The sequence below is a fragment of the Oribacterium sp. FC2011 genome, from assembly GCF_000701645.1.
Lineage (GTDB): Bacteria > Bacillota > Clostridia > Lachnospirales > Lachnospiraceae > Oribacterium.
The window spans coordinates 57,672-115,342 of the sequence record NZ_JNJM01000001.1 but is presented as its reverse complement, the minus strand read 5'-3'; the positions used below and the strand labels follow the sequence as shown (position 1 = coordinate 115,342).

46 protein-coding genes (2 of these 46 cut by a window edge) are annotated in these 57,671 nt (G+C 41.6%); 37 read left to right on the top strand and 9 right to left on the bottom strand.

Features of this window, described 5'->3' with window-relative positions; all coding sequences use genetic code 11:
• From T357_RS0100455 to T357_RS0100325, 25 genes are all read left to right on the top strand, one after another.
• Nucleotides 1-3,547, top strand: partial view of an RHS repeat-associated core domain-containing protein gene (locus tag T357_RS0100455; protein WP_031547521.1) — the 3' portion only. It extends 1,304 nt beyond the left edge of the window; only the last 3,547 of its 4,851 coding nucleotides appear in the window; its start codon lies beyond the left edge, outside the window; it ends in the stop codon at nt 3,545-3,547.
• Nucleotides 3,548-3,628: 81 nt separating this feature from the next.
• Nucleotides 3,629-3,988 (top strand): hypothetical protein, encoded by a 360-nt coding sequence (locus T357_RS0100450; protein WP_031547519.1) that lies wholly within the window; start codon nt 3,629-3,631, stop codon nt 3,986-3,988.
• 485 nt (nt 3,989-4,473) lie between these two features.
• Nucleotides 4,474-5,238 carry a PP2C family protein-serine/threonine phosphatase gene (locus T357_RS0100445; protein ID WP_031547517.1) on the top strand — a complete coding sequence of 255 codons (765 nt, stop codon included), beginning with the start codon at nt 4,474-4,476 and terminating at the stop codon, nt 5,236-5,238.
• Nucleotides 5,239-5,321: 83 nt separating this feature from the next.
• Nucleotides 5,322-8,321, top strand: coding sequence for a protein kinase domain-containing protein (locus T357_RS19740; protein WP_049962169.1), 3,000 nt, complete (start codon nt 5,322-5,324; stop codon nt 8,319-8,321).
• A gap of 104 nt (nt 8,322-8,425) precedes the next feature.
• Complete coding sequence (locus tag T357_RS19735) at nt 8,426-10,912, top strand: protein kinase domain-containing protein (protein WP_081827977.1); 2,487 nt, start codon at nt 8,426-8,428, stop codon at nt 10,910-10,912.
• 124 nt (nt 10,913-11,036) lie between these two features.
• A complete protein-coding gene (locus T357_RS0100425; protein WP_031547512.1) occupies nt 11,037-12,350 on the top strand; it encodes a zinc ribbon domain-containing protein in 1,314 nt (437 codons plus the stop codon).
• A complete protein-coding gene (locus tag T357_RS19730; protein ID WP_049962167.1) occupies nt 12,347-13,366 on the top strand; it encodes a M15 family metallopeptidase in 1,020 nt (339 codons plus the stop codon). The genes T357_RS0100425 and T357_RS19730 overlap by 4 nt, the downstream gene beginning before the upstream one ends.
• 100 nt (nt 13,367-13,466) lie before the next feature.
• Nucleotides 13,467-14,543, top strand: coding sequence for a M15 family metallopeptidase (locus tag T357_RS19725; protein ID WP_197027283.1), 1,077 nt, complete (start codon nt 13,467-13,469; stop codon nt 14,541-14,543).
• 31 nt (nt 14,544-14,574) lie between these two features.
• Nucleotides 14,575-16,689, top strand: coding sequence for a protein kinase domain-containing protein (locus tag T357_RS0100410; RefSeq protein ID WP_031547507.1), 2,115 nt, complete (start codon nt 14,575-14,577; stop codon nt 16,687-16,689).
• A 164-nt stretch (nt 16,690-16,853) separates the two neighbouring features.
• Nucleotides 16,854-17,477: a hypothetical protein gene (locus T357_RS0100400; RefSeq protein WP_031547505.1), complete on the top strand. Its 624-nt coding sequence runs from the start codon at nt 16,854-16,856 to the stop codon at nt 17,475-17,477.
• Nucleotides 17,478-17,558: 81 nt separating this feature from the next.
• Nucleotides 17,559-22,598 carry a type VII secretion protein EssC gene (essC, locus tag T357_RS0100395; RefSeq protein ID WP_031547503.1) on the top strand — a complete coding sequence of 1,680 codons (5,040 nt, stop codon included), beginning with the start codon at nt 17,559-17,561 and terminating at the stop codon, nt 22,596-22,598.
• A 94-nt stretch (nt 22,599-22,692) separates the two neighbouring features.
• Nucleotides 22,693-23,412, top strand: a complete 720-nt coding sequence (locus T357_RS0100390; protein ID WP_031547502.1) for a LytR/AlgR family response regulator transcription factor — start codon at nt 22,693-22,695, stop codon at nt 23,410-23,412.
• A 104-nt stretch (nt 23,413-23,516) separates the two neighbouring features.
• Nucleotides 23,517-24,278 (top strand): hypothetical protein, encoded by a 762-nt coding sequence (locus tag T357_RS0100385; RefSeq protein ID WP_031547499.1) that lies wholly within the window; start codon nt 23,517-23,519, stop codon nt 24,276-24,278.
• Nucleotides 24,279-24,335: 57 nt separating this feature from the next.
• A complete protein-coding gene (locus T357_RS0100380; protein WP_031547497.1) occupies nt 24,336-24,584 on the top strand; it encodes an EsaB/YukD family protein in 249 nt (82 codons plus the stop codon).
• A 208-nt stretch (nt 24,585-24,792) separates the two neighbouring features.
• A complete protein-coding gene (locus tag T357_RS0100375) occupies nt 24,793-25,146 on the top strand; it encodes a hypothetical protein (protein WP_031547495.1) in 354 nt (117 codons plus the stop codon).
• A gap of 16 nt (nt 25,147-25,162) precedes the next feature.
• The gene (locus T357_RS0100370; protein WP_031547493.1) at nt 25,163-25,462 is read left to right on the top strand and encodes a WXG100 family type VII secretion target; all 300 of its coding nucleotides are present in this window, start codon (nt 25,163-25,165) and stop codon (nt 25,460-25,462) included.
• 18 nt (nt 25,463-25,480) lie between these two features.
• Nucleotides 25,481-25,807 carry a hypothetical protein gene (locus T357_RS0100365; RefSeq protein ID WP_031547491.1) on the top strand — a complete coding sequence of 109 codons (327 nt, stop codon included), beginning with the start codon at nt 25,481-25,483 and terminating at the stop codon, nt 25,805-25,807.
• 13 nt (nt 25,808-25,820) lie between these two features.
• Nucleotides 25,821-26,129, top strand: a complete 309-nt coding sequence (locus tag T357_RS0100360) for a WXG100 family type VII secretion target (protein WP_031547488.1) — start codon at nt 25,821-25,823, stop codon at nt 26,127-26,129.
• Between the two features lie 46 nt (nt 26,130-26,175).
• Nucleotides 26,176-26,475 (top strand): WXG100 family type VII secretion target, encoded by a 300-nt coding sequence (locus tag T357_RS0100355; protein ID WP_031547486.1) that lies wholly within the window; start codon nt 26,176-26,178, stop codon nt 26,473-26,475.
• Nucleotides 26,476-26,629: 154 nt separating this feature from the next.
• Nucleotides 26,630-26,944: a WXG100 family type VII secretion target gene (locus tag T357_RS18825; protein WP_044915706.1), complete on the top strand. Its 315-nt coding sequence runs from the start codon at nt 26,630-26,632 to the stop codon at nt 26,942-26,944.
• A 122-nt stretch (nt 26,945-27,066) separates the two neighbouring features.
• Complete coding sequence (locus T357_RS19720) at nt 27,067-28,605, top strand: FHA domain-containing protein (protein ID WP_049962165.1); 1,539 nt, start codon at nt 27,067-27,069, stop codon at nt 28,603-28,605.
• A 10-nt stretch (nt 28,606-28,615) separates the two neighbouring features.
• The gene (locus T357_RS0100340; protein WP_031547482.1) at nt 28,616-29,380 is read left to right on the top strand and encodes a PP2C family protein-serine/threonine phosphatase; all 765 of its coding nucleotides are present in this window, start codon (nt 28,616-28,618) and stop codon (nt 29,378-29,380) included.
• A gap of 29 nt (nt 29,381-29,409) precedes the next feature.
• Nucleotides 29,410-31,416 (top strand): zinc-ribbon domain-containing protein, encoded by a 2,007-nt coding sequence (locus T357_RS0100335; protein ID WP_031547480.1) that lies wholly within the window; start codon nt 29,410-29,412, stop codon nt 31,414-31,416.
• Nucleotides 31,417-31,427: 11 nt separating this feature from the next.
• Complete coding sequence (locus T357_RS0100330) at nt 31,428-32,066, top strand: ABC transporter ATP-binding protein (RefSeq protein WP_031547478.1); 639 nt, start codon at nt 31,428-31,430, stop codon at nt 32,064-32,066.
• A gap of 127 nt (nt 32,067-32,193) precedes the next feature.
• Complete coding sequence (locus T357_RS0100325; RefSeq protein WP_031547476.1) at nt 32,194-34,578, top strand: ABC transporter permease; 2,385 nt, start codon at nt 32,194-32,196, stop codon at nt 34,576-34,578.
• Between the two features lie 18 nt (nt 34,579-34,596).
• Here the strand turns inward: T357_RS0100325 and T357_RS18820 are convergent, their stop codons facing one another.
• Both T357_RS18820 and T357_RS0100315 read right to left on the bottom strand, forming a co-directional pair.
• Complete coding sequence (locus T357_RS18820) at nt 34,597-35,073, bottom strand: zinc ribbon domain-containing protein (protein WP_044915704.1); 477 nt, start codon at nt 35,071-35,073, stop codon at nt 34,597-34,599.
• Nucleotides 35,074-35,189: 116 nt separating this feature from the next.
• Entirely contained in the window at nt 35,190-36,230 is a 1,041-nt protein-coding gene (locus T357_RS0100315; protein WP_049962164.1) for a glycoside hydrolase family 5 protein, read from the bottom strand.
• 227 nt (nt 36,231-36,457) lie between these two features.
• Between T357_RS0100315 and deoC the strand changes: the two genes are divergently transcribed.
• Nucleotides 36,458-37,099, top strand: a complete 642-nt coding sequence (gene deoC, locus T357_RS0100310; protein ID WP_031547473.1) for a deoxyribose-phosphate aldolase — start codon at nt 36,458-36,460, stop codon at nt 37,097-37,099.
• 58 nt (nt 37,100-37,157) lie between these two features.
• Here deoC and T357_RS0100305 read toward each other — a convergent pair whose 3' ends face one another.
• Nucleotides 37,158-38,267 (bottom strand): PspC-like choline-binding domain-containing protein, encoded by a 1,110-nt coding sequence (locus T357_RS0100305; RefSeq protein WP_031547471.1) that lies wholly within the window; start codon nt 38,265-38,267, stop codon nt 37,158-37,160.
• 367 nt (nt 38,268-38,634) lie between these two features.
• Nucleotides 38,635-39,027 carry a barstar family protein gene (locus tag T357_RS0100300; RefSeq protein ID WP_031547469.1) on the bottom strand — a complete coding sequence of 131 codons (393 nt, stop codon included), beginning with the start codon at nt 39,025-39,027 and terminating at the stop codon, nt 38,635-38,637.
• A gap of 345 nt (nt 39,028-39,372) precedes the next feature.
• Between T357_RS0100300 and T357_RS19715 the strand changes: the two genes are divergently transcribed.
• Nucleotides 39,373-40,530, top strand: coding sequence for a hypothetical protein (locus tag T357_RS19715; protein WP_049962163.1), 1,158 nt, complete (start codon nt 39,373-39,375; stop codon nt 40,528-40,530).
• Between the two features lie 122 nt (nt 40,531-40,652).
• Here T357_RS19715 and T357_RS0100290 read toward each other — a convergent pair whose 3' ends face one another.
• Entirely contained in the window at nt 40,653-41,957 is a 1,305-nt protein-coding gene (locus T357_RS0100290) for an EAL domain-containing protein (RefSeq protein WP_197027281.1), read from the bottom strand.
• Between the two features lie 206 nt (nt 41,958-42,163).
• The gene (locus T357_RS0100285; protein ID WP_031547464.1) at nt 42,164-43,060 is read right to left on the bottom strand and encodes a tRNA modification radical SAM protein MnmL/YtqA; all 897 of its coding nucleotides are present in this window, start codon (nt 43,058-43,060) and stop codon (nt 42,164-42,166) included.
• 153 nt (nt 43,061-43,213) lie between these two features.
• On the opposite strand from T357_RS0100285, the gene T357_RS0100280 reads away from it, so the two are divergent.
• Complete coding sequence (locus T357_RS0100280; RefSeq protein WP_031547462.1) at nt 43,214-44,182, top strand: TIM44-like domain-containing protein; 969 nt, start codon at nt 43,214-43,216, stop codon at nt 44,180-44,182.
• 91 nt (nt 44,183-44,273) lie between these two features.
• Nucleotides 44,274-45,548: a chloride channel protein gene (locus T357_RS0100275; protein ID WP_044915701.1), complete on the top strand. Its 1,275-nt coding sequence runs from the start codon at nt 44,274-44,276 to the stop codon at nt 45,546-45,548.
• A gap of 256 nt (nt 45,549-45,804) precedes the next feature.
• On the opposite strand, the gene T357_RS0100270 is transcribed toward T357_RS0100275, so the two are convergent.
• Nucleotides 45,805-46,683: an ROK family protein gene (locus T357_RS0100270; RefSeq protein WP_031547458.1), complete on the bottom strand. Its 879-nt coding sequence runs from the start codon at nt 46,681-46,683 to the stop codon at nt 45,805-45,807.
• A 316-nt stretch (nt 46,684-46,999) separates the two neighbouring features.
• Between T357_RS0100270 and T357_RS0100265 the strand changes: the two genes are divergently transcribed.
• From T357_RS0100265 to ptsP, 5 genes are all read left to right on the top strand, one after another.
• On the top strand, nt 47,000-48,850 hold the full coding sequence (locus T357_RS0100265) for an alpha-amylase family protein (protein ID WP_031547456.1): 1,851 nt from the start codon (nt 47,000-47,002) through the stop codon (nt 48,848-48,850).
• Nucleotides 48,851-49,017: 167 nt separating this feature from the next.
• Nucleotides 49,018-49,842 (top strand): Cof-type HAD-IIB family hydrolase, encoded by an 825-nt coding sequence (locus tag T357_RS0100260; protein ID WP_031547454.1) that lies wholly within the window; start codon nt 49,018-49,020, stop codon nt 49,840-49,842.
• Nucleotides 49,843-50,068: 226 nt separating this feature from the next.
• Nucleotides 50,069-51,931, top strand: a complete 1,863-nt coding sequence (locus T357_RS0100255) for a PTS sucrose transporter subunit IIABC (RefSeq protein ID WP_031547452.1) — start codon at nt 50,069-50,071, stop codon at nt 51,929-51,931.
• Nucleotides 51,932-51,978: 47 nt separating this feature from the next.
• Complete coding sequence (locus T357_RS0100250) at nt 51,979-52,236, top strand: HPr family phosphocarrier protein (protein WP_031547450.1); 258 nt, start codon at nt 51,979-51,981, stop codon at nt 52,234-52,236.
• An 81-nt stretch (nt 52,237-52,317) separates the two neighbouring features.
• Nucleotides 52,318-53,958, top strand: coding sequence for a phosphoenolpyruvate--protein phosphotransferase (gene ptsP / locus T357_RS0100245; RefSeq protein ID WP_031547449.1), 1,641 nt, complete (start codon nt 52,318-52,320; stop codon nt 53,956-53,958).
• A 123-nt stretch (nt 53,959-54,081) separates the two neighbouring features.
• Here ptsP and T357_RS0100240 read toward each other — a convergent pair whose 3' ends face one another.
• Entirely contained in the window at nt 54,082-54,567 is a 486-nt protein-coding gene (locus tag T357_RS0100240) for a peptidylprolyl isomerase (RefSeq protein WP_031547447.1), read from the bottom strand.
• A gap of 139 nt (nt 54,568-54,706) precedes the next feature.
• Entirely contained in the window at nt 54,707-54,901 is a 195-nt protein-coding gene (locus T357_RS0100235; RefSeq protein ID WP_031547445.1) for a hypothetical protein, read from the bottom strand.
• Between the two features lie 86 nt (nt 54,902-54,987).
• On the opposite strand from T357_RS0100235, the gene T357_RS0100230 reads away from it, so the two are divergent.
• The 3 genes from T357_RS0100230 to T357_RS0100220 form a co-directional block, all read left to right on the top strand.
• Entirely contained in the window at nt 54,988-55,890 is a 903-nt protein-coding gene (locus tag T357_RS0100230; RefSeq protein ID WP_049962161.1) for a S1 RNA-binding domain-containing protein, read from the top strand.
• A 222-nt stretch (nt 55,891-56,112) separates the two neighbouring features.
• Nucleotides 56,113-57,435, top strand: a complete 1,323-nt coding sequence (locus tag T357_RS0100225) for a PP-loop family protein (protein WP_081827970.1) — start codon at nt 56,113-56,115, stop codon at nt 57,433-57,435.
• 218 nt (nt 57,436-57,653) lie between these two features.
• Nucleotides 57,654-57,671 carry the beginning of a radical SAM protein gene (locus T357_RS0100220; RefSeq protein ID WP_031547439.1) on the top strand. 873 nt of this gene lie beyond the right edge of the window, so 18 of the gene's 891 nt are visible here — the first part of the coding sequence; it begins with the start codon at nt 57,654-57,656; its stop codon lies off the right edge, out of view.

Here is a 57,671-nt window from a genome sequence, read left to right as displayed (position 1 = left end):
CGGAAGTCAGCTTACATTCGGGTACAATCAGCATGGACAGCTCAATGAAGTCGCAATTGACGGGGAACTTCTTGGAAAAGCAGAGTATGATGATAAAGGGCATCAAATCAGACATACTGATGCAAATGGAGCGGCGGTTGAATTTGAATATGATAAGTTAGGCCGTGTTATATCGGTTAAGCATGAGGATGACAGCGTTACTTCGCTTCTGTATGACGAGTCCGGAAATGTAATTAGCGTCAATGACCCTGTTACAGGAACAACGAAATATGAATATGATAAGGCGAAGCACGTTATCTGTTCCATTGATGCATTGGATCATGAGACACATTATGAATACGACGCCATGGATCAGCTCACGAAAGTGACCAACGCAGAAGGAAAGAGCCGTAATTATGAGTATGATGCTCGTGGAAATCTTGTCAAAGTAAAAGATTTTAACGGTGGTGAGATTGCTGTTCGATATAACTCGATGAACAAGCCCGTTGAGATTAAGGATGCAGACGGAAATATTACAACATTCGAATACGACTTAATGTCAAACGTTGTTGCGAAAAAGGCAGCTGACGGAGGCATTACAGAGTATACATATGATACAGAAGGCAGAATAACCTCCATCAAGCATCCTATGGGTGGCATTGAAAAAGCCGAGTATGACGCGGTAGGAAATCTTACGCGACGAATCGACGCAAGCGGCGGCGAATTTGTTCTTGCTTACGATGAGCTGGATAGACCCGTTTCAGTAACAGATCCTGTTAAGGGCACCAGAACAGCAGTGTATGATAAGCTTGGAAATGTTACGGATATACATTACGAGGATGGGACAAGCGAACACTTTACGTTTGACTTAGAAGGAAATCGCCTGTCGCACACAAACCAGACCGGTTACACACGCAATTTCAAATATAATTCACTTCGTATGATAACTGAGATTTCAGATTCTCAGGGAGTTATCGCAACATTCACATATGGAGCGGGCGGACAGCTGCTTGCTGAAAAGCATATGGATGGTGCTTCATTGGCATATCAATATGATACAGCTGGTAATGTTATCGATGTTGCTGATAGTATACGGGGTAAATGGAAATTCCAATACGATTCACTTAATCGTGTTGTCCGCGCTGAGCATGTTGGCAGTGGGGTAGAGAGCTACGAATACGATGCCATAGGAAATATTTGCGCAGTGATTGACGGAGAAGGAAATAAGACAACATATGAATACTCAAAGGCAGGTGCGCTCCTTAAGGTAACCGATCCTCTGGGAAATGAAACAGGCTATCAATATGACCCCTGCTATCGACTTAAGGAGATTCTACAGCCTGAAAGTGGGCATTTTGATGCAGCCGCATTAAACGAATTCAATAAGGAGCAGCAGGTTCGCACAACGTCTTACCAATGGGATTTGGACGGAAATATGGTTGCGATGACGGATAGCGGTTCCGGCAGTATGGAGTTCTCTTATGACGGTTGCGGAAGAATCATTTCCAGGAAGGATCAGGAGGGAAACAGCACATCATGCACATACAGGGCTGACGGCACAGAGGATGTGTTGAGATTTGCTGACGGACGAACAGTTCAATACGAATATGATGTTCTTAAGAGACTCGTTCAGATTGAGGACTGGCTTGGCATCACTAGAATAGAGCGGGATGCTGCAGGACGTATTGTTGAAGTAACTGAACATGATGGAAAGCATACAACCTACGAATGGGATGAGAGAGGAAAGTGTATTCAGCTTGCCTATCCTGACGGCAGTAGTGTTAAGTATGGTTATGATGCATTTGGACGGCTTGCCCACAGCAGAGTGGGGGATGCCCAAATTGCATATGATTACTTTGATAATGGCCAGCTTCGCAGTCGTTCTTTCAATGATGGAACACATACAGATTATGAATATGACATAGCAGGAAGAGTGTCATCGCTTACCCACCACAGAGAAAGCGGGGAAATAGCAAGGTTTACATATGAGTATGATGCCTGCGAGCGGAAAAGCCGTATCGTCGAGAAGCTTACCGGAGGACCGGAATCAGATTACACATTCAAATATGATCCGAGAGGCAGTCTGGAAAGAGTTCTTCGCAATGGCTCTCTGATGCAGTCGTTTGAATACGATGTTTTCGGAAATCGCAGTAAAATGACAGCAAATGGTCAGGAGACGTTGTATTCATATGACAATCTCAATCGCTTGCAGTGTAGATCTACCAACGGCGAAAAGCACACATATACATATGACAGAAGAGGCAATCTCACCGGTGAATCAGTCAATGGCGTCAAAAAGCTCACAATGCACTTTGATGCGCTCAATCGCCTGACAAGAGCGGCATCAGAAGCCGGGGAGGCGGAGTATCAGTATAATGGCATGGCAATGCTTTCAAAAGTGTCATGTGTGATGGGTGGAGCGAACAAAGAGACTCGGTATCTATTTGACTATGCGGATACACAGAATCGTCTTCTTGCTTCATCGTGTGATGACAAGTGGGAAGATTATGTTTGGGACACTCAGTTGGTTGCTGCTAAGAACGCAGATGTACAGACAATTCTGCTCATGGATGAGAGAATGTCTAACCGTGCTGCATTGGATGGGGCTGCGACAAGAGTATTTGCATATGACGCCTTCGGCGGATTTGGGGATGACCCTGCACCTCGAAGTGGATTTGGTTTTTCCGGTTATCGATATGACCCGATTACAGGGTATTATGATGCCGGATGGCGGCAATATGATCCGACAAACGGTCGATTCATAAGCCAAGACCCGATTGCAGGCGGACTTATGACGCCTATTACCTTGAATCCGTATCTATATTGTCTGTCTGACCCTGTTAATATCGTTGACCCGACCGGAATGATTGTTGCATGGCTTGCGGGAGGAATTGTTGGTGCAGTAGTAAACGTCGGGACTAAATTTGCCGGCGATGTTGTAAATTCGGTCAAGAATGGTAAGTGGACAGGAAGCTCTTGGGAGAGCTATGTCGGCGCGGCAGCCGGAGGTTTTGTCCAAGGAAGCGTATTTGTCGTTGCCGGGCCGGCAGCAGCAGGCGCCGCCGGAGCGGTAACAGAAACGCTTGTGACCAACGGACTCAGTATGATAACCGGAAGAGAAGGATATCGTAAGGAAGACGGATACGGTATAGGAAGGCTTGCGGGTGATACCATTGTTTCCGGAGTAAAAGGCGCAGCTGCAGGCTTTACGTGGGGCGCTGCTGCCAAGTATCTCAAGATACCGGGTATAACCTCAGGACGTGGGAGCATGGTTGCAGTTTGGAAGCAGGTCATGACAAAAGCACAAAGAGGTATCATTGCAAATGTGACAATGAAAACACTTGGTAAGGGTCTTCTCAGTTACGGCGTTGTTAAAACAGCTGACACCATTATCAGCAAGGGGATCAGTACAGTAAAAGAGGAAGCAAAGAAGTTTGTTAAGAACAAAGCTATCGATTTAATTAAGTATATCTCAAATAAGGATACTGCAGGCGTAAACGGCATTGCACCGACAAGCCTGTACGGAGTACTCGGCGGCGCAAAGGCTGCAACTTGTGCGACTGCTTAATCGGACAGATCAAAAACGGGAATGCAGGCACTGATGTAATGTGCCTGCATTTCCAGCCTTTAGTAAATCAGGAGGGTTCTCATGTTCTCAAAATTATTCTCAAAAAAAAGTAAGACCGTGGTATGTTCTTCTCGGCTCTTGTTTGACATCCTGGCTGACGACTTGAATGATGGTCTCTGTACAGATATTTTTTTTACCGTTGAAGGTCATAAGCACCGCTTCGGAGCTTGGGGCGATAATGGGGAAACGAAAAAGAATGTGATTTTTTACCTGGATAAAAGTGAATATGACAGCTTCGAGAATCTCAAAGCAGAAGGTACTATCAACGGGGCAAATTTCTACGACGCCAATATGTCTGTTATAGTTACGGAGTGTAATGGATGCTATCCTGAAAGCACACCGAGGCTGCTTGCGTTAATGACTCAAACTACGCACCTTTAAACATTGTGTGCTTGTTAAAAGCCGGTTAAGAAACAGGTCAACACTTGAATTCTTATCTACATGGGATTAGGTACTTTTACACTAAGTATATCGGAATGGGCAGCTTCAAATGTCACTTATAATGTCACTTTTGGAGAAGGCAGGGCGGACTGTTCGCTTACATGTAGCTCTATCTACTGCGAATAGCAGAGGTGGAGTTTTTTTCTTAAAGTGACAGCCCATTTTGTTTTATGTTATTTTATCAATATTTAATGTATTTTATCATTTTTTTACATAAATATTAAAACTGATGATAGAATGATACATATAAAAGAAGTTGGACTTTTGAAGATTAATACTATACAAGAATGGATACATCGCAGAGAATCCTGGATGTACTCAGAAATACAGGGGGTGGAGAGTATGGAAAACACTTATAAAGGAACCTACAGCTTTTAGAAAAAATGTGACCAATAATGTATAGAAGAATATGAGTGGTGATTATTATGGAATATAAAATATATCAACTTACATATGAAGGTAATGTTCTTCAAAACAACGAAGACAATTACTATTTAAACGGCCTGTACAAAACCGACACAGGCAGGAACAGGGATGCAAATGACCTTGTTGCAAAGGATCATGCTTTACTTGGTGTCTTTGATGGAATGGGTGGCATTGAGAATGGCGAGATAGCATCATTTATTGCGGCCAAGGCCATGAAAGATTATCAGGAAGGCTTCACTGAAAAATACCAAGAATATGTTGAAGCTGCCAATCAAAAAATATGTGATGAAATATCCCATAGGGGTGAAGGAAGCATGGGATGTACATTTTGCTGCGCCGAGTTAGATGGTGACAAGATGAAATGCTTTAACATTGGCGACAGCAGGATATATCACTGGCATGATAATGAACTTAAACAGATCAGTCAAGATCATACGGAGGCTGACAGACTGGTTTCTATCGGGGCCATGAGTAAAGAAGAGGCAAGAAACAGCAAGTATGGACATGTTTTAACACAGCACTTAGGAATAGATCCTGAAGAAATGATGATAGAGCCATTTGCTTCGGATGATATATCTTTAAAAACCGGTGATTGTATACTTTTGTGCAGTGATGGACTTACGGACATGGTTTCGGACGAGCGGATTTCAGAACGTTTGATGGAAAACGTCACTACAGAAGAAAAGATATGGAATCTTCTCAGAGATGCATTGGATTCCGGTGGCAAAGATAATATAACCATTGTGTTGGCGTTTTGTGAATGAATGGCGGTGACAGAGAATTTCCAGATTGATGTGAAAACTGGAAAAACTCTGAAATAAATATAAGGTTATTATAGGGGAAGAGCATGGAGAATTCTTATTACAAGGGATTGGAACCTTTTTGGGGTGAATGGTACATCGACAAACTTATAGGTGAGGGAAGTTTTGGTAAAGTATTTAGAATTATCAGAAATACTTCGTCAGGACAGGAGGAAGCGGCATTAAAAGCCATAACTATCCCCCAAAACAACTCGGAATACTCTGAGATGCTGTCATATGAATCTGATGAACACACTGTTAATGCCTACTTTAAGGATGCGGTCATGAACCTGAACAAAGAGACTCTCCTTATGGCAGCATTACGCGGTAATAAAAATATCGTTGAGTACCAGGATCATGTTGTCAATGAACATAAAAATGAGGTGGGCTGGGACATACTGATCAGGATGGAATTACTGACATCGCTGACAAATCTGCTGAGAGAGCGTAACTTGAAAAGAGATGAGGTCGTTAAGCTCGGAATCGATATATGTAATGCACTAACCGCATGCCAGAAATACGGCATCATACACAGAGATATAAAACCGGCTAATATTTTCATTGACAAGAATGGAAATTATAAGCTGGGTGATTTTGGTGTGTCCAGAGCCATGGAGAAGACCCAGGGATTCATGTCCAAAAAGGGAACCTACAGCTTTATGGCACCGGAAGTATATAAAGGCGAAAGCTACGGGGTAGCGGCAGATATATACTCCCTTGGAATGGTCATGTATTTTCTTATGAATGCACGTAAGATACCATTCCAGCCATTTGAAAGTAATGGCATTAGTTTCCGTGTCAGAGAAGAGTGTTTAAACAGACGTATGTCAGGAGAAAGAATCCCTGCGCCTACCTTTGCTGACAAAGCGCTGGCTGAAATAATATTGAAGGCGTGTGAATTTAACCAAGAAAACCGATATCATTCTGCAAAAGAAATGGCAGATGATCTCAGCAAACTGATCATCGTAAATCAAAAACAGGATGAGCATACATGGGAATCATCACACATAGAAAGCCGCAAAGAAAACCGTCCTGAGGCACAGTCGGTAAGTACAGAAAATATAGATAATTTGAATGCAGTTCAAGAAAAACATGAGGGACAGATAAAATCTGGAGAATTAGTAAATCGTGAAGAACCGGAAAAACCTGAAGAAATAATAGACTATGATTCAGATTCTGACAGAACTATCGCAATGTTTGAAACATTACCGTTATCCCATAATAGCGATGTAAAATCGCAAGATCAATACACTAAGCCTGTTGAAAAAGTGGCGGATACGGTAATTGAAAACAAGACAGAGATAGCTCCTGAATTTGAGAAGAAGATGGAAGATGATACTCCTAAAAGGGATCCTGCGCCGAAAAAGGAGATGAAAAAAACTACTTTCGGTATATTAATAGCCATAGCAGTATTGATAATCGCAGCAGTCTGTATTAATGGAAAAACCGAGTCAACGTTTGATCAAGCTTTAGAGTATTATTCTAAGGAGGATTACACAAAAGCAAAAGAACTGTTTGATAAAGCCGCCGAAGGTGGAAGTGCAGATGCCATGTATATTATAGGATTCATGTATCAAAACGGAGAAGGCGTTGACCAGGATTATGCAAAAGCCAAAGAGTGGTATACAAAAGCCGCCGAAGGTGGAAATACAGAAGCCATGACTAAATTGGGATTATTGTATTATTTCGGAAATGGTGTTACCCAAGATTATACAAAAACAAAAGAATGGTATGAGAAAGCAATCGAAAGTGGTAGCACGGATGCCATGATGCTTTTGGGTGAAATGTATCAAAACGGAGAAGGCGTTGACCAGGATTATGCAAAAGCCAAAGAGTGGTATACAAAAGCCGCCGAAGGTGGAAACACAGCTGCTATGAATTGTTTGGGTGAAATATATGAATACGGTTATGGTGTAGACCAAGATTATTCCAAAGCCAAAGAGTGGTTTGAAAAAGCCGTTGAAGGTGGAAACACAGCTGCCATGTTGAATTTGGGAATACAGTATTTCGTAGACCAGGATTATGCAAAAGCAAAAGAGCTGTTTGAAAAGTCAGCTGAAGGTGAAGATACTAGTGCCATGTTCATGTTGGGATTCATGTATTCAGAAGGAAATGGCGTAGATCAGGATTATACAAAAGCCAAAGAGTGGTATGAAAAAGCCGTCGAAGGTGGACATGCAGGTGCCATGAATGAGTTGGGAGTAATGTATAAAAACGGAGAAGGCGTCGATCAAGATTATACAAAAGCCATAGAATTGTATGAAAAAGCCGCTGAAGTTGGTAACACTGATGCCATGAATAATTTGGGCAGAATGTATGTTCGTGGAGAAGGCGTCTCTCAGGATTATGCAAAAGCCAAAGAGTGGTATGAAAAAGCCGTTGAAGGTGGAGACGCAGCTGCCATGAATGAGTTGGGAGTAATGTATGAAAACGGAGAAGGTGTCGATCAAGATTATACAAAAGCCATAGAATTGTATGAAAAAGCCGCTGAAGTTGGTAACACTAATGCAATGTATAATTTGGGTGTAATGTATGTTCGTGGAGAAGGCGTCTCTCAGGATTATGCAAAAGCCAAAGAGTGGTATGAAAAAGCCGCCGAAGGTGGAGATGCAGATGCCATGAATAATTTGGGATACATGTATTTAAACGGACTTGGTGTCGACAGGGATTATACAAAAGCCAAAGAGCTGTTTGAAAAAACCGCCGAAGGTGGAAACACATTAGCTATGGATAATTTAGGATATATGTATGAAAACGGACTTGGTGTCGAAAAAGACGCAGCAAAAGCCAAAGAGTGGTATGAAAAAGCCGCCGAAGGTGGAGACGCAGATGCCATTAATAATTTGGGATACATGTATTTAAACGGACTTGGTGTCGACAGGGATTATACAAAAGCCAAAGAGCTGTTTGAAAAAGCCGCCGAAGGTGGAAACACATTAGCTATGGATAATTTAGGATATATGTATGAAAACGGACTTGGTGTCGAAAAAGACGCAGCAAAAGCCAAAGAGTGGCATCAAAAAGCAGCCGCAGCCTCTGGTTCATAATCTTTTATAATGATATACAACGTCAGGAGCAATTTAACTAATGTGGTTTCAGAGTATTTCTAGATTAAAGAGAAATCCGGGAATACTCGGAAACAAAAGTTCAGATGGAAGTAATTCAAGGGGTAGGGAGCATGGAAAACTCTTATTATAAGGGACTGGAACCTTTTTGGGGTGAATGGTACATTGACAAACTCATAGGTGAGGGCAGTTTTGGCAAGGTGTTCAGGATTGTCCGGAATACGTCATCAGGGCAGGAGGAAGCGGCATTAAAAGCCATAACTATCCCCCAAAACAACTCGGAATACTCTGAGATGCTGTCATATGAATCTGATGAACACACTGTTAATGCCTACTTTAAGGATGCGGTCATGAACCTGAACAAAGAGACTCTCCTTATGGCAGCATTACGCGGTAATAAAAATATCGTTGAGTACCAGGACCATGTTGTCAATGAACATAAAAATGAAGTGGGATGGGATATACTGATCAGGATGGAATTACTGACATCTCTTACAAATCTTCTCAGAGAGCGTAACCTGAAAAGAGATGAGGTTGTCAAACTCGGAATCGATATATGTAATGCATTAAGCGCCTGCCAGAAATACGGCATCATACACCGAGATATAAAACCAGCTAATATTTTCATTGACAAGAATGGAAATTATAAGCTGGGTGATTTTGGTGTGTCCAGAGCCATGGAGAAGACCCAGGGATTCATGTCCAAAAAGGGAACCTACAGCTTTATGGCACCGGAAGTATATAAAGGCGAAAGCTACGGAGTAGCGGCGGACATATACTCCCTCGGAATGGTAATGTATTTTCTCATGAATGCGCGTAAGATACCATTTCAGCCCTTTGAAAGTAAAGGCTTAAGTTTCCGAGTCAGAGAAGAGTGCCTGAACAGACGTATGTCGGGAGAAACTATTCCCGCGCCTGTATTTGCAGACAAAGCTCTGGCTGAAATCATATTGAAGGCTTGTAACTTTAACCAGGAAAACAGATATCACTCTGCAAAAGAAATGGCAGATGATCTCAGCAAACTGATCATCATAAATCAAAAGCAAGATGAGCAGACATGGGAATCATCACATTTAGAAAATCGTAAAGAGAGCCGACCTGAAGCACAGCCGGCAAGTGTTGAAAACAAAGAGAATTTAAATGCAGCTCAATATAGACATGAAGAACCAATAAAATCTGAGGAATTAATTAAACGTGAAGAACAGGGAAAACCTGAAGAGTCGGTAATAGTAGATGATGATTTGGATTCAGATAGAACCATTGCTATGTTTGAAACATTACCATCAGCTCAAGGCATCGATGTGAAACCGCAATATCAATACACTAACCCAGTTGAAGAAGTTGCGGATCTGGTAGTTGAGAAGAATACAGAGGAATCTCGGGAAAACGAGAATAATAATGAAGATGATTCTCCTATAAGTGATACCACACCCAAGAAGGATAAGAAAAAAACTAATTATGGTATATTAGTAGTTGTTTGTCTGTTAATAATTCTAGGAGTTTTTAATTCAAATTTAACAAATAGTGGAAGGACAAAGACAAAAAGTGTAAATAGTAAGGACGTCAGGAAAGAAACAACAAGTAGTGAAAATCCTAAGGAAACAACAAGTAGTGAAAATCCTAAGGAAACAACAACTCAAGAAAGTCCAGAACAACGATTTAATAGATATTATGAAATGGCAAAGGGTGGAGATAAATATGGCATGTATCATCTGGCATACATGTATCAATGTGGAGATGGCATAAAACAAGATTATGAGAAAGCAATAGAGTGGTATGAAAAAGCAGCCGAAAGTGGTCATGTTACTTCATTAGAAAGATTAGTAGATTTGGGACTGAGGTATGAAGAAGGAGACGGCGTCGCCCAGAATTATACAAAAGCAAAAGAACTTTATGAAAAAGCAGCTGAGTGTGGTAGTGAAAAGGCTTTGGTTAATTTGTTTGATTTGGGATTAAAGTATGAAGAAGAAGGCAGCAATCAAGATTATGAAAAGGCAAAGGAGTGTTTTGAAAAAGCAGCTGAAGGTGGAGGTGCAGGTGCCATGAATAATATAGGAATATTATATTTTCATGGGAAAGGCGTAGAACAAGATTTTAAAAAGGCAAAAGAGTGGTTTGAAAAAGCCGCCGAAGGTGGTGAAACATATGCAATGGCTAATTTGGGAGAAATGTACTTAAACGGATATGGTGTAAAAAAAGATTATGCAAAAGCAAAAGAGTGGTGTGAAAAAGCGGCAGAAGATGGAAACTCAAAAGCCATAACTAATTTGGGATACATGTATTTATACGGATATGGTGTAAATCGGGACTATGAAAGAGCAAAAGAGTTGTGTGAAGAAGCGGCAAAAGATGAAGTAGCAGCCATAACTAATTTGGGATACATGTATTTAAACGGATTTGGTGTCGACAGGGATTATACAAAAGCCAAAGAGCTGTTTGAAAAAGCCGCCGAAGCCGGAGAAACAACTGCCATGAATAATTTAGGAATTATATATGAAAACGGACTTGGTGTCGAAAAAGACGCAGCAAAAGCCGAAGAATGGTATCAAAAAGCCCGCGAAGCCGGGACCTAAAGCTTTATTGTATGAAATAAAGTTAACACTTCGTTACTGTAGAAAAAAGAAACAATATCTTGTATAATTTCTTTGTGAATTTAAGACATTATTCACAATGGTTAGGTTTTTTGGAGGATTAGAAATGTTTTGTATGAAGTGTGGGGCACAAATTGATGAAGGTAATGCATTTTGCATGAAGTGCGGTGCCAAAGCCCCTAAGATGCAGCCCAATGTGCCCGGAAATGCGCCCGGCAGAACTGATGTTGATGATGACAGAACCGTGATGGCGGACAATCCGTTTTATCAGGCTCCCAATCTTGACGGTTCTTCCGGTTTTAACAATAATTCCGGCTATAACAATGCTTCCGGCTATAACAATAATTCCGGATTTAACAATGCTCCCGGTCCTAACAATTCTTCCGGTTTTAAGGGACAGCTTAGCGGGATGGGCCAGGGCCAGAATGTAAACCAGCCACAGAACAACTTTAACCGGACTGTTCCTTCCGTGAACACTTATAATGGACCTCAGGCACCGTTAAATTCAGGCTTTAATAACATGAACAATGCTGCCAATGCCGGCAACCGTAAAGGCAAGCAGCCAAAGGAAGCAAAGCAAAAGAAGAAAGGCTCTGCAGGACTTGTGGTTGCCATCATTTTCCTGGTTTTGTCTATCCTGGCAGTGCTTGGTGTGGGCGGATATTTTGCATATCAAACCTTCTTCGCTGATTCCCAGTATGAGGCCGTGTCCATCGATGATGAATTAAGTGCTACCAGTAAAAAGAAGGATAAGGATAAAGATAAGGATAGCAAGTCTTCATCCGGTAAGAAGTCAAGCAAGAAATCCGAAACAGAAGAAGAGGAAGATGATAAGGATTCTGCAGCAGGTGCCGCAGATGCCGCTGAAACCGAAGCCGCTGTAGCGGAGACCACTGTTATAGAGACTACCGCAGAAACAACCGCAGCCTTTGTTCAGCCTGTTTATTCTCTCAATTACAAATCAAATTACAGCTTTGCAGGACTTATGCAGGTACCTATGTTAAATGTAACCGAGTCTTCATACCTTGTTCAGAAGGATACCGGTTATATAAATTATGGAAAAAATGCATTTGACGGAGATCTGAAAACCAGCTGGCAGGATGGAGTAAGCGGAAACGGATTAAAAGAGTGGATCCATGGTGAATTTGACAGAACATATAACGTTAAGGCAATTTCATTTGCTCTGGGAAATCACAGGTCAAAGGATTGGTATTTAAAGAACAACCGTCCTTCTATTCTCTGCATCACTGTGGGAGAATGTTACTATGATATCGTATTCCCTGATCAGTACGAAGAATACGTCGTGGAGTTCTCTGAGCCGATTCCTTCTGATTTTATTCTGGTTGGAATCGGAGGCTGTTATCCGGGAACTAAATACAATGATATGACTATTGCTGAGATTGGAGTATATGGAAATTGAGTAACAGGTCAAGAAAAAAGCCTGAAGGGTACAATGAAGAATCAATAAAAATCATATTAATGCTGGCGTGTGGACTCTTACTCCTGTCAGTGATACTTCTGGTTAGTTTATTATTTGTTATCAATCGGGATAAAAATAAAGAATCCACAGAAATAGTAGTGGAAAATGATATTTCTGAAGAGGAATTTGCATCAGAATCTGAGAATAACGAGCAGATGGAAGAATTCCTTCCCGGAACCGAACCGGTCACCATCACAGAGGCTGAAACTCCGGAAGAAACAACTGAGGAAACAACAGAAGAAACTACTCAGGAGACCACTACCGAGGCACCTACAGAACCGGTATATCTTGATAATCTTAACGATTACAGTGCCGGTGATCTGATAAATATGGATTACTTTGATTTTGATAATCCGGAAAAGTATTTTGTGATGCATGACATCACTGTGGGAGATGATGTTTACAACAGGATCATCGGAAAGTCATACAGGGAGAACAATTATGTTCCGCTAAGTTCACTGACTTATATCACCATGCCCCATTACAACTTTAACGGCGTAGTGCAAATGGGTGAAATGATAGTAAGTAAGGACGTTGCCGATGATGTCATAGGAGTTTTCGAGACACTTTTCAGAAACAAGTATGAGATTTATTCCATGCATCTGGTTGACAATTACTGGACAGGTGACCCGGATTCTACCGATTCTGCTTCCATCGATGTTAACAACACATCGGCCTTTAACTATAGGGCTGCAACGGGAAGCTCAAAGCTCTCCAATCATGCTTACGGTAAGGCCATAGACATTAACCCTCAGCAAAACCCATACGTATCATATAAGTCTGGATCACCTAAGTGGTCTCACAGCAATGCCAATGACTACATCAAGCGTGATACGGGTCTTGCTCATGTAATAACACATGATGATCTTGCGTACAAAGTGTTTACAGAGTATGGCTTCAGCTGGGGTGGAGACTGGAATTCGGTAAAGGATTACCAGCATTTTGACAAAAACTGATTTTTGAACCTGGATCTTTACATAGAATGAGGCCGATTAGATCTGCATATGTATGTCAGAAATAAGCGGCGAAAAAATGCGTTTTTTAGAGGAGATCAGCATGAGAAAGCAATGCGCTTTACGAATGTTTAAACTGATAATACCGGTTTGTGCATATGTTGTTATGATGACGGCTTGTCATAAAAAACCGGAAATACCTGAAGATAAAGGCAGTAAAGAAAAGATAGTTCAGAATGATGTTGCAGAAGAAATTACAGAATCTTCAATTGAAGATGAAACGGTCGCTCTGGATTCAACCGGAGCGACTGATTTTGTTTCGGGAACTTCCGGTGAGAAAGAGAGTGATACTCTGGGATCCGTCGGAACAGAATCCGTCGGAACAGAATTTGCCGGAAAAGAATTTGCCGGAAAAGAATCTGCTGAGACAGAATCTGCCGGTACAGGATCCACTGAAACAGGATTCACTGAAATAAAAGAGTTTACCGAACCTGCAATAGAGGTTATCGACACGCTTGACGGTCTTTCTGCAGGTGATGTCCTGACTGAAGAGCAGCTGGATCCTCAGGACATCGACAAGTACTTTACAGTTTCTGAAATCACAGAGGATTCAGATGTTTTCGCTTTTATAAACGGGAAAAGCTACAGAGTACAGACAAGTATACCTCTTGGGAATCTCAGATACTTAAAGCTGCTTCACTGGAATTATGAGGGGATGCCTCAGGTGGGGGAGATCATCGTAAATAAATCCATTGCCGGGGACGTAATTGATATTTTCAAGAATCTTTACCTCCAAAAATATGAAATATACTCTATGAAACTGGTGGACAATTTCTGGACCGGTGATCCCAATGATACTGATACAGCCTCTATGAATGCCAATAACACTTCGTCTTTCAATGATCGTAAAGTTGATTATAGCGGAAGTACATCGAGACATAGTTATGGTATGGCCATAGACATTAATCCAAGGGAGAATCCTTATATTCTTTATGACGGGTCGGGACATGCATATACAACTCAGGATGAACAGGCGGTGACATATATGGATCGCAGTAACCTGAGACCTCATATGATGACCAATGATGACCTGTGCGTAAGACTGTTTAAGTCGAAAGGTTTCAGGTGGGGTGGAGACTGGAGCAGTCTGAAGGACTATCAGCATTTCGATAGAAAATAGTTTCAGAACGTGTTTTTAAGGGAAGAGTAGAATGATTAGACAAGGTGAAATTCTGAACAATACATATCAGATATTGGATGAGCTTGGCTCCGGAGGCGGTGGTATCATTTACCGCGCAAGACATCTCAGACTCAATATCGATGTTGTGGTTAAGCAGGTAAAGGATGAGGCCAAAGGTGTACAAAGCGTAATATCCGAGGCTGATGTTTTAAAAAGACTTCATCATACCTACCTGCCGAGAGTCTACGATTTTCTGGAAATTGATGGTGAAATCTATACCGTAATGGACTTTATTGCAGGTATGGATTTACGTAAAGCTGTTCAGACAAACGGTTATTATCCTCAGGATTTAGTGCTTAACTGGGCAAGGCAGCTGGCGGAAGCTTTAAGCTATTTGCATAGTTCTGAGCCGCCTATCATCCATGGAGATATAAAGCCTGCCAATATCATGCTGCAGCCCGATGGAAGCATTTGCCTTATAGACTTCAATGTTTCGCTGGTATTTGATGAAAATAAAAGAAAACTTACCAGCATAAGTGAAGGCTTTTCTCCGCCCGAGCAGTACAGAAACAAGATGATGTATGACAAGATGACGGGCAACACCCAGTCACGGGTCAATGCAGGAAATCTGACACAAAATGTCTTCACGGACAACAGCGGGCGTTCCTATACGGATGTATCCACTATAGATGAGGAAACTTCTCAGATTCTTGAGCGAACAGTCGGACGGGGTATCGATGAGCGTTCTGATATATACAGTCTGGGAGCCACACTTTATTATGTATTAACAGGTGTTAAGCCAAGTTCCCACTATTGGGAAAACCCGCCTATAACTCAGTATGATATAAAGTTAAGTGAGGGATTCTCTCATATCATCCTGAAAATGATGGCCCTGGATCCGGATGAACGTTATCAAAACGGTATGGAGCTGAAGGCCGCTTTTGATAATATTTACGAACTGGATTCGGTATACAGAAGCTACCGTCACCGTAACAGCGTACGTACTTTTCTTACAACTCTGCTGTTTTTGGGCGGTGTAGGTTTGTGTGTTGCGGGCGGTATCACCATGAAACGTGAGACCGATATAGATTATGTGGACGAGCTGCTTGTTGCGGATCAGGAGATTTCCGAAGGTAATTATGATGATGCGGAAATAATCATAAAAGAGGCAATGAGAAAGAGACCTAAACGTGTAGAAGCGTATGTGTCGGAGACAAAGCGACTTTATATGACTGAGGATTATGATGGAGTTATAGATTATGGAATGGCTGCCATCAACGGTCCCCGGTTTGATGTAAAAACAGAGGAGGATCAGAAGTCTTCAGGGGATATCGTTTTTCTCATGGGAAATGCTTACTATGAAATGGAAGAGTATTCCGATGCTGTCAGCTGTTTTAAGTCAGCAATAGAGCGTAATAAGGATAATGGTGATTATTTCAGAGACTATGCAGCAGCATTGGCAAAAGAAGGTAATCTGGAAGATGCCCTCAAGTGCCTTGAATCGGCAAAGAAAATGGGACTTGGGAAAGACTCCATTTACATGATCGAAGCGGAGGTTTCCTATATAAAAGGGGACTACAGTAAAGCCGCAGAAGACTTCACTAAAGCTATGGAATACACTAAGGACCCCATCATCAGGAGAAGGTCTGTATCATTTTTAAGTGACTGCTATAACCGGCTTGATGATTATACGTCTCAGATTCAATTTTTAGAGAAATATATAACTCAGCCGGATGCTTCAAAATCAAGTGTTTTATATCTTGCTACTGCATATTTCAATGCGAAACAGTTTGATAAGGCTGCCGAAATGTTTAAAAAATCCATAGACTCAGGTGATATTCAGTTTGAAACCAGGATAAATCTTTCAACCTGTTATAATGAAATGGGTCAGCTGGATATGGCCGAAAACATCCTTTTGGAAACTGCTAAAGACTATCCTGAAAGATATGAGACATATCGTAACCTTGCTTTTTTAGAAGGTCAGAAACAGATGAAGCTGCCAAATGAACAGCGTAACTACTACACTATGAATGATTATTACGAGAAAGCCAAAATACTTTATCAGGAATCCGGAGCACAAGATAATGATATGAGTGTGCTCGAAAAAGATATTCAGAGGGCAAAAGATGGTAAGTGGATTAACTAGCATTTAAAAGACGATTACGGAAAGAAGGATGGATATGACTGTAGGAAATATAATGTTTTTTGCCGGATTAGCCATGATAACTATTTCTATTATCATTGCGCTGGTTTCATTGGTTACGTCAGGCATAAGAAAAAGAAAACTGGAAGAGTATTTAAATAAGAATTATGGACAGGATAATTGAATTTCTAAAGGTATACGGATTAAGAGTCCTTATAGGATTTGTTATTGTCTTTTTGATACGCTTGATCTCAGGATATTTCAAGAAGAGAAAAGCAAAGAAAGAGGAAGAAAGATATGCGATTCGTGCTGTTCGTGAGAAGGCATTGGACCAGGCAATCATAAATCCGAGAACAGACATTTCCGAAATAAAAAATAAGGGGAATTACACTCAGAGACCGTATTCCGTATCTTACAATACCGGTGATTCCATGCAGCAGGAAAACAGCAGTAGGGAATATGCAAAATCCGGTAAAAAGCAAATGCTCCAGTTGACTGAGCAAAGTGATTTCGTAAACAGAAAATATATGTACCCGAGAGAGCAGGGCATCATAATCGGAACTCAATTCGGAAAGATAGCTATCCTGTCTTCTCTGGGAGGAGACGGGGAAGTTCCTTACTGTGAAATATTCTTTTATAAGGGCTCGAATTATATAAGAACTTCGGGTCTAAAGGAAGTCGTACTTGAAAGACATAAAAAGAAATATGCAATCGATCAAAAGGGAATGGAAATTCATGATGAGGATATGATTCTCATTAATTCCACCAGTTATATTATTTCATTTGTATAGGTTCAAATAAAACCATGATCGATTTAGTTAGGTTCTCAATAGTTTGAAGTTTAATGATCGTATAGAGATTGAGAGGCAGGTATGAGTGTAGTTTTATCAGTATACAGTATGGCGGCATATAAGGAGTATGTACTCCCGGCAGTCCGCGATCAGGATCATGTTATAGTTATTGACAGCAGACTGTTTAAACTGGCTGAAGATCTGGAGATACATCTGGAGGAAACAGATGGAAAATGGTATTTTCAGACTTCGGATAAATACAGGATTCAGTATGGAACAGAGGTTAAAACTGATTCCAGAACAGTTATACTCCCTGATGCCAACTACAAAATCCTGGCATCCAACGGAAGCAAGTTAAGTATCATTACTTCTGTTAAAGAGACTTCCTTCCAAAGCTACACAAAAGTTGTGCTTAACGGTATTCAGGATATAAGTATCGGTAGTGATGAAAACAATCTGATCCAATATTCCTACAAATTCCAGGGTAATGAATATATATCACACAGAATGGCCATCATCCATCTTTTACGGAGCGGTGCCGTTCTTGAAGATGTGGGAAGAAACGGTATATTCCTGAATGATGTCCATGTAAATGGCAAAGCTAATTTGAAATTTGGCGATCACATCCACATCTGGGGCCTGGATATGATCTTTCTCGGAAATATTCTGGCAGTCCGTCCGGATGCAAACATTAAGATAAGGAATCTTATGGAATGGGGCGGATACACGGATGATCAGACGGATATAGTAGAAAATCATGAAGTTCATAAATACGTATATCACCGTGCCCCCAGAAATATCGAAAAGATCAATACTGAACCTGTTGAGATAGAGGCACCGCCAAATCCAAAAGAGATAGCGGAGATGCCTTTATTCATGATGATAGGACCGGCTCTAACCATGGCAGTGCCTATGGCTCTTAGTTCCGGAATCGCCATCATAGGAAGCAGAGCTTCGGGAGCTACCGGAAGCATGTTTATGTATACCGGTATTATAACCGCCGTTTGTTCTGCTCTTATCGGTGCAACCTGGTCCATCGTAAATATGCGTATGAATAAAAAACGCATTCAGAGTGAGGAAAATCACAGATTTGAGGCATACAGTGAATACCTTATCAAGTGTGCAGATGAGGTAAAACAAAAATATGAGAACAATGCCGTAGCATTACTCAAGATGTATCCCGGTCCAAAGCAATGCATCTCACCGGAAATGCAGGTGCAGAACCATATGTGGAACAGAAATGCTACACACAGGGATGTGCTTTCTTACAGACTGGGTCTCGGCGATATTCCGTTCCAGGTTGACATCAGTATTCCAAAAGAGAAATTCACTCTTGTAAATGATTCATTATCTGACAGACCAAAGCTGATAAAAGAAAGCTATAGTATGCTTAAGAGCGTACCTGTGCTCGCAGATCTGTTTGAAAACAATATAGTTGGTATCATAGGTGGCGAGAGAAAAGCAGGTGCTTATGATGTTGTGTACAATCTCACTGCTCAGATTGCATCTCAGAACTGCTACACAGATGTTAAGCTTGCATATATCTATCAGGAGGATCAGGGAGAAAGCAATAACGCATGGGAATTTGCCAAGTGGCTTCCTCATGCATGGTCACCCGATAAAAAGGTAAGATATGTAGCTGCTTCTGCCGGAGAGGCAAGTGACGTTTTCTATGAGATAGCAAAGGTTCTCAGAGAACGAAGCGAAGAGATGAGTGGCTTAAGCAGAAAGCATGAAGGCGTGTACAAGCCGCACTTTATCATGTTCGTGGAAGACCCTTCTATTCTGGAAGGAGAATTAATTGCCAAATATATCAACGATCGTGAGAATCCTATGGGTATCACGGTGGTACTCATGTCTGAGAACTATGAGAGCCTGCCCAATACCTGTGAAAGTATAATTCAAAATGATGCGGAGTTTCATGGCTTATATAATGTAAGAACCGGAGAAAAGGTTGCAATAAACTTTGACCATATTGAAAAAGAGGAATTGGAAGCATTTGCCAAGAGGATAAGTAATCTGGAGGTTACTGAGACAGAACAGGGCGGAGACATTCCAAATGCCATCACTTTCTTTGACATGTACAATGCTAAAAAGCTTGAAGACTTTAATGTCGGGGAAAGATGGAAGAAGAACCGTGTATTTAAGTCTATGAAGGCACTGGTAGGACAGATGGCCGGCGGAACTCCATGCTATCTTGATGTACATGAGAAGTATCATGGACCGCACGGACTTGTTGCAGGTACTACAGGTTCAGGTAAATCCGAAACTCTTCAGACTTACATGCTTTCACTTGCATTAAACTTCAGCCCGGATGATATAGGCTTCTTTATCATCGACTATAAGGGCGGAGGAATGGCTAACCTTTTTAATGGTATGCCGCATGTGCTTGGTACTATTTCCAATCTCTCCGGAAACCAGGTATTCAGAGCCATGGTATCTATAAAGAGTGAAAACAGACGAAGACAGCGTGTTTTCAACGAAAACGGTGTTAACAACATCAACTCATACACCCAGCTTTACAAGAATGGTGAAGCGGATGAGCCGATTCCTCATCTGTTCATCATAATCGATGAGTTTGCCGAGCTGAAAAGAGATCAGCCTGATTTTATGAGAGAGCTTATCTCTGTTGCCCAGGTTGGTAGATCTCTGGGCGTACATCTGATCCTTGCTACCCAGAAACCGGCAGGAACGGTAGATGACAACATCTGGTCCAACTCTAAATTCAGACTCTGTCTCAGAGTTCAGGATCGTCAGGACTCCATGGATATGCTCCACAAGCCTGATGCTGCATTCCTTACACAGGCCGGAAGATGTTATCTCCAGGTTGGTAATGATGAGCTTTATGAACTGTTCCAGTCAGGATGGTCAGGAGCTTCCTATGATGAAGAGGAAGGAAACCAGAAGCAGATCATAGCTACCATGCTTACAACTACAGGTAAAGCTGCACTTGTAGGAAGCCACCAGAAGAAGGTTCAGAAGGAACAGCAGAAGCTTAAATGGTTCAAGGAACTTGAAGCAGTTATGACTGAAGCGGTTGGCCGTGTAATGGATGAAGACGCAATCCTTAGCGAAAATGATCTGACACAGGAGGATGAAAACAATATCATCGAGACAATGTATGAATGTTTCGAGAAGCATAATATCGAATATCCAAAGAATGATTACAATACCAGGGCTCTCCGGAGCTTCAGAAGTTTATATCTGAAACTTAGAAACACTATGGATAATTTTGCTGCTGCGGATCCTGAGGAACGCGCAGAAACCATGATAAGTTTCGGTCAGTCGGATAACCTCAAGCTTCCTGAGCGTAAAGACCGCACACAGCTTGATGCGATTGTTGAATATCTTGGAAAGGTTGCCGTTGCCGAGAAGTACAGACCTGTTCGTAAGTTGTGGCTTCCGGTTCTTCCCAAGATGCTGGGACTTACAGAACTTGCCGGATTTACCGATTCTGTTTTCAATGGAGCAGAATGGCCGAAGTATGATGAGAATTTTGAGCTTAAGACCATGATAGGACTTGTGGATGATCCTGAAAATCAGATACAATTCCCTATAGAAGTTGATTTCACACAGTATGGAAACATTGGCATAATCGGTATAGCCATGAGTGGAAAGAGTATCCTTATGCAGACTATCCTGTTTGGTTTGTGTGAGAAGTTCTCTCCTCAGTATTTCAATTTCTACGGTCTGAATTTCTCGGGTGCCTCCATGAACGCGCTGGAGAAGGATGTACATTGCGGCGGAATAATAAGAGAAAATGACCTCGATAATATAGGTAAGTTCTTCCGTATGGTTCGTAAGATGATCGATAAGCGTAAAGCGCTGTTTGAAGGTGGAAATTATGTTGAGTTCATCAAGAAAAACGGTGTAAGGGAACCTGCTGTTGTCATTGCAATTGACAATATTGCTGCATTCCGTGAAAAAACAGAGAATAAATATGATGATGAATTGCTTCAGCTTACAAGAGAGGCTGGCTCTTATGGTATTTATTTCCTCATCACAGGAGCAGGTTTCAATTCCACAGAGATTCCTAACCGTATGCGTGACAATATCCATTATGTTGTTTCGCTTGAGATGTCGGATAAATTTGCATATGCCGATGTTCTCAATACCATGGCTATCAATGTTATTCCGGAACCGGGAATCCATGGCCGTGGCTTGATACTGATCGACGGAAGGACATTGGAATTCCAGGCTGCTGTTTCGGCTGTGGCTGATAATGATTATGACCGTAATGATAAGGTAGCAGAGTTGTGTGCTGCTATGTCAGGCTGCTGGAATGGTGAAAAGGTTCGTCATATTCCTATCATTCCTAGGGAACCTTCATGGGATGAATTTGTTGAACGTGAGGAAGTACTTGAACTTCTGGCTGATGATCGCCATATGCCGTTTGCATATGATATGGATACGGCAGACATATTCTCAATTGATCTTTCGAGAGTATATACATATACGATCCAGGGCAAGTCAAGAACAGGAAAGACCAATGTGCTTAAGATTTTGATGCAGTCTGCTGCAATGAGAAAGGCAAAGATTGTTGTCATAGAGAATGAAGGCCAGACTCTTCAGAAGTTAGCTAAGAAGCTTGAAGCTGATTATATCGATAACTTTAAGGACTTCTATGACTTTATGGTTAATGACTTTATCCCTGTATTTAAGTCCAGAAATGCTCTGAAGAAATCTTTCATCGACCAGGGTATGGAGGAAGAGGAAATCTATCAGAATATGCATCAGGAGCAGGAGTATTGTGTATTCATTGCTGATATCTGCGACTTCACAAAGATGCTGTACAGCGAAGAAAACAAGAGTACGAATCTGCATGGAGGACTGGCTAATCTTCTTGATAAGGGATTCCTGCACAATATCTACTTCTTTACATGTCTCGATCAGGATAGAAGACAGGAAGTTATTGCGAAGGATGTATTTGAAAAGTTCATAAAGTTCAGAACCGGATGCCATTTAGGCGGTAATGTTCTTCAGCAGCGTACATTTGAATTTGCAGGTATGCCTATGAGTGAGCAGAGTCTCGTAACAAAACCGGGAATCGGTCTGACTCCGGGTGACGGCGTTGATTCATATCACAAGCTGGTGATCCCTTATATAAAAACTAAAAAGTAAAAATGGAAACAGTTCAGCCACTAACCTAGGCCCTATGGGCTGCCGGCTGAACTGTTACCAGGAACGATTTATGATGTAATAATCGGAGATTTAGATGGTAAAAGTAGTATCCCTGTTTGAAAATGAGAATGAAAAACAGAATATAGAAAATGCGATACACCATTTTGCAGCAGTTTCATCTGATGAAAAGTGGGAGCTGCATAGTTTTTTCAATGTTCCGGAACTGGAGGATTTTTTGAGCAGGGATCCTGTTGTGGATCTGGCAGGGTGGCATATCCTGTCAGAAGAAAAGTTTGAGGCATTGGCAGGTTTCAGGTCAGGTCATAAATCAAGCTTCATCCTTCTGATCACTGATTCACGAATTTCCCCCATGAAGTATCTGCGCCCGTCTATCTCGCCCAATGCATTGCTTCTTACTCCTTATAATGAGGATCAGCTGCATACCGTGGTCGGAGAACTGATTGACGCGTATATGGGAGAATTCTATAAGGATTCCATGGAGGAGTCATTTCTGATAGAGACGAGAGAAGGATCCCAGCGTGTTCCCTATTCTCAGATTTATTACATCGAAGCCAGAGACAAAAAGATATATATAAGGACACAATCCGAGGAATTTGGCTTTTATGATACTATCGATGAAATGATGAATAAGCTGCCTGAATACTTTATCAGGTGTCATCGCAGCTTTATCGTGAATATGAAAAAGGCTGTCAGATTTATATCTGCAGATAATATAATTGAAATGCCGGGAAAATTTGCTGTGCCTGTTTCCAGGAGTTACAAAAAAACTGTAAAAGAGTTTAATCTGGTTTAGGGCTTATAAGATTTCTGCATATTTTGAATGTCAGGCCATTGGTGTGAAAAAACTTTTCATCGCTATTTGTACCGTTGAGCGATAGCGGAATAATGGAGATTTATATGGACTTAATTGAACAGAGTTATATTTTTACAGACAGAGAACTCTTGATCCTGCTGGCGACTTCGGGAATTGAATGTATTTATGGCTTTGAGCTGCCCAAAGAGGGTGATGTTACAAGAGAAGAGATGATACATTCGCTGCACAGTCTTATCTCAAAAAAATTTCTAATTTCCGGAAACATCCCGGGTAAGCCCTATGATTTGGGAGAACAGATCTATCCGCTTTTTTCAATAATTAAAAATGCAGAGTGTACCATTGAAGCTGTATCACCGGATGATGAACGTCAGATGATTTTCTATAAAGCCGGAGAAAGCTTTACAATGATTGAAAGAGAAGCGAAGTTTAATGATAGAGAGGAAGACCGTTTTCGCTTACGACCGGTAACTGCCCCGGAATTTAAAGACCTGTTATCGGATATGCCGTCTTCCTTTGGCGCAGAGAACCTCCTTAAAGAGGAAGAAGCTCAGAAATACCTTAAGATATCACCGGAAGTATATGAAACCGGACAGAATCTGCTAAATGGAAGAGTGCCTATAAGTGAACCGGCACATGATTTCCTGAGTGACACCTATCCGTATCATGAAGAGTTCAAGGGTTATATTGAATTGAAACACGATAACAAGGCCAGATGCCTTCGGTTCGTGATAATGGAGCAGGGAGTATACAAATATATCATCTTTGATGATGATGTGAATGCTGAGATAAATATTTACACTGAAGAAAAACAGAGTCAATTGATCAGTCAGTTGCTGAATATGTAAAGATTGATACATTTATAATTAATATTCAATGCCTGACATGGCAGAGAGGTAATAAAGATGATCATTGTAGACATAGAAGTACCGTCGGTTGGAAGAAAATATAATTTCAGTCTGGATGAGCAGATGTCCATACACACTTTGATACAGGAGATAAATGAAGTCATCTGTCAGAAGGAAAACTGCTATCTGGATAATAAAAAATCCGAATTGTGCCTTTGTGATGTGGATAAGGGCAGATTAATGAATGAAAATCTGTCTTTAAGCCAATATAATATAAGAAACGGAAGCCATTTGCTTCTGGTATAGATGAAATGATGCCGGGACGATTCATGGTAAATGAATTTAACTATATTATATAGGTAAAATGATTCCCGGGACGATTCAGAGTACCTGAATTTAGCTGTTTTGATAATGTTTAGTGCAGTTCATCATGAAAACTGGTATTTTATCAGCTTTTTGGATATTTCTGACACGGATAAGATATTATTTAGATACAAGTTAAGGAGAAAAAAATATGTTTCGTGTAATCCAAAGATCCTTTATGGATCATGATGAAAAAATGAATTTCGTCTCGAAAGAGCTGATACATCTTAGTGATGAAGTTGAGCGTATTTCAAATAAGTTGAGAAGAATTTCCTCAGAGTATGAAAACGAAAGCTATATGCTTGCAAGAAAAGCAGATGGTTTACTTGAGAAAGCTGAAACGGTCAACAGGATGAAACGCACCTGTCAGTTGATACTGGAAAACTACAGTCATACGGAAAATGCCATAATCGATTATGCAGAGGAAGCAGGAAGTCACAAGAATCAGATACAGAGAATGAGAGCACAGACTGTTTCATGGGCAAATAAGTTTTTTGATATATAAATAGTGAGGTTTGATTATGAATGTAAAAGAGATTGAAATCAGTACGGACAGACTAAAGGCAGATGTTGAAACATTAAACGGTAATATCACACAGCTGGAAACACAAATGAGAAATATGTTCAACTCCATGCGTGATCTTGATCGCACATGGGAAGGACCGGCACACAGTCAGTTTGATGCTCAGTTTTCGCAGGATCTGGAATCCTTCGAAGAAATGATAGGAACGCTGAATGAGTTGAATAATGCGTTGAAACATGCTGCGGATGAGTATGATAAGTGTGAAAGTAAGGTCTATAGTCTCGTTATGAGTATTTAGGTATAAGGAGTTGTGGCAATGGCAATCAATGGTAATGTAGAATTTAAAGTAAAAACCGAAGAACTGGTTGCAAAGTCTTCAGAAGTAACCGGTTATATTAATAAGACAAAAGAATTGTTCGAAAACGTACTGGAGTTGGTTGAACATTCCAATTATTACTGGGTGGGTCTCGCGGGAGATCATCACAGAAAATTATTTACGGAAGAAAAGCCAAACATAGAAAAGATATTGCAGCGACTTTCAGAGCATCCACAGGATCTTTTACAGATGGCAGGGGTTTATGATACAGCAGAAAAAACTACTGCTGCAGCAAATCAGGCTATTTCAAGCGACCTGATAAGTTAGGAGGGAGATACAGATGGCAAGTAAACACAAAATCAAAATGGATTTCAGAGAGGCAAGAAAGCAGGCAGATGAACTTGATGAAATAGCCGATAATCTGCATAATGTTGCAGAGAGAGATCTGGAACAGGCCATGACAACATTGAGCTCCGGATGGAAGGGTGAAAGCGCCAGTGCGTATCTGGTTAAAGTTAATAAAGTAAAGGAAAAAACAAACAGAGAGGTGCAGGATCTGCACAGTATTGCTTCAGATATACGAAGGACAGCAAGAATCATATACGAAGCTGAAATGGAAGCATGGCGTATCGCACATGAACGCGATTAATGGTTTATAATTTAATTAATATATAATTCCAAGGAGGAACAAAAAAATGTCAATGTTCAGAGTAAACACAAGTACACTTAAGAGTCAGGCAGAACAGTTATCAAATTTAAATGAGACTTTCAAGACTCAGGTGAACAATCTTAGTGATAAGGAGAATGCCCTTTCAAACATGTGGGAAGGTGAAGCAAGAAATGCTTTCCATAATGCTTTCCAGCAGGATAAGGATCAGTTTGATGTATTTTATCAGGGAATAAAGAACTTTATCACTACACTTGAAAATGATGCCAATGAGTATGACAAGGCAGAGGCACAGAATCTCAGTACGGCACAGACAAGAAAAGCTTAATATTAAAAACTGAATAAAAGAAAAAATATTTTTAAAAATAATCGGATCTTCATAAAGGTGCCGGATAGTATTTACAGAAAAGAATAGACGATACCGGTAGGATCTGAATCAGAATCAAATCGAAATAAATAAAATATTTAACGGAGGAATTAAAATGGAAGGACAGTTAAAAGTAACACCGGAGGAGCTTCAGAACGCATCATCAGAGTTTGCTGGAATAGATAGTACAGTACAAAACACAACATCGGAAATGATGACACTGGTAAGAAATCTTACATCAGCATGGGAAGGTGAGTCATCACAGGCATACATCAACAAGTTTAATGAACTAGAGGATGATATGCAGAAGATACATGCAAAGATTCAGGAGCACTCTCAGGATCTTGCTGATATGGCAACAGTATATACCAATGCTGAAAAGACAACAACCGCAGCAAATCAGGCAGTTTCGTCCAATCTCATAAATTAAAAATAAAATTAATGGTATATCAGGGGTTGCAGGTCATGATATGGGCTGCAGCCCTTTAAGGGATTTTAAGATTGATACCATATTAAAGGAAATTGATCATAGTTACGGGGAAAGAATCAGTTATGAAAAAGTTGCAGGTTTTTCTTATTACGTTTTTTATGCTTTTGTTATGCGTGACAGAAGCATTTGCTGCGGAAAATGGAACTATTCTGGCCAAAGAAACAGACGGGCAGAATCTGGTTTTATACGTTCAGAGTACAGGTGATATCGAAAGCGTGGAAGCTCAGGTGGGAACTGTCAAGGCATCATCGGTTGATGTTAAGCTCTCAAAAAACGGAGAGGTTCCTATCGATACATTGATTTTGATTGATAATTCGCTTTCAATTTCAAAAAAATATCGACCGCAGATTATAGAACTTGCAACCAATATAGCAGCAAATCACATTTCCAACGAGACAATAACAGTTGCGACTTTTTCTAACAACATTAATTACCTCGTTGAAAAAAGTAATGATTATACTGCAGTAAAGAGTGCTATCGATGGGATTGAATTCCAGAATCAGGATACATATCTTACAGATTGTCTGTATAATATTTTTTCAAGTTTGTCTGCTAATCCGGATGGGATATTCCACAGAATAATTGTTGTATCTGATGGCGCAAGTGAAGAAGATTTAGGATATACAATGCAGGAGGTTAAAGACCTCATCAATAAAACCCAGTATCCTATTTATGCTTTCGGATGCAGTGGAAAAAACAATAAAAATGAACTGGAAAATATGTTTTCACTTTCCAGACAGACCAATGGAAAGATCTGGAAAATGGATGATATCCAGTCTGTTATGGACCCGGTTAAGGAAATAAGTTTGGATAATGATATCGCCCGGATTTCACTTACTCTGCCTGATGATGTTATGGATGGTTCGGAAAAAGGTGTCCTTCTTTCCATGAATATAGGTGGTCAGGCCATCACATCCGAAACTCGCATGAATATGCCATTTTCAGAAGGAAAACAGGTTGTGGAAGAAACCACAGTCCGGGAGACTGAAAAAGAAACCCGGGAAACGATAGAAGAAACCGAAGCTGAAGATGAAGGTCAGATGGATATAATGAAGTATATCCCTTACATTGGCGCTGCTTTCTTTGCGGTATTGCTGATCGTTGCCGGCATTGTCTTTTTTGTTGCAAGCAGTAAGAAAAAAGCAGAAAGAGACAAGGTGGTGCCGACTCCTGAAGGTGCCGGATCATTCGGAAGCGGACTTGCACCCTCATACTCAACAGAAGATGAAAAAACAGTTATGGTGGATGATTCTTACGGGTTACAGGGAGACCGCACTGCGATGTTTTTATCGGAATCTCCGGTAAAAACTCTGGTGCTTGAGGACATTTCAAATCCGGTAAGACATTATGAAGTTCCGCTTACAGGTAAAGTAGTAATCGGAAGAAGCCAGAAAGGCGATTGTCAGCTGGTGATAGATGAAAAGTCAGTATCACACAGACATTGTGAGATTTATGACATGAACGGTGAGTTATATATCAGCGATCTTGGCTCACGTAATGGAACAAATGTTAATGGGGCCAGAATAGTCGGCCAGGTTAAACTAAGCCTGCCAAGTTCATTGAAACTTGGAAATAATGTATTTAAAATAGAAGTGCGTTAAATAAAAGTCTATGAAATATATATTTCAGGGATTATCCGATCAGGGAAACAGTCCTGTGAATATGAATCAGGACCGTATATGTATACTATCTCAGCCGGACTGTTATTTATTCGTTGTTTGTGACGGTATGGGAGGAAGTGATCATGGTGAAAGAGCCAGTGAAACACTAGTAAACCATATAACGGAATGGTGGGATAATAACATTAACAGAATATGCGATAATTTATCATTTAATGATATAATTGACGGTATAAGGCATTGCATCACCGAAACAAGTAATTATATATGGGAAACAACCAGAGAAAATGAATTCTGTGGTTCTACCATTGTTGCTTTACTGGTCAGGAATGACAATTACGGAATCATCTGGGCAGGAGACAGTCGGATTTATGAAATTCATAAACGCTTATTTGGCCTTGATATCAAACAACTGACGGTTGATGACGTATGGGAAAATAAAGCAGAAAATATTTCCCATAAAACTGAATCGGAGATCAGAAGTGACAAGAACTATGGGCATTTAACCAATGCTATAGGAATAAGACAAAGTGTTGCTTTAAATATCAGAACCGGAACAGTTACCGCCGGTACTGTATTTGCTCTTATGAGTGATGGAATATATAAATATATAAACAGAAATGACTTTAATAAATGTATGCAGACTGCAACACACGGAGATATAAATAACAGTATTCGTCTTATTAAAGAGATTGTTGATAGAAATGGCGCACCGGATAATTATTCAATTATCCTTGTAGCTGAATCTAAGCAATAAATAAATATTTTTAGAGAGAGGTAAGTAGTATGAAATGTCCTAATTGTGGAACAGAATTACCGGATAATGCGGTTTTCTGCGGAAAATGCGGATTGAGTCTTGGAGATTTACAGGAAAAAAGTGTTAACACTTCTGTAGATGAAGGAACAGACACTGCTGAAGCAAAAGCAGAGAATGGCGTGAGCGACGTTCAGGAAAGCGTAGCTGATGCAAGTGAGTTTTTCAGTAACGCCGGCAGCACTGAAGTAAAGGATGTGTTCGCTTCTGAAGCATCAGGCACTGAAAGCAGCAATTCTGAGGAGAATGTTGTTAATGCTGAAAATGAAGTAAAAGTTGAGAAAATGAGACCTGAAGGCGGTAAACCATGCCCGAATTGCGGATCTATGCTTCCTGATGGTGCTGTATTTTGCGGAAAGTGCGGTTTTAGTTTAACCGGAAACAATAACGCCGGCAGTACTGCTCAGTCAGGCGGAGACAACGTATGTCCAAATTGTGGAACGCCTCGTAAAGACGGAGCAAGTATGTTCTGCCCTAAATGCGGCTACAAATACACAGATACAGTTAACCCGGGATTTAATGCTCAGAACAATACAGAAGGTGCCGGTATTAATGCTGATATCTTAAAGAAATCTCCAAAGAAATTCATTCCGCTTATAGCTGGTCTTTTGGTGATTTTGGGAGTTGTGGGATTCTTTGTATATAACGCATTCTTTTCTCCAAAAGTCCTTTTCTTAAAGATGCAGGCAGATCTTATAAATAAGACCTATATTGAGCCGTTAAATAAACTGGTTAAGCCTTATACAAAAGAGTTTTCATCTGACATTACTTTTTCTGGTAATTCAGAGAATTCAGGACAGGCATTTAGAAATACAAGTGCAGTTTTGAAGACAGATTTAAAGAAAGATTCAATCACATTGAATGGTCTTTTGAATTATGATGATGAAACAGCATTTGACGTATATCTTTTTGCTGATAAGAAATCGGTATCTGTAAGTTTTCCTTCGTTGAATGGCGATTATTACTTTGCGGATCTTAAGAAGCTCACAGAAAGTCTTGATATGGAAGTTGACATGGATTCATACAACCCTAATGTGTTGAATGATATTTCAGATACCAAGAAGTATTCAAAGATACTCACCCGCTATGGAAAGCTGCTCACTAAGCAAATGAACGGCAAAAATCTGACTGTTAAGAAGGATCGTAAAATTGATGCTGAGAGTGTCGGACTGTATTCTCTCAGAGATGACCTGAAGGGTAGATATACAGAATATACTTTTAAGCCAAGCGAAAAAGATTTAAAGAAATATTTTAAAGATGTTCGCGATGCTATGAAGAAGGATAAGGAACTCAAGGAATTATATGAGGCTTTTATGCTTACTTCAACTGCTTCCCAAGGCAGATATGGCTACAGGTCATTAGGTGATTATGATGATTTCGTAAATGATTTTATGGACGAAATTGATGATGACCTGGAATATGGACGAATGGATGACTTTGTATGGAAAGTATATGCAACCGGAAATAAAGCAAAGTTCATTACCGTAACCAGCGGTGGCTACAATGTCTTCTCTATGGGAGTTTTTGATGACAAGGAAGAGCATCACGATGCTATATCTATGGGTTACAGCTCTGTATTTGAGCATCAGTATGAAAAGAACAAGGATGGCACCGTTTCCGGTACAATTGCCGGTATCACATACGAAGATGTGAATTTAAAGAAACAGTCTCCGTTTGGAATTTACTATGGTAAATATAGTATGTATGGTACTGAGCTGACTGTTGAAGACGGAGAAGGTCGCGGTACAGATCACATTATAAGAGGAGAAGATTACCGTAACGGAAAGTACAAATTTGTTATAAATGCTACCAAGGGAAGCAGCGTTAAGAAACCTTCCGGAAACAAGGTGGACGTAAGTGATTATGATGCTTCAGATTTTGAGCAATTAACGAATGATTTAGGTCAGGATTTATCTGATTATATGGATGAGAATAAGGATATTGCCGAGTTATTCGGTAATCTGGATTATTACTTCTAAGAGGCAATGATATGACTCATGAAGAATCCCTGACTTACTGCTCATTGCAAAATGTTGAAAAAAGTTTTGCAAAATCAGGCGTAAGCATCGGTCCTGTATCACTTGATATTAAAAGAGGTGAAGTGGTAGGAATCCGTGGGATTAACGGTGCCGGCAAAAGTACGTTGTTTCGTATGATTGCCGGCATCCTTAAGCCGGATAAAGGTAACATAATATATAATCCCGAAGTCGAAAAACATATCGCATATGTACCACAGGAGTTGTCTCTTTATGAAGCATTATCCTGCAAAGACAATCTTATTTTCTGGGGGAGTGTAGTAGGACTGAATAAGGAACAGGTAATGATACGCAGTGAGTGGCTGATGAAAGAATTGAATCTGACCTTCTGGTCGGATCAATTGGTTTCTGAGTGTTCCGGAGGGACAAAAAGACGCCTTCATCTTGCTACGGCGCTTATGCGCCTGCCTAAAGTTTTACTACTTGATGAGCCGTCGGTTGGTGCTGACGATGAATCAGCAGGTTTGATTTTACGTAACATAATGCATTTAAAATCTCTGGGTATCAGTACACTTATAATTAGCCATCGAAAGGGTGAGCTGGAGCAGATTTGTGATCGTATATTAACCTTGCATGAAGGACATCTGAACTAGACATTAAGAAGATGGGCCGGTAAAAAACTTTTCTATTACTTTTTGTGAGCCGATTCCGAAACGGCGAATAGAAAGTGATGTGAAAATGGATGTGCTTTCGACTCTGAACGATGGAGTGGAGATTATTATGCTGCATGGAATCAACTCAATCAGTGCATACCTGTATAAGGATATAAAACTATTTATAAATAAAGCAGGAATCATTACTCTGTTGTTTCCTATCGTGTTGTATATAGGAATGTTTTTCGGGTTCAAGGATTTTTCTGGAGCCAATGTTATACAACCGTTTCCGATCGCTATTCAGGATCAGGATCAAACGATAATGTCCCGCACTTTGATAAAGCAGATGAAGAAGGTTGAACTATTCTCTGAGGTAAAGGTCTTAAGGGATGGTGCATCTCCGGAATCTGCTTTTGACAGTGGGGTGGTTGCAGTGGTAACCATACCCAAGGATTATTTCTACGCTTTATATACAGTTGAAGACTGTCCTGTACAGTGTTTGGTTAATTATAATAATCCCATTGGATCTAAGTTATTTACATCGGTTTTTACATCTATTATGGGCATAGTTGCTTCAGATGAAAGTGCTATGCGCGGGGCGTATAATTATATATATAAAGATGAGATAGACGATGTAATTCGAAGTGAAATCAACGAAAAGTCCTCATTATTATTGTTAGACGACGCATTGGGAAGACAGCGCATTTTTGATTCCCAAATCACAGAAAAATCAAAAGAAACAAATAATGAGATATATTCTATTATTTCAAGTTTATTCCTGATAGTTGTCCTGGGAATGATGATCACCGGATTAAAAACTATTCCTGAAGAAAGAAAACTTGGAATTATCCCCAGAATAGAAGCTATGGGTGGTAGTTCCAGGTGCTTTTTAGTGTCAAAATTTATCACGGTGTTTTTGATGCTGCTGCCTGTGATCATCGGTATTTTCCTGTTGGTGCCTCATGGTTTATTTATCATTTTAATCCCATTTATGGTCACATTGATATTTATGGGATTTATTGAAATATATATCATTACGGAGATCTTTAAAGATAGCCGCTCTATCCAGTTATGCGGGAATATATTTCTTCTTTTATTATTAATTGCAGGCGGTACCTTATGGTCCCGCGCAGCTTTACCGGGTGTGTTAAGGAGATTGTCATTTGTTTCGATTTCATATCATATGGCAAATGCTTTAACAATTACACCCGGCTCTTTGGAAGATATCAATAAATTTAAACTTATTTCATCTGTAACCGAACTGGCAGTTACTGTTATATTGCTTATTATGGTTCTGGGTCTTATCCGTATCATCAAAAAATCAGGAGATATGCTAACCGGTCCCGGATATATTGATAATGTCAAAAACGAAAACAAGGATGGACGATTATTCAATCATGCTTTATTGAATATGCTTTTGATCAGGGTTAAATATGTTTATGGAAACATATTCTGTCCGGCTGCCATCATTTTAGTTGCTTTTTTGCTGTTTGGTATAGTGGATAATGCTGTGAATTACAGAGCTGAATCTGTTGTAATTACAGTAGAAGATAAAGATAATACACATGAGTCACAGGCCTTGTTAGCCAGATTAAAAAATTGTGATTCCCTGACCATTCAGGATAATAGTCAAAGTGATCATTCAGGGTTTTTAGACAGAATAAAAGATATTTACAGAAACGGAAATGTGCTGCCCGAGGGACATCTCATTATAGAACCGGGTTTTGGGAACTCCATCAGCAATGTTGAAGAATTTACAGTACATTATGAATCTGAAGGAAAGGTCTTTTCAACACAGAGTACCAGAGAAATCATAGCAAGTGAAATTATTGCGGAGCAGAGTTTTTATAAGGCACGTAAAATGGCAGAAGAAAAGCTGGGTAAAAAACTCAGCGCCTCAGAATCTCATCAACTTGCTTTAGCTATAGAAGATTTCAGAAAGCATATGCCGGCTATATATACAATGAGCAGTATGGGAGGAGAGGAAAAGGCTGATCCTTTTATTCCCGATGCCATGGCGCTGTCATTTTTGGTGGTCACATTGTTTTCTTTTACATTAACTGCTGTTTATGGAAACAGGGACGCAAAAGCTGCATCGATTCGTATCAAACATCTGTTAAACGGACGGAATTTGTCACTTTATGGTGATGTTATACCTGTTCAGGTGGTTCTTTGTTTGATTCAGTTTAGTTGTCTCAGGTACTGTAATTATTTATCCATATCTGTTTTTGCAGCATGCATTTTATACACTTTGCTCATCACTATGCTGGGACTGCTTGTTGCAGGTAAAACACATACAGAAGGGAGAGTTGATGGCCTGGCCTGCTTTATCGCTATGTTCTTATGCCTTCTCGGAGGTTGTTTTATCAACATAAATGACATAGAGGGAGCAGTGCATTATGTTACATGGTTATCTCCTGTAGGATTGGCTCAAAGTACAATAAAAGGAGAATGGCAGGCTGCCATCCTCCTATGCATAGAAAATATTCTGTTGTTTTTTAGTATTTATTAAAAAGAATATCTTTAAGTTTTAGTTGGTACCGCCCGGTTTGAAAGATTCCAGGTTGGTACCACATTTTGTACAGAATGCAGAACCGTTCTCTACTTCACTTCCGCACTTTGGACAGAACTGTTTAGGGAGTTCAACAACAGTAACATTAAGAGCTTTGCCGCAGGATGTACAAAAAGTAGGCGAACCATCGAGAACATTACCGCAATAAGGACATACCTTTTGTGTTTTTAATTCGGCGATTTTTTGCTGAGCTTCAGCAATGGTGTTGCGAACCATATGAATCCGGTTTATCATGCTCTCGTATTCAGGATTACCAATCTTGAAATTATTTTCATAAACGAATAAACCTAATTTACTGAAATCTTCAGTCAGCTGTTTTTGACAACTGCTTATTTTGGATTCCAGATCCATGACCTGTCCCATGTTTTTGGTTTTATTAGCAAGAACGTTTCCTGCCCCACTGATTTTGTCGCCAAGATTATTGAAAAAACTCATAGAAATTTTCATTACCTCCTGCAATTAATATAGAATGCAATAACTAACTAATTAATTAACCTTATTATATATAAAAAATTAATTAAAATATAGTATATGTTACGAATAGTGAAATTTTAGTTATTTTCATCAGCCATAAGACTCTTTAAAAGAATTCCGGTTTCTGAGAAATCTCCATCAGTCCAGGCACCCGTAGTGCTTATGGTTCCGGGCTTTAAAATGGCAGAGGACTCAGCCTTGTTTGAAAGGTTCCAGCCGGCAAAGGAGAGATTATTTTCCTTTATGAGATTGAACCAGGTATTTGCAGAGTTATAATCAACAGCTCCGTTTCCGGAGGCATCGCATGTGGAGAACTCGCTGATGAAAACCGGAAGGCCTGCGGCTCTTGCAGCCATAAGCTTGTTTCGGAGATCATCTCTATGAGTGGCTGCATAAAAATGAAGAGTATACATCACATTGTGACTTAGCTCAGGTGATATGGGATTTGCAGCTGCCTGATCTACATCCTGAGACCAGGTAGGGGTTCCAACGAGGATGATGGCGTCGGGAGCATTGGCCCTGATAACGGGAATCACCTGCTCAGCATATGCCTTTATATCGTTCCAGGAGGTTCCGCCGTTTGGCTCGTTACAGATTTCGTAGATGACATAAGGGTTATCTTTGTATAGGGCTGACATGCCGTTGAAAAAGCTTTTTGCTTCTTCGACGTGGCTTAGAGGATTTCCATCGCTCAGTATGTGCCAGTCAATAATAGAATACATGCCAAGAGAGGTGCAGCTTTGGACGCCGTTTTCAATTAAGGCTTTCAGCTGTACTGCTTTTTCGTTGGAACTGAGATATCCGCCTTCCTCTGTGTACATGGCAAAACGTATGAGATTACAGCCCCAGTTATCCCGGAAGAATCTGAAGCAGTCGGTATTGATATATTCCGGAAACCACTGGATGCCATGGGTGGAGATGCCCTTAAGCTGTATTTTTGCACCGGTACTGTCACAGAGATTCGGACCGATGACCTGAAGAGATGCAGAGGCTGTCGTTTGGTTTTGCGCGTCAATGACCTGATAAGTATTACCGGGAACAGTTGAAGCCGGGGATATGGAAACTGTAAAAAAGATGATGGATAAAGTTATTAATATAAAATAGAATCTTTTTTGCATATTGACTCCTTTCGGTTTGTGTGCACTTTGGCTGCAGATATATAAGGGCATAAATAAGTAATAAAAATAAACTGTCTTCACTATCATATTAGTCGATAAATCATCGCTGTTTCATAAGCTGATCTCAAAATTTCATTATATTGAAGACCTGACCTTTTATGCATTACGGAGAATATGATAGAATGAGATTCATGAGAATTATTATATGCGACCTTTAGGAGGAAATTATGAATATAGCAAAAATGATCGATCATACAATGCTTAAGGCGGATGCAACTACTGAAACTATCAAAAAATACTGCAGTGAAGCAAAGGAGTATGGTTTTGCTTCTGTATGTGTAAATACATGTCACGTTCCTCTTGTGGCTGAAGAGCTTAAGGGCAGCGACGTAAAGGTTTGCTGCGTTGTGGGTTTCCCTCTGGGAGCCATGAGTACTGCGGCAAAGGCATTTGAGGCAAAGACAGCGGTTCAGGATGGAGCTGATGAGGTTGACATGGTCATAAATGTCGGTGGCATGAAAGACAGAAACTATGAAATGGTGAAAGCCGATATCAAGGCAGTGGTTGATGCAAGTGAAGGCAGAACCGTGAAGGTTATAATCGAAACCTGCCTGCTCACAAAGGATGAAATCGTGAAGGCCTGTGAGCTTTCGGTTGAAGCCGGAGCAGCTTTTGTAAAGACTTCAACAGGTTTCTCCACCGGCGGAGCCCTTGCATCGGATGTTGCTCTTATGAAAAAGACTGTTGGCGACCGTGCAAAGGTAAAGGCCAGCGGCGGAATCAGAACCTATGAGCAGGCTATGGAGCTTATTAATGCCGGAGCTGATCGAATCGGTGCCGGAAATGGAGTGATACTTCTATCCAAATAATGAGAGCCGGAGGGCATCCGTTTTTAAACGGATGCCCTCCGGCATTTATATTTATTATTTAAGCAGTATAGCTATACGGGCTGTAGTTTGAAACCCAGACACCTGCGGAGTTTACATAATAGCCGTCAGGTGTTGTTGTGTTTGTGAGCATGGCACCGTCAGCACCGCAGTAGTAGTACTGGTAGTCCCAGAGGATCCATCCGGTCTGCATGTAGCCGTAGGAATTGAAATAATAGAACTTGCCGTTTATCTGCTGCCAGCCGTTTGATGTCCAGGAACCGTCGGGATTTCTGTACCACCAACCGTACTGATCCTGTATCCACTGACCGTTTGTGGAATTTGCCAAAGTATTGGCCAATGTTGTCGGACCATATACAGTTGAACCGGTAAGACCTGTCACATAGGAACTTGAGGTAGAAGAAGTAGTGCTGTTGACACTTGAGTTATAGCTTGAGCTAATGTAGCTTGCCTCTGTTTCTGTTACGTAAATGTCATCGGACTCTTCCCAGTCACCCTTATAGGAACTTGTGTATATTGCACGTACCTTGTAACTGTAAGTACCTGCGGATGTGAAATAGTTTGCAAAGCTGTAATAAGTATTGGTGGTTGTTACGGTTGTAAGAAGGGAGCTTCCTCTGTAAAGCTTTACTTCATATTTTTTTGCACTTTCGGCGGCTGTCCAGTCTGCAATACCGTTTCCGGACTGCCAGTCTGCATCATCGATATCAAGGTCAAGAGAACTTGACCAGTTGGTGTATACTTCATCAAGATCCTTAAGAGTATAAACGATTGTGAGGTATCCATGGCCGCTGCCGCCTGAAACTGATGTTACTGTACCGTCATCACCGGTTACCGTTACAGTGGATTTTGTTATATTCCACTTATATTCATCACTGTCTTCAAGGGCCAGCTTGATCTGTACCTTTGGGTTGTCATCTTCATCCCATCCATCACTTGGTGTATTGGTTATAGTAGCACTGTAAACATCATATAAAGATGAATTTGTTGTAACCTCTACATCACTGGAAGTTGAACCAATGGATAGATCGGTTGCCACATTGATGGTTACAGATGAGATCGCTGTTCTGTCGTCCGCGTATGCGGGTACTGATACAGTAGCGATCATAGAAGCAGCAGCTAAAGCTGCCAATGCATATTTTGTATTCATTTTAAGCCTCCTTAGGTTGTATCTTTTATTCTTAAATCTAACCTATTTGTTTTCAGTCGATAGTCCTATACAGGAAAGTGATCTGCAATCCCGCGCAGGTTTTGTAACTGATGGCATCATGATAACAATGCACGCTGAAGCGAAACTGAAAAAAATTTACTCAGATTTTAAGAAAACATGAAGATTATTACAACCTTTTTCGGAAAACCATTGAAACCACAGAAAATTCCAACGTGGACTCTTATCGCCGGAGCTAACCGTCTCCGCTGGAATCAAGGCCTGAAGCAGAGGATGCAGTGGGTGGCACGTGGTTTTGATCTACAATATAAAAGCAGGATGCCGGTCAGGGCACCCTGCAAAGTCTCATTTACATATCTATCTTGTCATAATTGTCGCTGTCACTGTAATTGTCATCCGGATCGGAATAGTCGTCTCCACTGGAATCATATTCTGCCTCTTCGGAATTGTCGTATTCATCATCCGATTCTTCTTCGGAAGAGAAACGTACTTCGAAATCAGGTATATCTACCATCAGATCCTTAAGTGTATGCTTGAACTTTTTAAAGAACTGTGGCTCTGATTCTGCAAGCTCTTCAAAATTTTTTACTATAAGCTCGCAATCCTCCAGGACTTCACTTAAATCTTCATATAAAGAATCCAGACTTCTTTCGAAATAATCAGACACCGGGAGCTGATCAACGATGGCGTCATATAATTCATCTCGGTCTGTTACGTCGCTAAGGTCAAGAACATACTTCATGGGTTCCTCCGTAAAAATATTAGCATCCTTGCTAAAACTACTATAATACAATAATGATAAATGTGCCTTTAACAGGCCACACTAAAAATTCACTACACATATAGTTATTAACGGCAAAAATCTGAAAATGATTATACCTGGATTAAAAAAATTATAGGCTATTTATCATTTCGTAATAAAAAGTCAGATTACCGTACCCTAAAAGACATGGAATAAAGCCAGCTTTATGTTAAAATAACTTTATAAGTGACAGATTGTCACTTTGTTTACAGAGGAGATTAGTGTGAAAAATATTTTTCGTCACAAATTGTGCCACCGGTCAAAAGCGGTGGAATGGAGATTTATATGAAAAAGAGATTTTACAGCTTCATAGGACTTTTGTCCGGGCTTATACTGTGTTCCATCACAGCATTGGCACAGGAATACAACAGTGTATCCATAACAGTTACAAAAAACGGAAGCAGTTTTTCTGTGTCGAATTATTCGGCCCTTTCCGGGTATAAAGTTTCTTCTTCCAGTAAGAGCGATGACATCCTTACTATAAAGATGAGTTCCGGATCCGGAAATTCCTGGTCCGATAAAATGAAAAAGAGTAATGTTTCAATTTATGGGGATTACACCAACTCTGACATCGAGGAATTTGAAAGGGTTTCAAGCTCTCAGATAACTATAAAGCTGGATGTTTCCGAAGAATCGGGTGTCTCTTCATACGTGGAAACCACCGACAAAGATTCTGCCAATGTTTCAGGCACTGCAAGTTCAAAGAAGTCGAGCAGTTCTTCAAGCAGCTCTTCAAGCAGCAAAAAATCTTCCAAGAGCACAAAGGTGACGGATGTAACCTTGAATGCGGAAACCGGCCGGGTGACCTGGAGCGGTAATGCCGATGAGTACGACATTATTTTTTATAAGGATGGTGTGAACCTTGCAAAGGTATCAACCAAGAAGGAAAAATATGATTTTCACAACTATTTCTCCGATGCCGGCATTTATTCCGTGGCTGTCCGTGCGGACAACGGATCCGACAACAAGGGAAATTATGCTATCTCCAATGTGTTGAACCTTACATCAGAACAGGCTGCCGCCATCAAAGCCAATATTTTTGGAACGGAAACAGTGACTGAAGATAGTACCGTAAACTCATCCTATACAACATTATCGCCTACAGCAGATGCAAACGGCAGCTGGCAGCTGGATCAGAATGGATGGTGGTATCTCAATTCCGATGGAAGCTATACCGTTAATAACTGGCAGCAGATAGGAGACAAGTGGTATTATTTCAATCAATACGGCTACATGCAGACCGGATGGGTGGCATGGCAGGGAGCTTACTATTACCTGGGAGACTATGGAATGCTGACCAATTCATGGACTCCTGATGGTTATTATGTGGGAAACGACGGAAGATGGCTGGAGGCTCTGGGACATAATGCTGCATATGGAACCCGGCAGAACGAGGCTTATGATGTGACATCTCAAATGATACTCGGATATCAGAATGGATAAATGAAAGAAACACCGGAAGAAATCCAAAACCAGAGGGGACGGTTCTACTTGGCACTATATTTGGAAAGTGCCAAGTAGAACCGTCCCCTCTGATTTTGAATCGGATATCTTTTAGAGTCTTTTTATGCGGTTTCCGCTACAATATCTCTTGTGGTTTTCGGATGAGATCCGCGAGTTGAAGTCTTCTCAAGGTTATATTCTTTAAGCACTGACTCGAACTTATCTGCAGGGACAGGTCTTGAAAAATAGAAGCCCTGGAAAAGATCGCAGCCGTTTATCTTCAAAAAGGCTGCCTGCTCCTGAGACTCAACGCCCTCGGAAATAACCTGCATATCAAGACGCTTTGCCATCTCGATAATGGAATCAATGATTATCTGGGAGCGGATGAGGTCATTACTGTCGTGTAAAAAACCCATATCAAGTTTAAGGATATCCGCCCGGATGTTCTTAAGCATGTTTAAAGAAGAATATCCGCTTCCGAAATCATCGATTTCGATTGCAAAGCCCGCGTTATGGAGTTTTGCAATAAGGTCAATGTAAAGGTCCGGATTGTTAATGAAGCTGGACTCAGTTATCTCTACATTCATTTTTTTAGGTGAGATGTCATACTTCTCGACCAGTTCCAAAAGCTTTTTCTCTATATCAACATAGTAAAGATCCTTCGGAGAAATGTTAACCGAGATACTCAGATTCTTCTTTTCCGGGTCGTTCTTCCACTGTGACAGCAGCTTTGCGGCGTTCTCCCACATATAAAGATCCAGTTTCCAGATAAGCTCTGATTCCTCCAGTATCTTTATGAACTGTGAAGGTGAAAGGATCGTTCCGTCCTCCAGGTTCCATCTGGCTAATGCTTCCGCACTCATGATCTCACCCTTGGTATTGGCCTGAGGCTGCAGATACATGACAAAAGCTTCGTTCTCCAGAGCACTTTCGAATTCGCTGATGATCTTTTTATTATAGATACGGCTTTCCATAATGGATTCGTTATACCATGCTGCGGATAAAGGCTCATCTATCTTTATTGATTTAAGGGCAAGCTTTGCCCTGTCACACATGGAATATACTTCCATATTAGGATCGACAATCTCATAGATGCCTAACTGGATATGAACACGGAAGTTTGTTGTGGTTATGATTTCGGAACAGATTTTAGGTAAACACGAAAAATCTGTGGTTGAGAACTTATCCTTATCCACCAAAAGAACAAACTGATCTACCGCTATCTGCCCGTAGGCGGCATAAGAATTCCTGTGATCATACAGAAAATCCTCAATACATGTGAGGATCTCATTTCCTTTTTGAAATCCGAACATCTGATTGACCAGCTTGAAATCCCTGATGTTTGAGCGCACCAAAAGATATCTTTTATCCGGGTTTTTATCCAGGATATGTCTGGCTATTTTTGCGAAATTAATCATACTATTCATTTTACTCTCAGTCATTTTATTTCCCCAATGAATATTTAATATTCCCCCAAATATTAAAAATTCACTAACTAGGTATCATAATTAAGATTTTAATTACATTCTAGCTTAAGGAATTGGGAATAGGCAACAGAATTCTTCGAAATTTTTAATATATTTATGTCATGCGGTTGCTATATAGCCATGGCCTATACCAAAGCTTCATTTATTTATGAAAGTTTTATCGCGCGATTTAGCGTATTTAAAACTTTTTTCTTATCACCGGACCATAATGGAGCTATAAGAAGCTTTTTGGGACCGTCTCCGGTTATACGGTGTACAACGGTCTCTTTTGGTAAAAGCTTTAAACATCTGACTACAAGATCGCAGTATTCCTGAAGCTCCAGCACATGAAACGGATGCCGGAGATATTCATCCCCAAGCCGGGTTCCTTTCAGTACATGGAGAAGCTGCAGCTTGATACCGTCAAGCACCGGGGAGAGAGAAGAGAGGTATCTCACGGTTTCAAGCATATCTTCTTTAGTTTCCCATGGAAATCCCAGAATAACATGGACGATTACCGTAAGACCTGCTTCTTTAAGCTTCCTGTAGGTGTTTTCAAAAACCGGAAGAGTATATCCCCGATTAATACGTGATGCGGTGTCTTCATGAATAGACTGCAGGCCAAGCTCCACCCAGATTTTCTTGCCATACTGTGCCTGCAGAAGTTTCAATGTCTCAAGCATATCGTCCTTTATGGAGTCGGGTCTTGTTCCGATGGACAGTGCAGCAACCCGTGGATCACTAAGTGCTTCTGCATACATCGCCTTCAGCTTTCCTGTGTCACCGTAGGTGTTGGTGTAGGATTGGAAATAGGCTATATATTTATGCTCTTTCCCGGCAGGCAGCTTTGCCTCAACTTTTTTTATGGCGAAATCTATCTGTTCATTTATGGGAAGCAGCGGTGCGGCAAAATCTCCGGAGCCTCCCTCTGAACAGAATATGCAGCCTCCCCTTGATACGGTTCCGTCCCGGTTAGGACAGGTACAGCCTGATTGAAGAGAGATTTTATAAACTTTTTGACCATAGGTCTGTTTTAAATAGTCTGATAGTGATAAATAATTCATTAATGAAACCGTTATATATAATATGCTGAAAAAATGCTAAACTAAAAAAGTGAATTAACAATGGCTTTGATTTAAATTTGTTTTAGGTGTAAACATTATCCGGATCATCCGGGGCACATGTTTCATTTATTATAATACAGGAGTATGAGATTTATGAAAAATAAGATTAGACGAAAGCTGATAGGTTTTTTCCTGGTGGGACTGCTTATAGCGGCATTTGCATTAACCGGACGCGCAGATTTTGGAAGCTTTTCCGGTGATTCCGATTACAGCTCGGGAGGCTGGGACAGTGGCTCAAGCTGGGACAGCGGCTCAAGCTGGGACAGCGGTTCAAGCTCAAGCTGGGGCGGAAGTTCAAGCGGCTACAGCTCGGGAGGTTACAGTTCAGGTTATTACGGATCGGAATCAGATGACGTCCCCCCAATAATCATCATCGCTGTAATCATCTTCATCATTCTTATGATATATTTTATGAGAGCGAATGCGAAGATGAATTCCATCCATGCCAACAAATCTGTCAATGTTAACACAAGAAGACAGGCACCTAAGGGTAAACCTATCGATACTTATAAAGAGATTGATCCTGACTTTAACAGCTCTGAGCTTGCTTCCAGACTCTCCAATGTCTATGTGAAGCTTCAGAATGCATGGCAGGATAAGGATCTTTCAGAAGTACGACCATATCTTACCGATAGTTTCTATAACCAGGCGGATCGTCAGCTTGATGCCTTAAGAAGAAACAAGCAGACAAATTATATTGAAAGGATCGCTGTACTTGCAGTTGAGCCTATGACCTGGTATCAGGAAAACGGTATGGATCACATTATTTGTGAAGTTCGTTCACGTATAGTGGATTATACAGTTAATGATGAGACAGGAGCTTTGATTTCCGGCGATAAGAACAGAGAAAAATTCATGACCTATGAGTATGATCTCTGCAGAAAGACCGGAATAAAGACAACTGTAGAGACGGGACTTAAGTCAGTTGTATGTCCTCACTGCGGAGCACCTCTTGATATCAATCAGACAGCTAAATGTCCATATTGCGGATCTATCATAACCATAGAAAATGAAGACTGGGCTATCGACAACATTAAAGGTATTGCTCAGCAGACAGTATAAATAGCATATTTTATCAATATCTCGGGGAAATGTTTTGTATGGCATTTCCCTGATGATGAGTTTAAGGATTAAAAGAAAAAAGGAATAAAAAATGTCTATAAAGTTTTCCAAGCAATCCGGGATTTTATTTGAGAAATTCTTTATCAATCTGAAATGGATGATATTTGGCATAATTTCAGGAAGCCTGATAGGAACTGTAGCCGCCTTATTCGGAAAAGCCATTGCCTGGGTTACAGCTTTAAGGGCAGCTCATCCGGCGATACTGTTCGGATTACCTGTTGCGGGAGTTGCCATAGTCTGGTACTACCATGTTTTAGGGGCGGATTCACCAAAAGGAACAAACCTTGTCATAGATTCCATACATAACGATCAGAAAGTTCCTTTTCGCATGGCACCGCTTATCATAGTTTCCACTGTCGTGACTCATTTATTCGGAGGTTCAGCCGGAAGAGAAGGAGCGGCGCTGCAGGTTGGAGGTTCCCTGGGGGATGCCCTGGGAAGACTGCTTATCGGGTTTAATGATAAAGACCGGAGACGTACCATCATGTGCGGCATGAGTGCTTCCTTTGCAGCATTGTTCAGAACGCCATTGGCAGCCTCAGTCATGCCTATAGAGATGAGTACTGTAGGAGTGATGTATTACTCCGCATTTATGCCCTGTGTGGTTGCGGCTCTTACGGCTCACGTTGTTGCGGGAATCATAAACCCGGGTTCAGAAGAAACCATGATAATTGCGAATGTGCCGGAGTTTTCATTTAAGCAGGGTGGACTTACGGTTCTCTTCGCGCTCTACTGCTCATTGGTGGCAGTACTTTTCTGCTCAGTACTTCACAGCTCAAAAAAGCTTGCAAAGCTTACTGTCAAAAATGTTTATCTGAGAGCTGCCATCTGCGGCGCGATAGTTGTGGCACTCACATTGATAGTCGGCGCCCAGACATACAATGGAGCCGGTGCTGCGATCATAGAATCCTGTGTTCTCGACGGAGCATTTAAAATTGTACCCTACGCATTCCTGCTGAAAATGCTCTTCACCGCTGTAACACTCTCCGGAGGCTTTCAGGGCGGCGAAATCGTACCCACACTGTTCATAGGTGCCACCTTCGGACATGCCACTGCCGTTCTTTTCGGAATGTCCCCCACCATGGGCGCAGCCCTCGGAGCCACATTTGTCTTCTGCGGAGTGACAAACTGCCCCATGACCTCGATCCTGATCGGCTTCGAACTCTTCGGTTTCGAACTTTCACCATTTATTCTCCTGGGCGTAGCTATTACTTTCCTGTTCTCAGGAAACTACGGCCTCTACGGTTCCCAGAAGATCCGCTACAGCAAATACGACCCCGGCAGGGTAGATATAAACGCTCATTAAATCTGGCAGATAGTCTTAAAAGTAGGAGCCGGAGGGCGGCTGTTTGAATGCGTTGAGCTGAGTCGTGAAAAATCAAAATCGGACATCTTAGAGGCTCTTGGTTCCTTTTCCTTAGCCCCCTCGCCAAGTCTGAGTTTTCATAAAAGTAAACTCAGACATTGGCGAGGGCCTAGAGCCTCTTAGATGTCCGATTTTAGATTTTTCCGACGAAGCGACTCGCATTCAAACAGCTGCCCTCCGGCTCCGACCGGTTTAATTAACCTTCCAGTTCTTTCTCGTCAATCGCGAGTTTGATACATCCCATGATACCCTGGTCATCATTCAGTGACGCAGGAACGATATAGTGATCAATATCCGCAAGCTCCGAAGTTTTCAGATAGCCGTTCAGCATCTCCTTTACCTTTTCACGGATGAGAGGGAAGAGCTGAAGCTGATGCATTACTCCGCCACCCAGAATGATGATCTGAGGACTCATGATAAGGATAATATTGCAAAGCGCCTGAGCAATATAGAAAGCCTCCATATCCCAAACCTTTGCATCATCCTTAAGCTCGATGGCCTTCCTGCCCCAACGTTCCTCAATAGCAGGACCCGCTGCCATACCCTCCAGACAGTTTCCGTGGTAAGGACAGTGACCCTTGTAAGTATCCCCCTCATAAGGAAGAAGCTTCATATGTCCAAGTTCAGGATGGAGCATTCCGTGAACAAGCTTTCCATTAGACATTACTCCGCCGCCCACACCTGTTCCGATGGTGATATAAACAGCATCAGTAAGTCCTTTGGCCTGTCCGTAAGTTATCTCTCCCAGCAGTGAGCCGTTAACGTCGGTATCAAAGCCGATGGGAATATGCAGGGCATCCTTCATATCTTTAACAATGTTGTAATTTGCCCATTTAAGCTTCGGAGTAGTGGTGAAGCTTCCATATGTGGGTGAATTACGGTCCAGATCGATAGGACCGAAGGCGGCTATGCCCAGAGATTCAATGTTTTTGTTCTTAAACCAGTCAATGATCTTTGGCATGGTTTCTTCCGGAGAAACAGTTGGAATCGAAATCTGTTCCAGAATCTTGCCGTTTTCATCACCTATGGCACATACCATCTTGGTTCCGCCTGCTTCTAATGCTCCATATAACATATGTTGTCCTCCTGAATACCTTGACCGTCAGACCATCGATAATCTGCTTTGCGAAAGACTGACGTATGAATGTGATTATTCATATAAACCTTATGCAATCCACAAAAATTGTGAAAAAATAAACTAACTCGATTGTAGAGGAGGGATTGTAAAAAATCAATAATCATAATAAAAAAAAGGAAATAATATTTTTTTTATAAATACTCTGTCATTTCATTGCTACGACGGAAATATTTTCTTATAATTACGTTTAGGGCAATATTAATTCTATTTAGAACGTGAACTGAAAATCTAATAACAAAGGACAGGCATTGATATGTTTGAAAGCATTAAATTGGAGAAAGAGTTTAAGGAGCGGCTTGATAAGCATTATGATGAGCTTAAGTGGCTCTATAGTGAGCTGTATCATAATGATCAGCAGGCCTTTGACTATTTTTTATGCATGCTTCATCAGTACTATGAAGAGCGTGATCCGGATCTCCGGGAATGGGATGAAGCAAGAGAACTGGTTCCTGACTGGTATCGTGGCAACGAGATGCTGGGAATGCAGATGTATGTGAACTGTTTTAACAAAACTCTGAATGGTGTTAAGGAAAAGATTTCGTATCTTAAAGAGACCGGTTCAAATTATATTCATCTTATGCCGCTTCTCGAGAGCCCTAAGGGACGTTCCGACGGAGGATATGCGGTTTCTGATTTTCGAAGAGTTCAGCCGGAGCTCGGAACCATGGAGGATCTGAAGGAACTTGCGGAAGAGTGCCACAGGAACGGAATGAGTGTGTGCATGGACTTCGTCATGAATCATACTTCCGAGGATCATGAGTGGGCCCGTCGCGCGAGGAATGGTGAGAGGGAGTATCAGGACAGATATTTCTTCTATGATAACTGGGATATCCCCAACAGGTTCGAAAAAACCGTACCACAGGTTTTCCCGACTACGGCACCCGGAAATTTCACCTGGTGTGAGGCGGTTCATAAGGTGGTGATGACTACCTTTTATCCATACCAGTGGGATCTCAACTACAGAAATCCGGTTGTGTTCAATGACATGACCGCTAACATGCTGAACCTGTGTAATCACGGTGTTGATGTCATAAGGCTTGATGCCACACCTTATATCTGGAAGGAACTGGGCACCAGCTGCCGGAATCTTCCTCAGGTACATACCCTTGTGCGTATCATGAGAATGGCATCCGAGATCGTATGTCCGGGAACACTGCTTCTGGGAGAAGTCGTAATGGAGCCAAGCAAGGTAGTTCCGTACTTTGGTACCATCGAAAAGCCGGAATGCCATATGCTTTACAATGTTACCACTATGGCAAGTACCTGGCATACTGTGGCGACTCAGGACGTGAGACTCATGAAGCATCAGCTCGGACAGGTTTTCGCACTTCCGAAGCAGTATGTTTTCCTTAACTATCTGCGCTGCCATGACGATATAGGATGGGGTCTCGACTATAACTATCTTAGGCAATTCGGGGTAGAAGAGGTTTCCCATAAAAAGTTCCTTAATGAATATTTCTGCGGAGCACATTACGGCCTTGATTCAAGAGGCGAGCTTTACAACAATGACCCTAGACTGGGAGACGCAAGACTATGCGGAACGACAGCTTCTCTTTGCGGCATTGAGGCAGCAGAGTATGAAAGAAATGACTGGAAGCTGGATATAGGAATACGGCTTGACATAATGCTGCACGCATTTCTGCTTACCCAGAGCGGAATCCCTATCATCTATTCCGGAGATGAGATAGGTCAGCTTAATGACTACACTTACCATGAGGATCCGGAAAAATGGGATGATTCAAGGTATCTCCACAGAGGTGCCTTCAAATGGGATGAGGTTGCGGCAAGAAAATCTCCCGCAAAGAGACAGGGACGTATCTATAAGGCTTTAAGAAAGCTTGAGAAGCTCCGTTCAAAACATATAGTTTTTGAATCCGGAGCAGACTGCTGGATAATTGAAACCTATAATGATCACATCCTTGGAATAGGAAGATATTTTCACGGTGAAAAGATGATAGGTCTCTTTAATTTCTCGACTCAGGATGAAACAGCCTGGATCAACGAAGAAGGGAAATATATAGATCTGATGACCAATAAACGGAGAGAAGCAAAGGCTGTTGGAATTCCGGCAAGAGATTTTGTATGGCTTATTGCCAAGTGCTAGAAGTTTAAAAAGACCTTTATCTGTTTGGAAATCAGGGTTTTTATTCAGAGAACCGGACAGATAATATTTTTTAATCAATAATTGAAGTTTTATAGTGCAATATTGTTAAAAATTTGTTAAACTATATCTATGTCAATCGATTGACATAGATTTGGAGATGACCGGATATGAAAAATAAACTGATTTTCGTAGACATTGACGGCACTCTTACTCCTGCGGGGACCAATGTTCCGCCGGACAGTGCTGTGGAAGCCATAAAGAAAGCCCAACAGAACGGACATAAAGTATTTCTCTGTACAGGAAGAAATTTTGATATGTTAAAGCCTGTGCTGAAATATGATTTTGACGGAGTTGTGGGTAGCTCCGGAGGATACGTTACCTGTGGTGATGAGGTTCTTTATGACTGCCCCATGAGTAAGGAACAGCTTGATATAGCTTTGGAATCACTTCATAAAAACGGTGTGTTCTGTACAATTGAAGGGAAGGATGGATCCTTTGGAGACGCAAACCTGAAGGATTTTCTTGACAGCACCGAGGGCGGTAATTCCGAAATAGAGCGCTGGCGAAAAGCTCTGAGTGAAAATCTCGGTATCCGCCCCATGGATGAGTATGACGGGCAGCCCATTTACAAGGTAGTCATCATGGCAAGGGAGAATTCCCAGATAGATGAATGCAGATCGCTTCTTGAGAAGGATTTCAGCTTCGTTATACAGGATGTTCCTGCACATGGATGTGTCAATGGCGAACTCATTAACCGGAAATTCGATAAGGGTAAAGGCGTAAGGCTCATTGCGGAGCACCTGGGAATCCCCATCGAAGACACCATAGGCTTCGGAGACAGCATGAATGACCTTGAGATGATAGAGACCGTAGGCGTTTCTGTATGTATGGCAAACGGCTCCGAAAAGCTCAAGGAGATTTCCGATATCGTCTGTCCGTCGGTTACTGAGGATGGTCTTGCCAAGGCATTTGCAGATCTTAAGCTCATATAAAGCGTTGAGTACAGACCGGTCAGGACATAAACAGCCTGATACCTGATGTGTCCGGATTCGAAAACCGATCAATCGGTGTGATGCAGGCAATATAAGATCTGAAAACCGGCCGGCTGTTTTTCATGGAGACAGCATTAATCAAATAATCCATGCTTTCAATCGTGCATGTCTGCCGGGGGGTTATGTGGCAGATTAGTGTTATATATCTAAAAGCGAGGTAAATAAAATGGCACTTGATTACAGAAAGTGTGCGCAGGAAATTGTTGACCACATAGGTGGTCGTGATAATGTCGCACAGGCAGCGCATTGTGCAACGAGACTCCGACTTGTTATCAAGGATAACAGCAAGGTTGACAAGGAGTACCTTGACAATGTTGAGGGCGTAAAGGGTATGTTTGAATCCAATGGTCAGCTCCAATTGATCATCGGAACAGGAACCGTAAACAAGGTTTACGATGAATTCCTGAGTATCACAGGTATGACAGCAGCTACAAAGGATGATGTAAAGGCAGCTGCAGCTGCCAAGCAGCCACTGTGGAAGCAGCTCCTTAAGCCTATCGGTGATGTATTTGTACCGATTCTTCCGGCTATCGTTGCATCCGGTCTTATGATGGGTCTTGTAGAGGCTCTCGGAAAGATTCCGGGACTTAATTTTGCGGAAACAGACTGGTACGCTTTCCTTGATATGGTAGCGAATACAGCATTTGCATACCTGCCTGTAATCGTTGCAATTTCGGCAGCCAGAGTTTTCGGTGGAAATATTTTCCTGGGAGCAGTTATCGGTCTTCTGATGATCCACTCTGCCCTTACCAACGGTTGGAATGCTGCAGCAGGATATGATGTATGGTACCTTTTCGGACACATCAGGATCACGGAATCTTATTCATTGTTCCAGATAAATCAGCTTGGTTATCAGGGACACGTAATTCCGGTAATCATTGCGGTGCTGCTTATGAGTAATGTTGAGAAATGGTTCCATAAGCATGTTCCGGAAATGCTGGATCTTTTTATAACACCGCTTTGTACAGTTCTTATCACTGCTCTTATTACATTTACTATTATAGGACCTATCTTCTCAGGACTTGAAACCATGGTTCTCAACGGAGCACAGGTACTTGTAAAGAACCCGCTGGGCGCTATGGTAATGGGTGCTATCTACCCTGTAACCGTAGTTATGGGTCTTCACCACATGTACAATGTAATCGAGGCCGGAATGCTTTCGAGTGTTGGTCTCAACACCTGGATGCCTATAGCATCGGCAGCGAATTTCGCACAGTTCGGTGCCTGTCTTGCAGTAGGTCTCAAGTCTCAGAGCAATAAGACAAAGGTTATCGCGGTTCCTTCAGCTCTTTCAGCTGCCCTCGGAATTACAGAGCCTGCAATCTTCGGTGTAAACCTTCGTTTTTATAAGCCTTTTGTTGCAGGTATGGTGGGCGGAGCCATCGGTTCAATCTTCGGTGCCATCACAGGAATCGGTGCTACAGCTTACGGTGTAACCGGTATCCCGGGATATCTTACTATCAATAATGCAGGAGTTTATACAGTTCTTCTTCTGGTTTCCGGCGGAGTAGCATTTGCAGGAACCTGGAGCTTTTGGAAGGAAGAGGTTAAAAAGCCGGTAAATAAGCCTGTGGATGAGGCGGCAGAGACCGGGAAATTCGAGCAGAAGCCGGTTATCACCTGTGAGGCAGGAACCATACTTGCACCTATCAATGGTAATGTAATTCCACAGGACAAGATTCCTGACGGGACATTTGCATCAGGTGTACTTGGCGCGGGAGTCGGAATCGAACCTGAAGGCGAAATTGTTTATGCTCCTTTCGATGGAGAAGTTTCTTCAGTGGCAGAATCAAAGCATGCCATCGGACTTAGTGGTCCCGGAGATATGGAAGTTCTTATCCATGTGGGAGTTGATACCGTAGCCATGAACGGAGAGGGCTTCGAGCCTTTGGTAGAGGATGGTGACAAGGTTAAGGCCGGCCAGCCGATACTTAAATTCTCCAAGGCTGCCATAAAGGCTGCCGATCACCCGGATGTGGTTGTAGTTCTTTTAACAAATAGTGACGATTACAAGCAAGTTAGTGTATAATGTGATATAATTGTAACAGTACTTAAAAAATAAAGGAGATTATCAACATGAAAGAGATCGAGTTTACAGTTAATGACCCTAATGGAATCCACGCAAGACCTGCAGGTATCCTTGTAAAGGCTTTAAAGGCTTTTAATTCAAAGGTTACTATCTATAAGGGTGACAAGAATGCAGATATGAAGAAGCTTCTTGCTCTTATGGGTATGGGTGTTAAGCAGGGAGATACCGTCAAGATTCAGATCGAAGGTGATGACGAAGAGACATGCGCAGCTGAACTTGAGAAGGCACTTAACGATAATTTCTGATCAAAATCATAAGCTTCTCGGAAGACCGGAAGGTAACTTCCGGGAGGCTTTATTTTTTGTCTTTAAAAAAGGGAGAAAAGTATGCAAGTTGCAACAGGTAAAAGCGTTCTTAATGGAATAGCAATCGGAAAGATCAAGGTGTACACACCACCGAAGGTAGTTATCAGTGAAAGTCTTGTTGAAGATACAGACGCTGAACTTGCTCGTTTTGACGAGGCACGTGAAAAGGCTATCGATCAGCAGAATGCATTATACGAAAAGGCAGTTATCGATGCCGGCGAGGAAAGTGCAGAGGTTTTCTCAGTGCATGCAATGATGCTTGAGGATGATGACCTCATCGACGCTACAAAGGAGATCATTGTCAGCCAGAAGCACAATGCAGAGTATGCCGTAAAGACAGCCTTCAACAATCAGGCACGTGTTTTTGCCGAGATGGATGATCCGTACATGAAGGAGCGTTCAGCAGATATCTATGATATCGAGCAGGCAGTTCTTAATGTACTCTTTGGTATCGATCCCGAATCTATGCAGGGAACAGATCCTTGCATCCTTGTGGCTAATGATCTTACACCTTCAGAGACTGTACGTCTCGATAAATCACTTCTTCTCGGAATCATTACGAGAGAAGGTTCACTTAACAGCCATACGGCTATACTTGCAAGATCCATGGGAATCCCGGCTCTGGTTCAGTGCGGTGATGTAGCGAGCAAGTGGGACGGAAAGACAGCCATTCTTGACGGCTACAATGCCTGTGCTTACATTGAACCTACAGAGGATCTCATGAAGTCTCTTAAGAGTAAGCAGGATGCCGATAACAGACAGAAGGCATTGCTTCAGGAACTTAAGGGACAGAGCAATACAACCATCGATGGAAAGACAATCAAGGTTTATGCTAATATAGGCGGACCTTCAGATATCGGACTTGTTCAGCAGAATGATGCCGGCGGAGTAGGACTGTTCCGTTCAGAGTTTGTATATCTGAATTCCAAGGATTATCCTTCAGAGGAAGAGCAGTTCAATGCCTACAGACTGGCAGTTGAGTCACTTGCTCCAAAGCAGGTTATCATTCGTACCTGTGATATAGGTGCTGACAAGCAGGTAGATTACATGAATCTCGTAAAGGAAGACAATCCGGCATTGGGATGTCGTGCGATAAGACTTTGCCTCACAAGAAGAGATTTCTTCAAGACTCAGCTGAGGGCACTGCTTCGTGCTTCTGCTTACGGAAATCTGGGTATCATGTTCCCGATGATCATTTCCGCAAGAGAGCTTAATGAGTGCAAGCAGCTTATTAAGGAGTGTACAGAAGAGCTTCTTGAGAAGGGAGTTACAATCGGCAAGTACAGTATCGGTGTTATGATCGAGACACCGGCAGCTGTTTTGATTGCGGATGAGCTTGCCGAAGAATGTGATTTCATGTCCATCGGAACCAATGATCTCACCCAGTATACATTGGCTATAGACCGTCAGAATGCGGCTCTGGATCCTTTCCTTGATACTCATCATCCTGCAGTTCTGAAAGCGATCAAGATGACTATCGAGGCAGGACACCGTCACGGTGCATGGGTTGGAATCTGCGGAGAGCTCGGAGCGGATCTGACTTTGACAGAGACATTCCTCCGCTACGGAGTTGATGAGCTGTCTGTAAATCCTGTTTCCATACTTGGACTTCGTAAGGTTATTCGTGGAATCGATCTTCGTAAGGCTCCGGGTGAAAAATAATTAAAACAATAAAACGGTGGCTGTGAGTTGATCACAGACCACCGTTTTTTAGTGCAAATGATTCTAAATTGTGGGAACCACTTGCTTCTGAGCGGATTATAAGGATCCGCAGGAAATGTGTCTTTATTCAGTAACTGTTACTTTCGTCATTGTGACAGAAACTTTAGGGGCATCATTCCAGTCGGTAGGAATTGAAGCGATACGGTCAACTTCGTCCATGCCCTCTGTAACCTTTCCGAAGGCAGCGTACTCACCGTCAAGATGAGGTGAATCCTGGTGCATGATGAAGAACTGAGATCCTGCGGAATTCGGATTCATGGAACGAGCCATTGAGATGACTCCGCGGGTGTGCTTCAGATCATTCTTTACTCCGTTAGAAGAAAACTCTCCTTTGATAGACCAGCCCGGACCGCCCATTCCGGTTCCCTCAGGATCTCCGCCCTGAATCATAAAGCCCGGGATTATACGATGGAAAGTAAGACCATCATAAAAACCATCTTTAACAAGCTTTACAAAATTCTCTACTGTGATTGGTGCGATATCGGGATAAAGCTCGATCTTTATGTCTTTACCGTCATCCATTGTGATAGTAACTATTGGATTTGCCATAAGTTATTCCTTTCATTCGATTTAAATGATCACAAAAGCATCCGTGGAATACCCATTGGATTGCTTCTCAATATCCCGTGAAAAGCTATGAGTGCTTTATCGGAGATATCTTACAACTCCTTGATTTTACCAATTATTCTCAGCTGAAACAATAGAAAATACAAAGGTGATCTACTGCGATGAAAAGAAAGCCCTGAACACCTTCCGCCGCTACCGGATATGCGCCCGCATCTACGAAACCGCCGCCGCCCAAAAACGCCCAATCGAAGAAATGACAGTGGCTGCTTAGCTGCTCCAGTTGCAATAATCCCTTGATTTTTCTGGAGTAAATCATTATGTTAAAACTTCCTTTTTTGTGCTATGATATAAGGCAATAGGGCGAGTCCCGGGATTATAATGAAAAAAGAGGTACCATCGATTATGGCAGAAGAAATCAAGAACGAGAATGTTAAGACAGAAGCACAGAAGGCAGCCGAGAATGTTGCTGAAGATCTTGCGGTTACAACCGGTGATGTAAAGGATCTTGCTGTTGCGGCAGCAGCCGAGATTAAGGAAAAAGCTACGGCAGCTGTAGAGACAGTAAAGAAGGTTGCTGAGGAGAAAATCCCATCCATGGATGACTTTAAGGACGAGCTTGAGGCATCATTCAAGAAACATGCCAATGCAAAGCGCGTTGACATGAGTAAGTGGGAGAAGATTCTTGATGACTTCGAGAATAAGAATACCATTCAGGTAGAGATCGCCGAAGCTGTAAAGAGCGGTGTTACTGCTACAGTTAACGGACTCAGAGCATTTATCCCTGCTTCAAAGCTTTCACTTAACTTCATCAAGGAAGAAGAGCTGAAGGACTGGATAGGAAAGAAGCTTAATGTTCGCGTTATCACAGCTGAGCCTGAGAACAACAAGCTTGTACTTTCCGCAAGAGAAATTCTTCGTGAAGAGCAGGATAAGGCAAAGGAAGAGAAGGCTGCAAAGATTCAGGTTGGTCTCGTAACAGAAGGTACTGTTAAGACTCTCAAGGATTATGGTGCATTCGTTGACCTTGGTGATGATGTTCAGGGACTTCTCCACGTATCGGAGATTTCAAACAAGCGTGTTAAGTCACCTTCAGATGTGCTCAAGGAAGGACAGACAGTTCAGGTTCAGGTTATTGCCATCAAGGACGGAAAGATTTCTCTTTCTATGAAGGCACTTGAGGCTGAGAAGAAGGAACGCAAGGAGAAGGAAGAGCGTGACGACTTCCGCGCAAATTACAAGGAGTCAGGAGCAGCTACAGCTACACTTGGCGACCTCATGAAGAAGAATGGAATCAAGCTTAACTGATCAGTATAAAATAAAAAATGATTGCATTAGGACATCGGAATATTTTCCGGTGTCCTTTGTTTGTACTTGCCGAAATACTGCACATAACATATAATCGTCGTTGCTGTTTCGAAGAGGATAATATAGGAGCATTGTTCAAGAGATTTTTTGCAGCCTTTTATATAAAGGAAAATGTGCTTTTTCGAGAAAATGCTTTAATTGGAATTAAGAACTGAGGATTATATGGACGCAACAATCAGAGAAATAACAATAGATGAATTTGAAACCTGGCCTAAGGAGAGCTATACCCTTATAGATGTCCGGGAGGAACAGGATTTTCTTACCGGCAAGATGCCGGATGCCATGAGAGTAGATCTTGTGGATATTGCGGATAAGAATCATGTTATCCCCAAAGACAAAAAAGTTGTCCTTTACTGTAAGTACGGAGAGCTTTCCCTGGCCGCTGCCGACAATCTCGCAGATCAGGGGTATGAAGCCTACAGCCTTCAGGGAGGCTACGGTAAATGGGTGCTCCGCCAGATACAGAGAGACCTTGATTCAGAGCAGAGACGAGAAGACATTGAGAAATCACTTCGTAAGAAGTTTAAACGAAATATCTACGGCATGTTCGTGAAAGCCATCTGTGATTACAATCTGGTGGAAGAGGGAGACAAGATTGCTGTCTGCATTTCCGGCGGTAAGGATTCTATGCTTATGGCGAAGCTGTTTCAGGAGCTTAAGCGCCACAACAAGCTTCCTTTTGAGGTTGTGTACCTCTGCATGGATCCCGGCTACAATGAGGCGAACCGCAAGATCATCGAGAGAAATGCAGAGCTCATGGGTATCCCTCTTACCATCTTTGAGACTAACATCTTTGATTCGGTTTATAACATTCCAAAGTCTCCATGCTACGTCTGCGCGCGTATGAGAAGAGGATACCTTTATAAGGAAGCACAGAAGCTGGGCTGCAACAAGATTGCACTCGGACACCACTTTGATGATGTTATCGAGACCATTCTTATGGGAATGCTTTACGCCGGACAGTATGAGGCCATGATGCCAAAGCTTCACTCCACCAATTTCCCGGGTATGGAGCTCATCAGACCGCTTTATCTCGTACATGAAGCAGAGATAAAGCATTGGCGAGATTATAATCACCTTAACTTTATTCAGTGCGCCTGCCATTTTACAGCCACCTGCTCAACCTGCCACACTGACGGACAGACAAGCTCAAAGCGTCTTGAGACCAAGCACCTCATTGAAAAGCTTAAGGAAACAAACCCGTACGTTGAACGAAATATATTCAGCGCCATGGAGAATATAAGCCTCAATAAGATCCTCGGATTCAAGCGCCAGCATGTGAAGCACAGCTTCCTTGAGTGGTATGATAATGAAAACGACCTGAAGATCGGCGTCCTCACTGAAGATGAGATACACATGGAGGATGAGAAGCGAAAGGCTCAGGAGCTTCAGAAGGAGAAGGCCCGCATTGATTCCATGCCGAAATCCGAACAGGCTAGAAAGAACGCGGAAGAGAACAGAAAAAACGCTAACTTCCGAAAGTGAAATCTAATCCACCGGTAAATCCACCGGGGACGATTCTCGCTGGCGAGAACCGTCCCCGGTGGATTACTTAGTATCATGAACAGTCGATACAAGGATATTAAATCGTGTCCGGATAATACCGGTATAGAATCTTGTGGACAAATAAAGTGGTCATAAAAATGAATAAACCTGTTATTACAAAAGAAAAAGAACTAAGAGATATTCATTCATCTCACCCGATGTTGGAGCACTGCGAA

Coding starts and splice junctions, on each gene's coding strand:
- T357_RS0100450 (WP_031547519.1), top strand. CDS start 3,629: ATGTTCTCAAAATTATTCTCAAAAAAAAGTAAGACCGTGGTATGTTCT.
- T357_RS0100445 (WP_031547517.1), top strand. CDS start 4,474: ATGGAATATAAAATATATCAACTTACATATGAAGGTAATGTTCTTCAA.
- T357_RS19740 (WP_049962169.1), top strand. CDS start 5,322: ATGGAGAATTCTTATTACAAGGGATTGGAACCTTTTTGGGGTGAATGG.
- T357_RS19735 (WP_081827977.1), top strand. CDS start 8,426: ATGGAAGTAATTCAAGGGGTAGGGAGCATGGAAAACTCTTATTATAAG.
- T357_RS0100425 (WP_031547512.1), top strand. CDS start 11,037: ATGTTTTGTATGAAGTGTGGGGCACAAATTGATGAAGGTAATGCATTT.
- T357_RS19725 (WP_197027283.1), top strand. CDS start 13,467: ATGAGAAAGCAATGCGCTTTACGAATGTTTAAACTGATAATACCGGTT.
- T357_RS0100410 (WP_031547507.1), top strand. CDS start 14,575: ATGATTAGACAAGGTGAAATTCTGAACAATACATATCAGATATTGGAT.
- T357_RS0100400 (WP_031547505.1), top strand. CDS start 16,854: ATGGACAGGATAATTGAATTTCTAAAGGTATACGGATTAAGAGTCCTT.
- essC (WP_031547503.1), top strand. CDS start 17,559: ATGAGTGTAGTTTTATCAGTATACAGTATGGCGGCATATAAGGAGTAT.
- T357_RS0100390 (WP_031547502.1), top strand. CDS start 22,693: ATGGTAAAAGTAGTATCCCTGTTTGAAAATGAGAATGAAAAACAGAAT.
- T357_RS0100385 (WP_031547499.1), top strand. CDS start 23,517: ATGGACTTAATTGAACAGAGTTATATTTTTACAGACAGAGAACTCTTG.
- T357_RS0100380 (WP_031547497.1), top strand. CDS start 24,336: ATGATCATTGTAGACATAGAAGTACCGTCGGTTGGAAGAAAATATAAT.
- T357_RS0100375 (WP_031547495.1), top strand. CDS start 24,793: ATGTTTCGTGTAATCCAAAGATCCTTTATGGATCATGATGAAAAAATG.
- T357_RS0100370 (WP_031547493.1), top strand. CDS start 25,163: ATGAATGTAAAAGAGATTGAAATCAGTACGGACAGACTAAAGGCAGAT.
- T357_RS0100365 (WP_031547491.1), top strand. CDS start 25,481: ATGGCAATCAATGGTAATGTAGAATTTAAAGTAAAAACCGAAGAACTG.
- T357_RS0100360 (WP_031547488.1), top strand. CDS start 25,821: ATGGCAAGTAAACACAAAATCAAAATGGATTTCAGAGAGGCAAGAAAG.
- T357_RS0100355 (WP_031547486.1), top strand. CDS start 26,176: ATGTCAATGTTCAGAGTAAACACAAGTACACTTAAGAGTCAGGCAGAA.
- T357_RS18825 (WP_044915706.1), top strand. CDS start 26,630: ATGGAAGGACAGTTAAAAGTAACACCGGAGGAGCTTCAGAACGCATCA.
- T357_RS19720 (WP_049962165.1), top strand. CDS start 27,067: ATGAAAAAGTTGCAGGTTTTTCTTATTACGTTTTTTATGCTTTTGTTA.
- T357_RS0100340 (WP_031547482.1), top strand. CDS start 28,616: ATGAAATATATATTTCAGGGATTATCCGATCAGGGAAACAGTCCTGTG.
- T357_RS0100335 (WP_031547480.1), top strand. CDS start 29,410: ATGAAATGTCCTAATTGTGGAACAGAATTACCGGATAATGCGGTTTTC.
- T357_RS0100330 (WP_031547478.1), top strand. CDS start 31,428: ATGACTCATGAAGAATCCCTGACTTACTGCTCATTGCAAAATGTTGAA.
- T357_RS0100325 (WP_031547476.1), top strand. CDS start 32,194: ATGCTGCATGGAATCAACTCAATCAGTGCATACCTGTATAAGGATATA.
- T357_RS18820 (WP_044915704.1), bottom strand. CDS start 35,073: ATGAGTTTTTTCAATAATCTTGGCGACAAAATCAGTGGGGCAGGAAAC.
- T357_RS0100315 (WP_049962164.1), bottom strand. CDS start 36,230: ATGCAAAAAAGATTCTATTTTATATTAATAACTTTATCCATCATCTTT.
- deoC (WP_031547473.1), top strand. CDS start 36,458: ATGAATATAGCAAAAATGATCGATCATACAATGCTTAAGGCGGATGCA.
- T357_RS0100305 (WP_031547471.1), bottom strand. CDS start 38,267: ATGAATACAAAATATGCATTGGCAGCTTTAGCTGCTGCTTCTATGATC.
- T357_RS0100300 (WP_031547469.1), bottom strand. CDS start 39,027: ATGAAGTATGTTCTTGACCTTAGCGACGTAACAGACCGAGATGAATTA.
- T357_RS19715 (WP_049962163.1), top strand. CDS start 39,373: ATGAAAAAGAGATTTTACAGCTTCATAGGACTTTTGTCCGGGCTTATA.
- T357_RS0100290 (WP_197027281.1), bottom strand. CDS start 41,957: ATGAATAGTATGATTAATTTCGCAAAAATAGCCAGACATATCCTGGAT.
- T357_RS0100285 (WP_031547464.1), bottom strand. CDS start 43,060: ATGAATTATTTATCACTATCAGACTATTTAAAACAGACCTATGGTCAA.
- T357_RS0100280 (WP_031547462.1), top strand. CDS start 43,214: ATGAAAAATAAGATTAGACGAAAGCTGATAGGTTTTTTCCTGGTGGGA.
- T357_RS0100275 (WP_044915701.1), top strand. CDS start 44,274: ATGTCTATAAAGTTTTCCAAGCAATCCGGGATTTTATTTGAGAAATTC.
- T357_RS0100270 (WP_031547458.1), bottom strand. CDS start 46,683: ATGTTATATGGAGCATTAGAAGCAGGCGGAACCAAGATGGTATGTGCC.
- T357_RS0100265 (WP_031547456.1), top strand. CDS start 47,000: ATGTTTGAAAGCATTAAATTGGAGAAAGAGTTTAAGGAGCGGCTTGAT.
- T357_RS0100260 (WP_031547454.1), top strand. CDS start 49,018: ATGAAAAATAAACTGATTTTCGTAGACATTGACGGCACTCTTACTCCT.
- T357_RS0100255 (WP_031547452.1), top strand. CDS start 50,069: ATGGCACTTGATTACAGAAAGTGTGCGCAGGAAATTGTTGACCACATA.
- T357_RS0100250 (WP_031547450.1), top strand. CDS start 51,979: ATGAAAGAGATCGAGTTTACAGTTAATGACCCTAATGGAATCCACGCA.
- ptsP (WP_031547449.1), top strand. CDS start 52,318: ATGCAAGTTGCAACAGGTAAAAGCGTTCTTAATGGAATAGCAATCGGA.
- T357_RS0100240 (WP_031547447.1), bottom strand. CDS start 54,567: ATGGCAAATCCAATAGTTACTATCACAATGGATGACGGTAAAGACATA.
- T357_RS0100235 (WP_031547445.1), bottom strand. CDS start 54,901: ATGATTTACTCCAGAAAAATCAAGGGATTATTGCAACTGGAGCAGCTA.
- T357_RS0100230 (WP_049962161.1), top strand. CDS start 54,988: ATGGCAGAAGAAATCAAGAACGAGAATGTTAAGACAGAAGCACAGAAG.
- T357_RS0100225 (WP_081827970.1), top strand. CDS start 56,113: ATGGACGCAACAATCAGAGAAATAACAATAGATGAATTTGAAACCTGG.